The 56,043-nt window shown below is 60.7% G+C and carries 51 protein-coding genes, 5 pseudogenes and 1 riboswitch; of the genes and pseudogenes, 19 read left to right on the plus strand and 37 right to left on the minus strand.

Annotated features, from left to right (window positions below; genetic code table 11):
* Positions 1-445 precede the first annotated feature (445 nt).
* Genes JG743_RS30340 through JG743_RS30355 form a run of 4 tightly spaced genes read left to right on the plus strand, consistent with a single transcriptional unit; the run spans position 446 to position 3,388 of the window.
* Positions 446-730 carry a DUF2604 domain-containing protein gene (locus JG743_RS30340; protein WP_202296068.1) on the plus strand — a complete coding sequence of 95 codons (285 nt, stop codon included), beginning with the start codon at positions 446-448 and terminating at the stop codon, positions 728-730.
* Entirely contained in the window at positions 723-1,340 is a 618-nt protein-coding gene (locus JG743_RS30345) for a putative metal-binding protein (protein ID WP_010913845.1), read from the plus strand. The genes JG743_RS30340 and JG743_RS30345 overlap by 8 nt, the downstream gene beginning before the upstream one ends.
* A gap of 8 nt (positions 1,341-1,348) precedes the next feature.
* Complete coding sequence (locus JG743_RS30350; RefSeq protein WP_244420607.1) at positions 1,349-1,825, plus strand: Mov34/MPN/PAD-1 family protein; 477 nt, start codon at positions 1,349-1,351, stop codon at positions 1,823-1,825.
* Between the two features lie 3 nt (positions 1,826-1,828).
* On the plus strand, positions 1,829-3,388 hold the full coding sequence (locus JG743_RS30355; RefSeq protein WP_096453868.1) for an E2 ligase fold family C protein: 1,560 nt from the start codon (positions 1,829-1,831) through the stop codon (positions 3,386-3,388).
* Positions 3,389-3,437: 49 nt separating this feature from the next.
* Here the strand turns inward: JG743_RS30355 and rlxS are convergent, their stop codons facing one another.
* From rlxS to JG743_RS30380, 5 genes are all read right to left on the minus strand, one after another.
* Positions 3,438-5,408, minus strand: coding sequence for a relaxase/mobilization nuclease RlxS (gene rlxS, locus JG743_RS30360; protein WP_202296070.1), 1,971 nt, complete (start codon positions 5,406-5,408; stop codon positions 3,438-3,440).
* Between the two features lie 190 nt (positions 5,409-5,598).
* The gene (locus tag JG743_RS30365; protein ID WP_010913840.1) at positions 5,599-6,282 is read right to left on the minus strand and encodes a lytic transglycosylase domain-containing protein; all 684 of its coding nucleotides are present in this window, start codon (positions 6,280-6,282) and stop codon (positions 5,599-5,601) included.
* On the minus strand, positions 6,270-6,818 hold the full coding sequence (locus JG743_RS30370; protein WP_202296072.1) for a S26 family signal peptidase: 549 nt from the start codon (positions 6,816-6,818) through the stop codon (positions 6,270-6,272). The genes JG743_RS30365 and JG743_RS30370 overlap by 13 nt, the downstream gene beginning before the upstream one ends.
* The gene (locus JG743_RS30375; protein ID WP_006328932.1) at positions 6,815-7,084 is read right to left on the minus strand and encodes a helix-turn-helix transcriptional regulator; all 270 of its coding nucleotides are present in this window, start codon (positions 7,082-7,084) and stop codon (positions 6,815-6,817) included. The genes JG743_RS30370 and JG743_RS30375 overlap by 4 nt, the downstream gene beginning before the upstream one ends.
* 162 nt (positions 7,085-7,246) lie before the next feature.
* Positions 7,247-7,570, minus strand: coding sequence for a DUF736 domain-containing protein (locus tag JG743_RS30380; protein WP_202296074.1), 324 nt, complete (start codon positions 7,568-7,570; stop codon positions 7,247-7,249).
* Positions 7,571-9,252: 1,682 nt separating this feature from the next.
* On the opposite strand from JG743_RS30380, the pseudogene JG743_RS30385 reads away from it, so the two are divergent.
* Positions 9,253-9,643, plus strand: a pseudogene (locus JG743_RS30385) (RNA polymerase factor sigma-54); the annotation flags it as partial.
* Positions 9,644-9,699: 56 nt separating this feature from the next.
* Positions 9,700-10,926, plus strand: a complete 1,227-nt coding sequence (locus JG743_RS30390) for an MFS transporter (protein ID WP_044549158.1) — start codon at positions 9,700-9,702, stop codon at positions 10,924-10,926.
* Positions 10,927-11,447: 521 nt separating this feature from the next.
* Here the strand turns inward: JG743_RS30390 and JG743_RS30395 are convergent.
* Positions 11,448-11,563, minus strand: a pseudogene (locus tag JG743_RS30395) (nitrogen fixation protein NifQ); the annotation flags it as partial.
* 111 nt (positions 11,564-11,674) lie between these two features.
* Positions 11,675-12,580: a LysR family transcriptional regulator gene (locus JG743_RS30400; RefSeq protein WP_010913836.1), complete on the minus strand. Its 906-nt coding sequence runs from the start codon at positions 12,578-12,580 to the stop codon at positions 11,675-11,677.
* Between the two features lie 43 nt (positions 12,581-12,623).
* Here JG743_RS30400 and JG743_RS34375 point away from each other — a divergent pair, with 43 nt between their 5' ends.
* Entirely contained in the window at positions 12,624-12,779 is a 156-nt protein-coding gene (locus JG743_RS34375) for a hypothetical protein (RefSeq protein WP_274608551.1), read from the plus strand.
* Positions 12,780-12,814: 35 nt separating this feature from the next.
* On the opposite strand, the gene nolL is transcribed toward JG743_RS34375, so the two are convergent.
* Both nolL and JG743_RS30415 read right to left on the minus strand, forming a co-directional pair.
* Positions 12,815-13,936: a nodulation factor fucose acetyltransferase NolL gene (gene nolL / locus JG743_RS30410; RefSeq protein ID WP_202296078.1), complete on the minus strand. Its 1,122-nt coding sequence runs from the start codon at positions 13,934-13,936 to the stop codon at positions 12,815-12,817.
* Positions 13,929-14,444: pseudogene (locus JG743_RS30415) on the minus strand (hypothetical protein); the annotation flags it as partial. The pseudogene JG743_RS30415 and the gene nolL, both read right to left, overlap by 8 nt.
* Before the next feature lie 208 nt (positions 14,445-14,652).
* On the opposite strand from JG743_RS30415, the gene JG743_RS30420 reads away from it, so the two are divergent.
* The gene (locus JG743_RS30420) at positions 14,653-15,597 is read left to right on the plus strand and encodes a LysR family transcriptional regulator (protein WP_202296079.1); all 945 of its coding nucleotides are present in this window, start codon (positions 14,653-14,655) and stop codon (positions 15,595-15,597) included.
* A gap of 14 nt (positions 15,598-15,611) precedes the next feature.
* Here the strand turns inward: JG743_RS30420 and JG743_RS30425 are convergent, their stop codons facing one another.
* From JG743_RS30425 to nodB, 4 genes are all read right to left on the minus strand, one after another.
* A complete protein-coding gene (locus tag JG743_RS30425) occupies positions 15,612-16,424 on the minus strand; it encodes a TIM barrel protein (RefSeq protein ID WP_244672987.1) in 813 nt (270 codons plus the stop codon).
* Between the two features lie 263 nt (positions 16,425-16,687).
* Positions 16,688-17,338, minus strand: a complete 651-nt coding sequence (locus tag JG743_RS30430) for a LysE family translocator (protein WP_010913832.1) — start codon at positions 17,336-17,338, stop codon at positions 16,688-16,690.
* A gap of 27 nt (positions 17,339-17,365) precedes the next feature.
* Positions 17,366-17,989, minus strand: a complete 624-nt coding sequence (locus JG743_RS30435; protein ID WP_202296081.1) for an FMN-binding negative transcriptional regulator — start codon at positions 17,987-17,989, stop codon at positions 17,366-17,368.
* A gap of 489 nt (positions 17,990-18,478) precedes the next feature.
* A complete protein-coding gene (gene nodB / locus JG743_RS30440) occupies positions 18,479-19,138 on the minus strand; it encodes a chitooligosaccharide deacetylase NodB (RefSeq protein WP_010913829.1) in 660 nt (219 codons plus the stop codon).
* 329 nt (positions 19,139-19,467) lie between these two features.
* Here nodB and JG743_RS30445 point away from each other — a divergent pair.
* Positions 19,468-19,628, plus strand: a pseudogene (locus JG743_RS30445) (LysR family transcriptional regulator); the annotation flags it as partial.
* Positions 19,629-19,650: 22 nt separating this feature from the next.
* Here the strand turns inward: JG743_RS30445 and pdxR are convergent.
* Positions 19,651-21,120: a MocR-like pyridoxine biosynthesis transcription factor PdxR gene (gene pdxR, locus JG743_RS30450; protein ID WP_010913827.1), complete on the minus strand. Its 1,470-nt coding sequence runs from the start codon at positions 21,118-21,120 to the stop codon at positions 19,651-19,653.
* Between the two features lie 318 nt (positions 21,121-21,438).
* On the opposite strand from pdxR, the gene JG743_RS30455 reads away from it, so the two are divergent.
* Positions 21,439-21,591 carry a PLP-dependent transferase gene (locus JG743_RS30455; protein ID WP_244420605.1) on the plus strand — a complete coding sequence of 51 codons (153 nt, stop codon included), beginning with the start codon at positions 21,439-21,441 and terminating at the stop codon, positions 21,589-21,591.
* Complete coding sequence (locus JG743_RS34835) at positions 21,592-21,828, plus strand: DUF6398 domain-containing protein (protein ID WP_244748460.1); 237 nt, start codon at positions 21,592-21,594, stop codon at positions 21,826-21,828.
* Here the strand turns inward: JG743_RS34835 and JG743_RS30460 are convergent.
* From JG743_RS30460 to JG743_RS30540, 17 genes are all read right to left on the minus strand, one after another.
* Positions 21,819-21,962 (minus strand): nodulation protein NodZ, encoded by a 144-nt coding sequence (locus tag JG743_RS30460; RefSeq protein ID WP_446720385.1) that lies wholly within the window; start codon positions 21,960-21,962, stop codon positions 21,819-21,821. The genes JG743_RS34835 and JG743_RS30460 overlap by 10 nt on opposite strands.
* An 84-nt stretch (positions 21,963-22,046) precedes the next feature.
* The gene (locus JG743_RS30465) at positions 22,047-24,068 is read right to left on the minus strand and encodes a carbamoyltransferase family protein (RefSeq protein ID WP_202296083.1); all 2,022 of its coding nucleotides are present in this window, start codon (positions 24,066-24,068) and stop codon (positions 22,047-22,049) included.
* A gap of 303 nt (positions 24,069-24,371) precedes the next feature.
* A complete protein-coding gene (locus JG743_RS30470; protein WP_010913823.1) occupies positions 24,372-25,160 on the minus strand; it encodes an ABC transporter permease in 789 nt (262 codons plus the stop codon).
* Between the two features lie 3 nt (positions 25,161-25,163).
* Positions 25,164-26,186, minus strand: coding sequence for a nodulation factor ABC transporter ATP-binding protein NodI (gene nodI, locus JG743_RS30475; RefSeq protein ID WP_010913822.1), 1,023 nt, complete (start codon positions 26,184-26,186; stop codon positions 25,164-25,166).
* A 49-nt stretch (positions 26,187-26,235) separates the two neighbouring features.
* The gene (nodC, locus tag JG743_RS30480; protein WP_010913821.1) at positions 26,236-27,510 is read right to left on the minus strand and encodes a chitooligosaccharide synthase NodC; all 1,275 of its coding nucleotides are present in this window, start codon (positions 27,508-27,510) and stop codon (positions 26,236-26,238) included.
* A gap of 127 nt (positions 27,511-27,637) precedes the next feature.
* Complete coding sequence (locus JG743_RS30485; protein ID WP_044549143.1) at positions 27,638-28,231, minus strand: NodA family N-acyltransferase; 594 nt, start codon at positions 28,229-28,231, stop codon at positions 27,638-27,640.
* A 1,249-nt stretch (positions 28,232-29,480) separates the two neighbouring features.
* Positions 29,481-30,086, minus strand: coding sequence for a nodulation methyltransferase NodS (nodS, locus tag JG743_RS30490; RefSeq protein ID WP_010913819.1), 606 nt, complete (start codon positions 30,084-30,086; stop codon positions 29,481-29,483).
* Positions 30,087-30,131: 45 nt separating this feature from the next.
* Complete coding sequence (locus JG743_RS30495) at positions 30,132-30,359, minus strand: hypothetical protein (protein WP_202296085.1); 228 nt, start codon at positions 30,357-30,359, stop codon at positions 30,132-30,134.
* A 98-nt stretch (positions 30,360-30,457) separates the two neighbouring features.
* The gene (ubiM, locus tag JG743_RS30500) at positions 30,458-31,639 is read right to left on the minus strand and encodes a 5-demethoxyubiquinol-8 5-hydroxylase UbiM (protein WP_202296087.1); all 1,182 of its coding nucleotides are present in this window, start codon (positions 31,637-31,639) and stop codon (positions 30,458-30,460) included.
* 420 nt (positions 31,640-32,059) lie between these two features.
* Positions 32,060-33,034, minus strand: a complete 975-nt coding sequence (locus JG743_RS30505; protein ID WP_202296089.1) for a hypothetical protein — start codon at positions 33,032-33,034, stop codon at positions 32,060-32,062.
* A 244-nt stretch (positions 33,035-33,278) separates the two neighbouring features.
* Positions 33,279-35,009, minus strand: a complete 1,731-nt coding sequence (locus JG743_RS30510) for a ParB/RepB/Spo0J family partition protein (protein ID WP_202296091.1) — start codon at positions 35,007-35,009, stop codon at positions 33,279-33,281.
* Positions 35,010-35,088: 79 nt separating this feature from the next.
* Positions 35,089-35,508, minus strand: a complete 420-nt coding sequence (locus tag JG743_RS30515) for a DUF2958 domain-containing protein (protein WP_202296093.1) — start codon at positions 35,506-35,508, stop codon at positions 35,089-35,091.
* 206 nt (positions 35,509-35,714) lie between these two features.
* Positions 35,715-36,677, minus strand: coding sequence for an ArdC family protein (locus tag JG743_RS30520; protein ID WP_202296095.1), 963 nt, complete (start codon positions 36,675-36,677; stop codon positions 35,715-35,717).
* 425 nt (positions 36,678-37,102) lie between these two features.
* Positions 37,103-38,071 carry an omptin family outer membrane protease gene (locus tag JG743_RS30525; RefSeq protein WP_202296097.1) on the minus strand — a complete coding sequence of 323 codons (969 nt, stop codon included), beginning with the start codon at positions 38,069-38,071 and terminating at the stop codon, positions 37,103-37,105.
* 344 nt (positions 38,072-38,415) lie between these two features.
* On the minus strand, positions 38,416-38,871 hold the full coding sequence (locus JG743_RS30530; RefSeq protein ID WP_202296099.1) for a GNAT family N-acetyltransferase: 456 nt from the start codon (positions 38,869-38,871) through the stop codon (positions 38,416-38,418).
* A 382-nt stretch (positions 38,872-39,253) separates the two neighbouring features.
* Positions 39,254-40,342, minus strand: coding sequence for a threonine aldolase family protein (locus JG743_RS30535; protein ID WP_202296101.1), 1,089 nt, complete (start codon positions 40,340-40,342; stop codon positions 39,254-39,256).
* Positions 40,343-40,412: 70 nt separating this feature from the next.
* Positions 40,413-41,288, minus strand: coding sequence for an AraC family transcriptional regulator (locus JG743_RS30540; protein WP_202296103.1), 876 nt, complete (start codon positions 41,286-41,288; stop codon positions 40,413-40,415).
* A 231-nt stretch (positions 41,289-41,519) separates the two neighbouring features.
* Between JG743_RS30540 and JG743_RS30545 the strand changes: the two genes are divergently transcribed.
* The 5 genes and pseudogenes from JG743_RS30545 (at position 41,520) to metE (ending at position 47,263) form a co-directional block, all read left to right on the plus strand.
* Positions 41,520-41,837 (plus strand): transposase, encoded by a 318-nt coding sequence (locus JG743_RS30545; protein ID WP_069091149.1) that lies wholly within the window; start codon positions 41,520-41,522, stop codon positions 41,835-41,837.
* A gap of 263 nt (positions 41,838-42,100) precedes the next feature.
* Positions 42,101-42,760 (plus strand): OmpW/AlkL family protein, encoded by a 660-nt coding sequence (locus JG743_RS30550; RefSeq protein ID WP_446720472.1) that lies wholly within the window; start codon positions 42,101-42,103, stop codon positions 42,758-42,760.
* A 90-nt stretch (positions 42,761-42,850) separates the two neighbouring features.
* Positions 42,851-44,083 (plus strand): cytochrome P450 family protein, encoded by a 1,233-nt coding sequence (locus tag JG743_RS30555; protein WP_202296106.1) that lies wholly within the window; start codon positions 42,851-42,853, stop codon positions 44,081-44,083.
* Positions 44,084-44,090: 7 nt separating this feature from the next.
* A pseudogene (locus JG743_RS30560) lies at positions 44,091-44,344 on the plus strand (cytochrome P450); the annotation flags it as partial.
* A gap of 271 nt (positions 44,345-44,615) precedes the next feature.
* Positions 44,616-44,816, plus strand: a riboswitch (cobalamin riboswitch).
* Between the two features lie 116 nt (positions 44,817-44,932).
* Positions 44,933-47,263: a 5-methyltetrahydropteroyltriglutamate--homocysteine S-methyltransferase gene (gene metE / locus JG743_RS30565; protein WP_202296108.1), complete on the plus strand. Its 2,331-nt coding sequence runs from the start codon at positions 44,933-44,935 to the stop codon at positions 47,261-47,263.
* 724 nt (positions 47,264-47,987) lie between these two features.
* On the opposite strand, the gene JG743_RS30570 is transcribed toward metE, so the two are convergent.
* Together JG743_RS30570 and JG743_RS30575 are read right to left on the minus strand one after the other, a co-directional pair.
* On the minus strand, positions 47,988-48,236 hold the full coding sequence (locus JG743_RS30570; RefSeq protein WP_202296110.1) for a DUF982 domain-containing protein: 249 nt from the start codon (positions 48,234-48,236) through the stop codon (positions 47,988-47,990).
* 274 nt (positions 48,237-48,510) lie between these two features.
* Positions 48,511-48,813 (minus strand): DUF982 domain-containing protein, encoded by a 303-nt coding sequence (locus JG743_RS30575; protein WP_027033335.1) that lies wholly within the window; start codon positions 48,811-48,813, stop codon positions 48,511-48,513.
* 241 nt (positions 48,814-49,054) lie between these two features.
* On the opposite strand from JG743_RS30575, the gene JG743_RS30580 reads away from it, so the two are divergent.
* Complete coding sequence (locus JG743_RS30580; RefSeq protein WP_202296112.1) at positions 49,055-49,519, plus strand: MucR family transcriptional regulator; 465 nt, start codon at positions 49,055-49,057, stop codon at positions 49,517-49,519.
* 257 nt (positions 49,520-49,776) lie between these two features.
* On the opposite strand, the gene JG743_RS34640 is transcribed toward JG743_RS30580, so the two are convergent.
* The 4 genes from JG743_RS34640 to JG743_RS30600 form a co-directional block, all read right to left on the minus strand.
* Complete coding sequence (locus tag JG743_RS34640; protein ID WP_202296115.1) at positions 49,777-50,376, minus strand: cold-shock protein; 600 nt, start codon at positions 50,374-50,376, stop codon at positions 49,777-49,779.
* 371 nt (positions 50,377-50,747) lie between these two features.
* Positions 50,748-51,740 (minus strand): adenosine kinase, encoded by a 993-nt coding sequence (locus JG743_RS30590; RefSeq protein ID WP_202296117.1) that lies wholly within the window; start codon positions 51,738-51,740, stop codon positions 50,748-50,750.
* A 100-nt stretch (positions 51,741-51,840) separates the two neighbouring features.
* Positions 51,841-53,016 carry a methionine adenosyltransferase gene (metK, locus tag JG743_RS30595; RefSeq protein ID WP_202296119.1) on the minus strand — a complete coding sequence of 392 codons (1,176 nt, stop codon included), beginning with the start codon at positions 53,014-53,016 and terminating at the stop codon, positions 51,841-51,843.
* Between the two features lie 55 nt (positions 53,017-53,071).
* Entirely contained in the window at positions 53,072-54,409 is a 1,338-nt protein-coding gene (locus tag JG743_RS30600) for a serine hydroxymethyltransferase (RefSeq protein ID WP_202296121.1), read from the minus strand.
* Positions 54,410-54,606: 197 nt separating this feature from the next.
* Between JG743_RS30600 and JG743_RS30605 the strand changes: the two genes are divergently transcribed.
* Positions 54,607-54,771, plus strand: coding sequence for a hypothetical protein (locus tag JG743_RS30605; RefSeq protein ID WP_202296122.1), 165 nt, complete (start codon positions 54,607-54,609; stop codon positions 54,769-54,771).
* A gap of 951 nt (positions 54,772-55,722) precedes the next feature.
* Positions 55,723-56,043 carry a HesB/IscA family protein gene (locus tag JG743_RS30610; RefSeq protein ID WP_202296123.1) on the plus strand — a complete coding sequence of 107 codons (321 nt, stop codon included), beginning with the start codon at positions 55,723-55,725 and terminating at the stop codon, positions 56,041-56,043.

The raw sequence follows: 56,043 nt of genomic DNA on the forward strand, positions 1-56,043 counted from the left end.
TCGAATAGGCCGAGCTCGGATCACCAGCTCTAAAGCTCCACGTGATTGCCTATTCGATAAACCCTCCGTCAAGATTGCAGCGGCTAGAAGCCGCCGCAGCCAAACGGTCACAGCGCCCGCCCAATCGAACCTGAAATCATACCGGCAGGCGGACTTGCACGGGGGCTGTCAGTGGAGCAGGCGCGTGAAAGAGCACATGAAATAGGTGTATCGCCAATATTTTCGTATTGCTCTAATCGATTATAGTTGTGAAGCGCAATTTCAGCCCGTTTACTTGCCGCTCAAGTCACGCATAAAAGAAGGTAGCACCGATTCGGTAGCTTATCCCCTGTCTTTTGCGTACTCGCGGCCCGTGGCGCCGAGTGGACGATTGAAGATCGCCGGTCTCACTAGCAGGTGGGCACAAGCGCCTGGGGCCGGTTGGCAAGCCACAGGAGTAGGACAAATGTCGAAGGATTCGGGTAAGGGCGATCACGGCGGCAAGATCGAGATCACGGTGGTGGTGAACGGCCAGCCCACGCAGGTCGAAGCCAATAACAACCAGCCGCTTCACGTCGTTCGTGCCAAAGCCCTTGAGAACACGCAGAACGTCGCCCAGCCGGCCGAGAATTGGGAATTCAAGGATGAGGCCGGCAACCTGCTCGACGTTGACAAAAAAGTTGGCGATTTCGGTTTCGCGAACATTGTGACCCTGTTCCTCAGCCTGAAGGCGGGTGTAGCAGGTGCCTGAAATCCAGACTGTGGACCCTGCGGTCTCGCGAGCGAAATTCGATCGGCAGATCGGCTGGTTCCAAACACAAGCGGGCGCTTACCGGGCTCAGGGTTGTTTCCTGATCGAGGCGAGATTCCCTACTGCCTTCTTCATCTTCGCACCGCCCAAGATAAGGCCACAGATAATCGGTGCAGCTGTCGAGATCGACTTCTCCAATTACGACCTCCGACCTCCGTCGGTAGTCTTCGTCGACCCCTTTACCCGCCGGCCGGTTGCCCGCAAGGATTTACTGCTAAGTATGCTCAGACGACCGCATCTACCCGGAACCCCACCGGATATGATTTCGGTCCTCATGCAGCAGAAAGCTCTGTCGCTAGCGGACTTCCTCCAGGCCAACAGTGCGGAACATACGCCATTCCTGTGCATGGCAGGCGTCCGGGAATACCACGACAATCCAGCCCATTCAGGTGACTCATGGCTTCTCCACCGGGGTTCTGGCGAAGGCTGTTTGGCCTTTATCCTGGACAAGATCATCAAGTACGGGACCGGCCCCGTGGAGCAGATACAGTATCAGTTCCAAATCTCAGTGGGAGCGATGGTAGTACCCCCATCCGCCATCCCAGAATGAGCGTTTTGATGGATGTAACGACCGTGACGCTCCCGCGCCACTGCATCTCGACTGTGCATGCGCATCTGCGCTCGGTTGGTCGCGAAGGCAATGAGGGGATGGCGCTCTGGGTCGGCGTTCAGCAAGACCAGCATTTTGCCGTAACAGAGACCGTGCTCCCGGCGCAGCGTCACATTCGGACGGGCGATGGTGTTTGCGTGATGGTTCCGGCCGAGGAACTGCACCGGCTTAATGTCTGGCTCTACAATAGCGGCCTGAAACTCTTGGCCCAGATCCATAGCCATCCGGGCCGAGCCTACCATTCGACGACCGACGATGCTTATGCGGTTGCTACCACGGTTGGGTGTCTGTCGCTGGTAGTGCCGAATTTCGCCCGCGAGCCTTTCGATTTTGCTCGAGTCGCCGCCTATCGGCTCGACGGAAAAGCCAACTGGAATGCGCTCCCTTCCGCGGCACTGTCGCGAATGATCACAATAACGAGTTGAACAATGGCACTCGCTAACTTCATCGACCGCGCCGCCACGGCGGCATCTCAGGTCCTAGCCGATTTTCATCTGGAGGACTTTAAAGCAGCTCTTGAAAAGCAGGTCGTGGCCGTCGCCTTTGACGATCAAGCCGCATCCTGCGCCGAAGGCCAGGCGACACTAGATCTTGCGGTGAGGTTGCTCGCCAGGCTCTATCCAGTTCTGGCGATACTCCCGCTGGGCAGCGCGGCAAGCTTTCAAGCCCAAGCGCTGGAGCGCTTGGCAAAGTCGATAAATCCAAAAGTTGGCATCCGGCGTTCCGGCAAGTCTGCCACCATCTGCGTAGTTGCAGGGGTGACGCGCCCACCACTCCGGTGCCCGACCTTTTTCATGGGATCGGACGGTTGGGCGGCAAAGCTGTCGCGTACGGACCCGGTGGGCTCCGGCTCGAGTTTGCTGCCCTATGGAGCTGGCGCCGCCAGTTGCTTCGGCGCCGCCAACGTCTTTCGAACCATCTTCGCCGCCCAGCTGACCGGCGCCGAGTTAGACGAAACCATCGACCTCTCGTTATACAGCTACGACAAGACCAAAGCCGGCGAGGCAGGCCCGATCGACATACCTGTCGACCTTGGCGAAACGCACCTCGTTGGGCTCGGTGCGATAGGCCATGGCTCGCTTTGGGCGCTAGCGAGACAACCCGGTCTCACGGGTCGTCTGCATGTAATCGATCACGAAGCAATCGAACTCTCAAACCTGCAGCGCTACGTATTGGCCGGCCAGGCGGAGATTGGCATGTCCAAGGCGGTTCTTGCAGCCACCGCCCTTAGATCGACGGCCATTGGGGTCGAGGCGCACCCGCTGACGTGGGCAGAATATGTTGCGCGCCACGGCGACTGGGTCTTCGACCGAGTGGGTGTGGCGCTTGACACCGCCGCCGACCGTCTGGCGGTCCAAGGTGCTCTGCCCCGATGGATCGCGAATGCCTGGACGCAGGAGCACGACCTCGGCATCTCGCGGCACGGGTTCGATGACGGCCAAGCTTGCCTTTGTTGCATGTACCTGCCGTCCGGGAAATCCAAGGACGAGCACCAGCTGATTGCCGAGGAACTCGGAATACCGGAAGCACACGAGCAGGTGAAAACGCTCCTGCAGACCAATGCCGGAGTTCCCAACGACTTTGTAGTTCGGGTGGCTACAGCGATGGCTGTGCCGTTTGAACCGCTAGCCCCGTTTGTTGGCCAGCCCCTGCGTTCCTTTTATCAGCAGGCTATCTGCGGCGGTCTGGTGTTCCAGCTCAGTGATGGAAGTCGCCGCGTTCGAACCGTGGTTCCGATGGCCTTCCAGTCAGCGCTTGCCGGGATTATGCTTGCCGCCGAGCTCGTCAAACACAGCGCGGGTTTTCCCGTGGGCCCGACGACGAGCACTCGGGTGAATCTTCTGCGCCCACTTGGCTCCCGCTTGCACGATCCGAAGGCCAAGGATTCCAGCGGCCGCTGCATCTGTAGCGATGACGATTTCATTGCCGCTTACAGGCGCAAATACGGCAAGAGCATCGTACAGCTAAGCGATGTCTCCGCCGCCTAAGCAGACGCGCGAATGTCTCCGTTGCCGCCGGGCGGCGATGTGCGCGCCACTACGAAACCCCATGTCCGCTCCTCTGCCGTCCGAGGGTCCATGAGATAGCCTCCCCACGCGCCACACCGGAAACCTCCTTTCCGATGTACCGATCAAGCACCGGCCTCCATGGCACGAGCGTGAACTCGCGCGACTTCTCGATCACGGCATATTTGCCGCTGGCAAGCTCGACCGATCGGCGCAGCGTGCCTTCTATTCGTTCTCCAGGCTGCGCTTCGGCATACGAGAGACCGAGCTGATCCGACAGCTGGCCGGCGACACGGTTCAGCTCGCGCTGGCGCAGGATCGAAATCATGTTGGCACGATAGACGACCCGGTCCTGTTCTTCGTGCGCGAGGCCTTGCGCGATCAGCCACTGCCGCCGACGGGCATGCGCCTCCCGCACCTCATGCCCGAAGCCTGAGTTGCGCAACGGCTCCGGTCTCTCGGCAACCAGGTTCCGGTCGAGCCAGGTGGCGCCTTCGAAGCTGACTTGGCGTTCCAGCGGCATTGATGAGAGCTTCTCGACTATCACAGGCTCGACCCTGGCCCGCAGGCGCTCGTATTCCGCGACACGATCGAGATGATCCGGCGCGATGATCCAGGTGCCATTCGGCTCTCGCTCCACGCCGCCGGTGGAGCGCCGGATCGCCTCCAGCCGGCGGATATGCGTCTCGGCAAAGCTTTCGGTGGCGAACGCATCATGCTTGAGGTGCATATCGACGCTGTAACGGCCGCCGTGTGCGGTAGCGATGTCGGCGATTGTACGGTCGACTTGCCTGGGCTTGGTATCCCTAGACGTAACACGCACGATGCAGCCGTCGGGCGTCGGTTCTGTCAACTCGCCTTTGCCGATGTCTATCCAATGGCTTTTGCCGTCAACGCCGTCGACGATGAGGTAATGCCGATCGTTGATTTCGTCGGCGAGCCCGCGCGCGACGAGGCGGCCGACGACCGGTGTGGAGGGCTCTTCACGTCGATCGTGGACAAGGTAACCGGCGGCACTGCGAGCGAGCCCCTTGCCAGTCAGCTCGCGGTGCATGGTCTTGATGATGTCGCCGCGTTCGCCGGTGCGGCGCAGCGTGGCTTCCAGCTCATCATCCAGGCGCCAGCGGACCGGGTCGACCTCCTCGGCTAAGCCCATCCGCTCGAGCTTGCGCAGACGGCCTTGATGCAGCGCCTGGCGAAAGGCGTCGCGGCCGTCCGTAGAAACAAGTCGGTCCTCATCGCGCATGCGCAGCAGCTGCCGGTCGATGCTGGTGAAGCGTTCCTGCTCCATTTCCTGGCGCAAGCGCTGTTCAATCTCGCGGTCGGTACGGGGACCGAGGTCGAGGCTCACCACTTCGGCCGCCCGCTCGCGGATGCCGCTCGAAATATACTCCCGCGCGATGACGAGGTTTTCGCCGCGATCATCCTTGCCGCGGACAATGATATGGGTGTGCGGATGGCCGGTGTTGAAATGGTCGACGGCAACCCAGTCGAGCCTGGTGCCGAGATCCTCCTCCATCTGCGCCATGAGCCGCCGCGTCAGCGGCTTGAGGTCGTCATACTCAATGCTGTCTTCCGGTGCGACGATAAAGCGGAATTGATGCCGGTCGCTATCCGCGCGATCGACGAAGGCCTTACTGTCGATGCGATCCCTGCCGGGGCCATAGAGTTTGCCGGGTTCGCCTTCCCTGGTGACGCCATCGCGCTGGATGTAGCGCAGATGCGCACGCGCTCCGTCCGCACCCTTGCCGGCCAGCTTCACTATCCGCGCCTTGACCATCACCCGCCGCTGCCGGAAGGCGGCATACCGGTCGCGTGACTTGAGCAGCGCGGCCGCCGCCCCGCCGCGGCCTGTCCGGCTCCCCGTGAAGCGACCGCCGCGCTGGAGGCGGCCGCCGGCTCGGTTGATCGCTGCCTTGACCTGGCCGGCATAGCGCTTGCCTGCTTTCGAGCCGCGCGAGCCGATCTTGCCGAGCTTCGGCCTGAACTCATCGTCCTGCATACCAGCCTCCGGGCAAATTCAAGCGAAACCTGGGTCTCGCTGGCCCACCCTCCTGGCGCCGCCGGCAGCCTCCGGCAAAAAGGATGTGCAGACAAAGGCTTCGCCGCCTCATGGAGGCGGTGCCTTTATCTTGCCTTACGCGCCCCTCGCCTTAAGCGTCCCTGGCCCCTCCCGGATGCCCTCAACATCGCTAGCCATTGTGCTTCTTTTTCCGCGCGCGATCCCTGCCGAGCGGCACGAAAAGGCCGCCATTCGTTTCACCGGCGCGAACACCGTCGCGAAGGAAGAACAAAGAGCGTCCGGAGGGAGCGTTCCGCCCCTTTGAAGTTGTGGATTGGCCTTTGAATTCGTTCATGTCGGCCGCCGAAATCCCCGTCGCCTCAAGCTGTTTCAGATAGGCAACGGTCTCTTTCGGCAGCGGCCTTCGAAGCTTCAAATGGCCTTCATAGCGCTCGGGTCCAGCGTTGTAGGCGGCAAACAGGCCGGGGAATCCGAAACGCTTATACATGGCGCTGAGATAGGCGGTTCCGGCCAAGATGTTGTCGCGCGGATCGTGCGGGTCGGCTCCCAGACCGTGCTCGACGCGCATCTCCTGATAGGTGCCGGGCATCACCTGCATAAGACCCATGGCGCCGGCGCGGGAGGTGATGGGACGGCCATCGAGGACGGTCTTGCCGCGGCTTTCGGCATCGATGACGGCGCAAATCCAGGCCTGGGGAATGTGGAAGCGTGCGCTTGCTTCCGATACGAAGTGCTGCCATCGTTGCAGCTGCGGACTTTGGGAGATGACGGCTGGCTCAGCGCCGGTCGAGGCGGAACAGGCGCATGGCGCGACGGCGATCATGCCGAGCATCAGGAGGGTCACTCGGTCCATAGCGGCACCAGCCTCCCGATGATGTTTTTGGCCGGCACCGGCCCGAAATAGCGACTGTCGAAGGAGTGATTTTTTTCGTTGCCGAGCAGGAAAACCTCGTCATGGGCGAGCGCTCGGCAGCCGTTCCACCAGGGCAGCGGACGGCCTTGCGTGTCGATTTTGAGCCGACGGGCGACGATCTCGCCGCCTATGATGATGGCATTACTAAAGGCGCAGACATGCTCGTCCGGCAGCGCGGCGAGACGCTTCACCAGCGGTATATTGCGAGGCAGATAGCCGCGTTGGTCGGCGAGATAGGCAACGAAGCCAGGCGGGCGGGCGAGCACAAGATCGCCGCGCGCAGGCGTGCCAGACCCAACGCGATAGAGACCGACCGGCGCGCTAGCCGAGGCGTTCCAGACCAGCAAGGGAGACGGCTTTGGGAGCGCCGTGAAGCCTGTCAGGCTCAGGCCAATCGCGGCGATGGCGATTGCGTTGCGCGCCCGAACGCGCCGCAAACGGCTGCCGATCAGATGGATGGAAGGCCGCTGGCTCATGAGCGGGCTCCCTCGTCGGCTGAGCCGGACCCGCCCTTGTCATCGTCGGAGCCGGGTTCTGGCGGGCGGCCTTTCGACCAGTCGTCGAGTTCGTCGATGTGGTAGCGGACATAGCGGCCGTGCTTGCGGTATTTCGGGCCGCCGCCGGTCAGCCGCATCTTTTCCAGGGTGCGCTGGGACAGGCCGATATAGAAGGCAGCCTGCGCGGTGTTCAGAAACGGACTGCCCTTCTTGGCGCGGGCCGCGCGGTCGTTTTCGTCGTCCATGATGGTCCTCGTTTCGCTTCGGACAAGCGACCGCGAGGATCGGCGAGCGAGGTCGTCCTGGGGACGGGCGAAGAGTCGGGTGGGAGTTTTTGCCGCCCCTTCGGGCGAGCGTCGGCGGGAACCCCCGCGCCGAGTTGCGGCGCGAGGGCTTGAGCCGGCCGGTCAGTCGGCCGGGTTCCAGATGAGGGCGTAGGTGTCTTGATCGTCTTGGCCGGCGGCGCGGCCGAGATTGGCGTAGAGCTTGCGGGGACCGAACTCCGGTGCGGCGATGGACAAGCTCACATAGTCGTTGCCGGAAGTCTCCCCGGTTCGGATCCAGCCGGCGCCGACCTCCACGCCCTGCGTCAGCACCCGGAAGTCGGGATGGTTGTCGGCGGACTTGCTTCGATTGGGCACGATGTCGATGTCGGCGCGGACGCTGAGCGTCCTGAGCTGGCCTTTGTAGCTGCCGTTTTCCTGCTTGTTGACGTAACCGATCGCGGTCATTTTCCTGTCTCCTTCTGCTGTCGCCGGGGACCATTCCCCTGCGATGGCGGACCGTGATGGGCGCGTCCGGACCGCCCGAACCCGGCAGGGCCGCAGCGGCAGCGAAGGACCCGAGCGGGCAGCTTTTTTGAAGCGAAGCGGCGCGAGGAAGCCGCGTCATGCGGCGGGGAAAAAAGCTGGTGGCGAGGGTTTCGGGCGGGCTGGAACCGCCCATAGGTCAATGAGCCAGCCGCAGGGGAATGTCCTCAAGACGTGTGGGGACAGGTCGCGTGATCGGGTGAGCACAACAAGCGATCGGAACGCGTGCGGCGGGTTCCGCACGCTCAACACCGTGCCGGATCGATAAATGTGCCCGTGCACCGGGAGCCCCAGCAGGCATCTCGGCGTGGTAATCGAGCACTGACAAGGGCGAGCTTTGGCGGCCGGATGTTGTTGCCGGAAGCGGGGTCCAAGGGGCGGAACGTGCAGCCAACGCGCCCCGGAGAGGCGCCAACCCGCGGCTATCGACGAGCCGCCTCGGCATGGCGGACTCATTCGAGGGTAACAGCGACCGGGCCTCGGCCCATTGATCGGCGGTCGGAAGCCGCCGCGTTTCGTGTGTTTTCGGTTGGGAACTTGGTCGAATCCGCGCCAGCTGGTTCCATTGGAGCGAAACCGATCGTCTCGGCGTGATCGAGGAATTCGACCAAATTGATACCGATGGCCTTCGCGAGGTCCGCCTGGCTGAGACCAGACGCTTTTCTTTTATCGACGCGGACATACCCGGGTGATCGGCCAGCCGCCATCCGCCAAGGTTAGGTCGTTCCTAGCGGCGCGGCGGGCACGGCTGAGCCCGCGTCCGAAGTCGACGAGGAAAGGGTATTGCTCCCCCGATTTCCGAAGAAGGCCACTGGTCGCAATTGCCCCTGTGGGCCGTGGCGATCTTTTGGTCGCGCTTGCGACATTCTTGTCAGCCTTCGGGACACAACAATGTTTTCGGATAGGCGCGCACGAGGGAGCAAATCAAGGAATCTCAATCTCGCAAACGCCGTGACGCCCAGCCGGACTCGATCCTCAGGGCGTGGAGACCGGCGCGCCGTGCTGAAGAGCTCGGAGGTGTCAAAGACCTTCCTCGACAGGGGGAGCAGCAACAGCGCGATCGTCGGCGCGACGGCCGCGTCTTCGCAGATCGCAGCCTGCGCACACAATTACACGCCAGAGACAAAGCCTTACGCGGTCGATGCCGGCGTGCGGCAATGCATCGGCTCGGCCCGTCCGGAACGGCTTTCGCCTTCCCTTGCCGGCGCGGAAGTTCTGACTACTCCGACAGTACAGCACCTTTGCTCGGTCCGGGTGACCAAGCGATTGTGCGGCGCGCTCGGTCTCGGTCAATGCACGGCGCCCCTGCTCAAGCCGACAGGGCTTCGGCAAAAGATAGTCCGATTCGGTGCCCCCAAGTGAAATGGCATAGCGCTTGCTGTTATCCGTTAGAGCCCACCAAAGCACGTAGAAAGCTATGAACAGAACCATGGCAAAAACGCGAAGTTCCATACAAGCGCCCAAGGAGACCGTGCACGTTTGCGCCGAACGTCCCCTCCAGACGTCCCTCCTCCGGTATCTGATTTGCTATGGCTGGTTCGAGACTGACGGAGCCGTGGCGCTCGCCCAATTGTCGCTTACCCGCCTCCGCCAGGAGGATGCCTTTTTTGGAACACGGCATCGACCAAGTGCGGCCGCTCGGGCCCAGGACTGTCGCCGACGCGATCAAAGTGCATCAGGCGACGGTAAGCCGGGTGACGTCGAACACATACATGCAGACCCCGCGCGAAGTGTTCGAACTGAAGTATTTTTTCACCGTCGCGAGCGCGTCCTCCCAAGGTGGCGACGCGCGGTCCCCCCCGAAGCTGTCCGCCATCGGATCAAGGCGACAATCGCCGACGAATCGCAAGATGACGCGCTTTCCGACGACGACATCGTCGTCCGGCCCAAGGAAAGGGCCATCGATTTGCGCGCCGCACCGTCACAAAATATCGCGAAGCGATGAACATCCCCTCGTCCGTGCAATGCCGCAGGGAATGGCGCTTCTGGCGTTAATCCGGGTCAACGCAGCAACCCGAGTTTGCAGCACATCCAAACTGGAGACCCTGTTGATGACCGAATCCGCTACGGGCTTCATGGACGGAGTTCTGCATGACCCAAAACAGCCAGATCAACGGTCTGGTCCCGCATGGGGTGCAGTCATTTCGCTTGCCTTAGGCACCTTTGGGCTTGTGACGGCAGAGTTTCTGCCTGCCAGCGTGCTGACGCCGCTCGCGCATGATCTCTCTATCACCGAGGGTGCAGTCGGACAGGCGCTGACAACGACCGCCATCGTGGGGGCGATCTCGGCGCCGACGATGGCCGTCATCACAAGGCCCCTGGACCGCAGGATCGTCATATGGGCGATGACGCTGCTGCTGATCCTGTCGAACGTTCTATCGGCCGTCGCGGGGTCGCTGCCGGTTCTCCTGGCCGCCCGCGTCGTGCTCGGCATAGCACTCGGAGGGTTCTGGTCGATTTCGGCAGCGCTGGCGATGCGGCTCGTTCCAAGTCACCTCCTGCGGCGCGCCATGTCGATCATCCTCACCGGCGTTACCTGCGCTACCGTTTGCGCGGCTCCAATCGGCGCCTATGTCGGCGATATCTGGGGATGGCGAACCGCCTTCATGATCGCTGCGGTCGTCGGCGCCGTTACGCTGGTAGTGCAACTCATAACCATTCCGAGGCTGCCTCCGATTGGAGTGGCCAGCTTCCGCAGTCTGCTGGATGTGGCCAAGAATCCGATGATCAAAGTCGCGATGTTGGTCGTCCTGCTGGTCGCTTCCGGGCACTTCGCCGGCTTCACCTATATCCGCGCCTTCCTTGAGAAGTTTCCCGCGCTTGATATCGAGACGATCTCGCTGGTGTTGCTCGTCTTTGGCATCGGCGGCTTCTTCGGCAATTTGGCCGGCGGATTCCTGGCCGAGCACAGCCTCAAGGCAGCCGCGGCCCTGCCTCCCCTGTTCATAGCGATGGCCACTGTCTCGCTGCTGACGCTGGGAGCATCGGCTTGGGCCACGGCGATTGCGGTTACAGTATGGGGCTTTGCCTTCGGCGCGGTGCCGGTGGGACTGCAGACATGGATGGTGCTGCACGCCGCTCCCGAGCAGGCCGAAAGCGCCGGTGGGCTGATGGCCGCAACGTTCCAGGTAGCCATCGCAGCGGGCGCGATTTTCGGCGGACTACTGATGGACAATGCCGGCGTCGCCAGTTCCCTTGCCTACAGCGCCGTTGCCTCGTTCCTCGGCGCCCTGACAGTGTTCTTGCTCGGCCCGAAGCGCGAACCTCAGACCACCTGACAGAGAGGCCATCAGTGCAGCGCGGGAAAGATGCAATCATCAGCCGCGCGGTGCGATCCTACGCACGATTTTTGGCGGTTGCAGGCCTCGTCTCCGGGTGATCGGACGCTGTTGTCCGGTCGATTTCGACCGGCGGGGGCGTTTCGAATGATGGTGCCGACGAGAGAACCTAAGAGTGCGGGACCGAACCGGACCGCCTCGTCCGTCGACCGCTCTGGCATGGCGACGCGGTCTATGCGGCTCTGTCTTGCGGCGAGCATCGGGCGGATCGCGCGCCTGATCTCTTACATGAAGCTCGGGGCCGAACATGCCCCGCAGCTTCTGATTCGGCCCGAAATAGAGGATCGTTCGGCGATATCGTAGTTGTATTCACCAACTGTGATCCAGCCGCGATTGAACGTCGACAGCCCCGCGCGACGGATTTCCAGCGGCGGAATCTCAAGCGCCGCCTGCCCTTGGTAAGGCGGCTTACCGGAATTCGGCAGGAGGACGAGACGAGTTATCTCACGCTCAGTATCCCCGCAATTCGGTGCGGCGCATGGCGAAAACCTTCAGCCTCGCATAGCTTGCGGTAAAAGTACTTCTTCCACTTCATGTTTTTGGTGTTGCCGGCTGCCAGCGTGGGGAAACACGTGGCACGCCGTCATGCAAAATCATCGAATGTGCGTCAGACCCAATTTTGCACGCCGGTTCGCACCCGTATGAGGCGCTGAGTAAATCTAGACTGAGACCAGGAGTGCCCGCGACTTCACATGCGGGATGCCTCCTGCAACATTATCTGCCGCATCCAGATGCTTGCCGGATCACTGTTGTGGAGGGTGGGCCATTGGACGGCCTCGGTGAACGTGGGTAGTGGCCGCGGAAGTTCGATGATCCGCAAGGGGAAGGTTTTTTTGAAATGCTGAACCAGCCGGAAGGGCATGGTCGCTATCCGAGCTGTGCCTGAGACCATCGGCGGGATCATGCTAAAGGCCTGTACGACGATCTCAACACGTCTCTTGAGACCATGCTCAAGCAAAAACTGTTCCTCGATGGATGGCATCTGGGCACCGCCGACCCTGAACGCAATGTGTTTCATCGACACGTATCTCTCGAATGTAAGCTGACGTGGCAACTGCTTGTTCGTGGGGCAGCCCACGCACACGAATGTCTCGTCGAACAGCGCCGCTCTTGGATGGGCGCTCGACATGAAAAATTCCGGAAGAATCACAAAATCGACGTCACCGCGCCGGAGAAGCTCATCGGGGTCGTTGTCGAGCGGCCGCAATTCGAAGCTGACGGCGGGTGCTTCGCGTGCAACCCGCTCCACGACCTTTTCAAAAAACACGAGTGTGGCGAAATCGGAAAGAATGATCCTGAAGCGGCGATCGGATTGAGCCGGATTAAACGGATCCCAAGAAATAATCGAGCATTGGATGTGCAAGAGTGCGCCACGAACAGCGGGGGCGAGTGTTTCCGCACGCGGGGTTAGAACGCGTTCGCGGCCGCTCATCGTAAACAGTTCATCGTTGAAATAGTTGCGCAGCCGGGCGACGGCCGCGCTCATGGCCGGCTGACTAAGGTTGATGCTGCTTGCCGCGGCCGTGAGGTTGCGCGCGGTCAGCAGTGCGTCGAGCACGACGAGAAGGTTCAGATCAAGGCCTTTGAAACGCATGCCTCATCTGTCCGTAACGTGGTTGTTTGTCATCGTGACCATTATGGGCGCTCGTTTACGGTCCCACTCAGAGGTGTTGTGTCCCGACCTGCCGCGCGCGCGCGTGGAGGACGTGCTCGTCGTAGTTATGGGGATAGCGCGGCCGACGAGCGAATGGCCGACCGGTACAACAGTCGATCGGATAGGTCCGGAGCTATGAAACATGTCGATTACAGATGCGAATTTTTCACGTGGCTAATTGATTACAGATTGAGATTTGAGCAGACTTGGGCGTGGCGGCGCTCCGACAACGATCCGCGACACATATCCGAGGTTGCGCGCAATACTGCGAATTGCCATCGCTATGACGACAATCGCCACTCCAAGCACAGTTGCGAAGGTGATTCTGGTCGTGAGATTCCAGACTTCTCCAAACTGTATCAAATCCATGAGGCGAAACACGGCACCCTGGACCAGGTAAAGCAGCAGCGTGCTCTGACCAAGCTGCACCGCGACAAAGCGAGCTACTCTAGTCGAATAGACAAGTCTCCAGCATTGGAACATAGACTGCATTGCTACCGCAGAAGCCGCCAAAGAGCCAGCGAACATAAGAAAAACTTGTTTAGCTGACTGTTCATCATGAATTAAAACGAGATTGTTGTAGGCATAAGTCTCCTTGCCCCACCCGAGGAAGCATATGAAAGCCGCTATCGAAAATAAGACAACAAAAATGGATTTGTGACGCCAGATGACGCCATTCTGCCATCCGATCGGCTGGGCAAACAGGAACCCTAAACAATAAAATGGGTAAGTGTACTTTAACAACGGGGTTATTGATAACGTGATGGGTGCGAATGCGACCGCAATTGCAGATGCGCTTATGATCCATATCGATAGACGGTTGAAAGTTGTAAGAACTCTAATCAGAATGAACGAAATAAATGCCGCCCATATGAACCAATAGGTTCCAATAACTTCCGTCGACAAATCCAACAATGTATCAGTTAAACTCTTCATGGGAAAAATAACTGCGGACTTTAACGTCCAGATCAACGTACACCAAAAAAGCATTGGCAGTAGTAGCTGCATTGCCCGCTCACCGACACCTTGGGTGAACGATTTTCGCAAAATTGCCCCAGAAGAAAGATATCCGCTTATCGCCATAAAGAGAGGCATATGAAACATGTAGATCGACTTGAAATACGGCGACAGCCAGAAAGCGTCGGTGCCCTGGTAGATTAAATATTGTAACAAGTGCCCAATTATCACCAAAGTAATGAGTATGCCTTTGGCGAAATCGAAGCTTAGGTCTCGGTTGTTTGTCCCTGCTGGGCACGAGCCGCGTCCCTTCGCTCCGGCTCTTATGTTATCAAGCATCAGACTCCAGCCTATCTGTTGCAGTTGCTACTTGCCGTTTCTGGGCACGGCGAGCGGGGTGCAAAGGATCGAAAATCACGCCGATCGCGGCGTGGTATGGAGGGCCGATTGGCTGCAACCGAGCGGACAACATCCCAGTGCCTGATCGCAAACCTCGAGCGCATTGGCGGTCGCGATCATGTGTGGCGATGCGAACGCCCGGCACTATGGTCGTCTGGCCGTCTCTGCAAAACCTCTCAAGATGGTTTCGCAGCCGGTGCCGAACCATGCCAAAAGCGAATGGAATGCCACGCTGCTGCAGCACCGGACGCATGACGCGGATAGAACGACTCATTCCGAGTCTCTCAAGATCCGGATGCATCCTGTACGATCCGAGTTCGCCTACCAAGCAATCAACCTCGCCAACCGTGAAGAAATGGCGCAGCAGGTCCTAGTGAGCTGCTACGCCGTGCACATCAGAGCCGATTGCGCGAACCCTCGGCCCTGCACCGGCCCAGCTACAACCGCCTGAAAGCCCCTGTCGCCCATAGGCCTTTTGGAAGAAGGCGGAGAGTTCGACATGATCGGCTACTTACAAGTCATTTCCCAGCACACGCTGCAGAAGCAGTGGCGTGATCGGGCGCATGTCAAGTGCGGTCATCTATGCAGCGCCCTGGAAGTTTGGTAAAATCGATTGTTTAGATCGCGAGCATCCACGCTATGGATAAGTGAAAGCCATGCGCTTCAAGGGCCTTGATCTGAACCTTCTCGTCGTGCTCGACGCACTGCTGACCGAGCGGACCCTCACGGCGGCGGCAAGCAGCATCAACCTTAGTCAGCCGGCCATGAGCGCGGCCGTCGCCCGGCTGCGCGACTATTTCAACGATGAACTGTTTACGACGAGCGGCCGCGAACGTGTTCTAACCCCGCGTGCGGAAACACTCGCCCCCGCAGTTCGCAGCGCACTCTTGCAAATCCAGTGCTCGATTATCTCTTGGGATCCGTTTAATCCGGCTCAATCCGATCGCCGTTTCAGGATCATTCTTTCCGATTTCGCCACACTCGTGTTTTTTGAAAAGGTCGTGGAGCGGGTTGCACGCGAAGCACCCGCCGTCAGCTTCGAATTGTTGCCTATCGACGACGACCCCGATGAGCTTCTCCGGCGCGGTGACGTCGATTTTCTGATTTTTCCAGAATTGTTCATGTCAAGTGCCCATCCAAGAGCGGCGCTGTTCGACGAGACGCTCGTGTGCGTGGGCTGCTCCACGAACAAGCAGCTGCCACGGCAGCTTACATTCGAGAGATACATGTCGATGAGGCACGTTGCGGTCAAGTTCGGGCGGACGCTGAAGCCCTCCATCGAGGAACAGTTTTTTCTTGAGCATGGTCTCAAGAGACGTGTCGAGATCGTTGTGCAGGCCTTTAGCATGATCCCGCCGATGGTCTCAGGCACAGCTCGTATAGCGACCATGCCCTTCCGGCTGGTTCAGCATTTCAAAAAAACCTTCCCCCTGCGGATCATCGAACTTCCGCTGCCACTACCCACGTTCACCGAGGCCGTTCAATGGCCCGCCCTTCACAACAGTGATCCGGCAAGCATCTGGCTGCGAGAGATATTGCTACAGGAGGCGTCTCGAATGACTTCTCCGGAGGACGCCAAAAGGCGCCCCAGGCAGCCCTAATTTACTCCCGCGTCTCACGCCGGCACTCGCGTCAATAGCCCGTGTCGGAAGAGAGCGACGCTCGCGGCAAGTGCGCCTGCGAGGTCGTCCAGCGGGTGGGCTGCATCGACAAACGGTGCGAATGAGAAGGGCCCCCCATAGCCGCCATCAAGCAGCGCCCGGATCTGGCTGCCATTGTCGGAACCGACCAGGACGCGATCCGGGTAAATCCAGTGGATCGGATCGTTCACGCTTGAAATGTGGACGAGACCGGTCAGCTCGGAGGAGAAGAACGTCTCCCCGGCAAGCGTGTGGTGGAACGTGTCGTGCACGAGGCGGAAGACGGATTGGCCATCAATGGCGGCAATGGCCTTAGCCGCTTCGTTCTTCGATCGAAGCGAGCAGGTCCGGAAGCCCAGCGGCTCGATGAGACCGATCAGACCGCGCGACTGGAGGATCGGCTTGAGCGCCTTCAAGGCGACGCGGAGATCGCCCCGGCGCTCGACATTGGCGGGCCAGGAGCCATCGTTGACCGGCACCAGCATGAGCGTCTTGGCTCCGCAGGCCGTTGCATAATCGGCGAGCTTGCTCGCCTCGGCCCTGCGGGCGGGGGTCCACTCATTGAAGCGCTGGAGGGCATTGACGGAAATAATCCCAACGCCTGTGTCGGCGGCCGCAGACCGGACGTCCGCCGCCGGCATGCCGCGTGCAATAGCATTGCTGCCCGGTTGGCTGCGGATCTGGACATCGGTTAGGCCCTGGTCGCGGGCAAAAGCGAAAAGTGCCCTGACGTCAAGTCCGGGCGTCGCCAAATAATCGAGTGCAAAGCGGGGCGATGCTTCGCGCATGGCTTGGCTTTCCTTCCATGAAACGGGCGTCATTCTCGGCTGACTGGCTTCTACCGTGCGTTGATTCGCGAGGTCCGAAATGATGGGCATGAGCGAGGCGAGGCAGTCGTACTCACGTTTCTCTCACGCTATGTTTTTCTCTCATTTATGAGCCGACGTTCACCCAAACGGCGGTGCCGCGCCTCCTGAGACATGGTTAAATAGGTGCAATGACCGAACTCGCTCGCAGCCATCCAACTGCTTCCGCAAGGTACCCGCCAAAGTCAGGCAGCAGGGTGTTTCGCCAGAGCGAGGCCGACGCCCAGCGCGATCATCGCGCCACCTGACGCCTCCCTCAGGCGGCGGATCAACCCGGGACGCGCTGCCGCGCCGTCTTGAATGCCGCTGGCCACGACGGCAACCACGATGTCGGCGAGCGTGTTGAGCGCAATGGACACGGAGCCAAGCACCACGAATTGCAGAGCTACGAGCCCTGCGCTCGGATTCACGAACTGCGGAATGAAGGCGAGGAAAAAGACTGCCGTCTTCGGGTTGAGCGCCTCGACCAGTACCCCTTCACGAAACGCCCGCCGGGGTCCGACTGGACCCACTGCGGCGCCGTCATCGCCGCCAGTCGCTCCCTTGAGGCGGGCGGCTTGAAAGGTGCGAAAGCCGAGCCAGACGAGGTAGACCGCGCCGAACAGCTTTAATGCGGAAAACAGTTCCGAGCTCTCGAGCACGATCGCGGAAACACCTAAGCTTGCGGCGAGGACGTGGATCATGCCCCCCAACCCCGTGCCGAAGCTGGAAGCGATACCTTCCCGACGACCACCGGCGAGCGTGCGCGCGGCAACGTAGAAGATGCCCGGACCGGGGGTGATGGCGAGCACGGAGGCCGCGGCGAGGTACAGGGCGAGTGGGGTCAGTTCTGGCATGATGGTCGATTCCGACGAAGTTCATGATTATTTTGGGATGAGAGCGGCGACGTCGCGGTCAGATGCCCGCTCGCTCACCGCAAGGCCCGCCGCCACGCCAGCGCGGTCGGCCGCGTTCCGGTTCTGGCTCATTTTGCGCTTGCCCTCCAGCCTCGTGATTGGCATGCGCAGGCCGACGATTCCGCGGAGTTGCGCCTGTATAAAATCCGGCGGCGCGTCCGACACCGCCCAAGGCGAGGCGCGCTCGCCCTCGTGGTGGTCGGTCAGCCGATTCACGACGTCCAGCAATCTTCCCGCATCCTCGAAGAACTCGACCGGGCCATAGGCGTGGACGGCGACGTAATTCCAGGTCGGGACGACCTTCCCGGTTTCCCGCTTGGTCGCATACCATGCCGGCGTCACGTAAGCGTCCGGCCCCATGAAGATGGCTAAGCCGTCGCCCAGCGGCGGAACACGGCACTGGGGATTGGCCTTCGCCAGGTGCCCGTAGATCACGCCGTGCTCGCCCTCGCTCTCGTCAAGGAAGAGGGGCAGTGGCGTTGCGAGCGGCCCTTCCGCCGTGACGGTAACGAAGTTCGCCAGCAGCGCCGCGCGAATGGTCGCGCGCAGGCATTCCTTGTCGTCGTCGCGGAAAGCGGGAGGGATGTACATCGCGAAACTCCTTGCGTTACCAAGTCAGGTATCGGCAAGCTGGCCTATTGGAAACAGCCAGTCAGAAGCTATTGAGGTAGTCCAGTTGGTGAAAGATGGCATCGCGCGCCGGATCAGGGCACCGGAATCCCCGGTGCCGGTCACGGTATGCGAATTGCTTGCCAAACCTTTTGGACGCAGCCAGCGATCCCGCTTGGTCGCTATGTGAGCCTGCGGCAAGCCCAATGAAATTGATCCAACGCAAAGTGAACCATACATGCAAACAATCGTCGAAAAGTGAACCTACCGGCGATGCTAGGCATGCCGAGAGCCTGCGCGGGTTTTCACTGTAGCAGGTGACAACACTACCCTTAGCCAACCGGTCGGAGCCGACCAGTTTGTCCGATGTCGACGAAGTGCTTGTTCGCAGGGCGCAAACGGCCTGTAAGCCTTCATAAGCGAGACCACACAGGTACTGGCTGGGAAAGCAGGCCCGTGGGATCTCGCATTTCAGTGATGTTCTGGAAGCGAGCGAATTTCATATCCGCAGGCATCTAATGCAGGAATCAGATTGGACAGCGCCATAACGGTCTGGTTGCGCAGACTGGCTTGAGTGCTCCGTGTCGACTCGTCGGGAGGGCATCCGTCGTGCAAGAGCACGATTGCGCCGGGGCGTACCGAGGCGAGCACTGCATCGACGATCGCGTCGGTGCCGGGGCGCGACCAGTCTCTTGGGTCGATCGACCAATGAAGGGCCGCCAGCCCCGCGATCTCTGAGGCAGTGAACACTTCTTCGCTCCAGGCGCCGTATGGCGCGCGAATGTAGCGGATCGAGGCCTGCGGGCATGCCAGCATGATGGCCTGGTTCGCCTCAAATACTTCACGTTGCACTTCGCCCAAACCGCATTTGGACAGGTCCGGATGAGACATCGTGTGGTTGCCTACCTCATGCCCTTCTGCGATCATTCGCTGGATGAGTTCCGGATGCTCTGCGGCGTAAGCACCAATGACGAAGAATGTCGCTGGCACCCGATTTTGCGCCAGCACATCGAGTATCTGTGGTGTGAAACATGGATTGGGACCGTCGTCAAACGTCAGATAAACGCTTCGACGCCCGGTGCCGTCAGCGCATTCACTCTGCACCTTCCATCTGTCATCGAGACGTCTCATAGCTGCGAACCCTTGCGGTCAATTGTTGTACCGGTCGGCCATTCGCAATCGGCATAACCCCGATCCTTGAGGTAGGGGCCTACGCTATCGGGGGGAGCTTGTCGCGAAGAGCCGACGCGATGCAGCTTGCGCCGATCACCGATGTACCTGGTCGAAAAGGGGCTCGGCTCGCTTGATGTTCGGCGCAGACCAGGAGGGACACACCAGAAAATGCTCCTCGGAGCCAACGCATGCATCGACAATCTCCTTAGGGCTGCATCCTTGAATTCTTCCTATGGGACGTTCTGTACAATCGGCAAAATCGATTGTTTCGATGACAAGCATCCACGTTGCGGATAGATGAGACAAAGGCTTGGATCGCGTGCAACCTCACGGCGGCGGCAGCAGCATCAACCTTAGTCAGCCGGCCATGAGCGCGGCCGTCGCCCGGCCGCGCGACTATTTCAACGATGAACTGTTTACGATGAGCGGCCGCGAATGCGTTCTAACCCGCGTGCGGAACCGTCAGCGTCTCAGAGTCGAGCGACGACGTCGCGCAGCATCTCGACGCCTTTTTCGATCTGCCGGATGCTCAGGGCGGAATAGCCCATGACAAGCCCGACGCGGTCGGCTTCGCCTGCTCCCGACTGCCGATGATAAAGCGGCGAAATCGGGTGCAGACCCAGACCCGCGTATTGGGCAGCTTCGACCAACGCCGTTTCACGCGATCGCGGCAGGTCGTTGAACCATATGACGACGTGCAGTCCAGCCTCTGCCCCCTGGACGGCGATCCGACCTTGAAAACTCCGCTTCAGGGCGGTCAGCAATGCCTCCCGGCGCTCGCCGTTGATGCGGCGCACGCGGCGCACATGGCTTTCATAGCCACCGCTCTCGATCAGAGAGGCCAATGACTCCTGCCCCGCCATCGGAGAATGCCGGTCGGCAAGCTGCTTGGCGGTTTCGAAAACCTGCAGGAATTCCGCCGGGACGACGAGATAACCGATCCGCAGCATCGGCGAGAGCGTCTTGGAGATGGTGCCGAGGTAGATGACGGCCCCATGATCCTCGAGGCTATGCAGCGGGGGAACGGGGCTGATATCGTAGCGATATTCGCTGTCGTAGTCGTCCTCGATGACATAGGCGCCCTGCTCCCGCGCCCATTCCAGAAGCTGATGCCGCCGCGGGATCGGCATGACGCCGCCGAGCGGAAACTGATGCGAGGGCGTCACATAGGCCAGCCGGGCCGCGACCCCCGCCAGTTGCTCCGTTTGCATGCCGTGATCGTCAACCTCGACGGGAACGGGCGTGGCACCTGTACTGGCAAAGACCTGGCGCGCCATCCTGTAGCAGGGGTCCTCGATGACGAAGCTGTCCCCGGGGTCGAGCAGCAGGCGCGCGCAGAGATCGAGGCCCTGCTGCGAACCATTGACGATGACGATCTGCTCGGGGTCGCAGCGCACAGTACGGGCGCGCCAGAGATAGCCCTGAAGCGCTTGGCGGAGCCGGCTCGAACCGCACGGATCGTCATAGGCGAGCCGTGCCGGCCGCTGCGCCATCGCCGCGTTCATCGCGCGCTTCCAAACCGATGCGGGGAAATCTGAGGGCGCCAGGACGCCATATCGGAAATCAACCTTCAGCGTGTTCGGCAGGTAATCCGGCCAGCGCGGAGTACCACGCAGCCGTTCGCCATAGCTTGACAAGTGAACCGGGCCGAACCGTTTTGGGGGATTGGCGGTCAGCTCATGTCCCAGCAGTGAGGATGCGACACGAGGGCGCGCGCCTTGACGGATGTCGATGAAACCTTCCGCGGCCAGCTGCTCGTAGGCGACGGTGACGGTCGTTCGCGAGACGCCAAGTTCCTCGGCGAGACCACGGGAGGACGGCAGCTGGCTTCCGGTGCCGTAAACGCCTCTGAGGATCTGCTCGCGAAGCGCTTCGTAGATCTGGCGCGCGCCCATGCCATGCGAGCGGGTTGAAGCACCGGGACCTGGAGACTGGACCATTTCTTTTCCTGCCAACTGGACATTCCATATCAACCAGTTTGCAGCCACTCCTTCCGAAAGCCAAGGCACGTCTGAAGCCGATGCCCGAGACCGCAATCCAAGACCGGAAAGTGGCACATCTGCGAACGATGCCAAATTCGGCTTCGCTACCCTCGCGATCCATCACGGCTACGATCCGGCTGGTTTTCCCAATGCCGGTCAACCACGCGTCTTCCTGAGCTCGACCTACGATCGAAAGTGTTGCGGCGAATGAGGCCGCCGCCTTGGCGGCGCAATCCTCGGCGACGCGGAAGCCTCCACACGCTGTACGAAACGGGCTTGCGCTACATCACCGGCGCGGCGCTCTCGACCATGTCCTCCTTCCTGGTTCTGCGCGGGCTGAAAAGGACTCTCGCGCTTCGCATGGAATGGCACAGCACCACGGCGCTTGCGATCGCGCAGGTGCGCGACGGGCATTCGGCCGTGGGTTAGGTGAGCTCCCCTTCCTCGACTCGCATCCCGATCAGGCGATTGCCCGAAAGGAGATGTCGGGCATCGCCAACGAGGGGGCCGAAGGGTCAAGGCGCGCTAAGACATGATCGTCGCCTCACCAACGCATTTTGCCAAAAGCATCTCAACGACGAATATGCCGGCTTGGCGCGCCGTAGGGCCGCCGCCTTATCCCGCGAGCGGCGCAGCCCGCTCGCACGTCCCGTCCGCTATGCGTAACACCAGGCTGATGCCGAAGACCATAGGCAGTCACCGAACCGGGTCCGCCGTCGAGAAACGACGAATTGGTGCTGTCTTGAGCCACCGGCAAGCAAATCCATTACTGATCCTCGACTGCCATAGGCGTTATGCATGCTCGCAGCCTGGGCACAGTCATATGAAGATGCTTGGACAGAACGGTGTTTCGGCAACTGTTATCTGTCGTCCAGCTTTTGGCATCAGTTTTGATGGACGCGAGCAGCTTGCGAGGGACGCATCCGAACGCGGCGCTGCTCCCACAACCGTCGCAGTTCTCCTGTGAGAGCCTCGCGCTGGGCCTGATCCAGCGTAATTGTATCGAGGAGATCCGCGAGCACGGCTTCGCCCTCGATTCGCGTCAGCAGATCGAACAATTCAGGTGAAATACGCACACCGTCACGGCTGGAGTGATTCGTTCGGATTTCGCAGACGGTCTCCTGGCGATCCAGCGCCGTGTGAGCGCGGACCTTATACAGGGATACATAAGGCGGCAATGAAACCGCGAGCGCAGTCCAATCCTCCAGCGTTGCGGCCCGTTTTTTGACGAGGAACGGCCCGACCACAAGTCCATCCAACTCTGTCGTCAGGAACGTGGCAATCGAGTCTGCAACTGAATCCACGATCGGCTCGGCATTGTTGTTAAAGGACGTGTTGAGCAGAATTGGGATGCCAGTGCGCTGCTTGAAGGCATTGATGACGTCCCAGTAGGCCGGACTGGCCTTGCGCGATACTGTTTGCAGCCGAGCCGTACCGTCGACGTGCGTGATGGCGCCGAGCAAACCACGCTTGGAGTCGCGCACACGAACCACGAAATTCATGAAGGGAAATTCGCACGCACTGCCTGGGAGGTCGAAAAATTCGCGCGCATCCTCCTCCAGCACTGATGGGGCGAACGGGCGATACCCTTCCCGCTTCTTGACCATGGCGTTGATCCGGTCCTTGTTTGTGGCGGGCCTGGGGTCGGCAAGAATGCTGCGATTTCCGAGCGCGCGCGGCCCGAACTCCGAACGACCTTGCACCCAGCCGATCACGGCGCCACCGGCCATCCACTCGGCTGCCCTATCCGCCACCTCCTCAGTGCGTTCAAACTCCAGGTGCCCCGCCCATGCCTTTAGTTCCTCTTCCACAGCATGATCGCTCGCGAGATCCGGCCCCCAATAAACCTCCTGCAATCGCGCACGCGGCGCGGGGCGGCCCAACTCACCAGACACGATTAATGCAGCGCCCAATGCGCAGCCAGCGTCATGCGACGCGGGCTGCACGAAGATGTCTTCGAAAAGGCCTGAATAGAGCAGCTTGCCGTTCATGGAGCAATTGTGCGCAACGCCACCGGCCAGGCACAGCCGCGTCATCCCCGTGGCCTCACGATGATGCCGAAGAATGTGAAACACGATGCGTTCGAGTGCTTCCTGTAGCGACGCACTCACATCTTTGTGCTGCTGAGTGAATGGCATTCCCTTTTGCCGGACCTGAATGGTGCGAAGCAAAGTCGGACCGATGCGGTCCAGGTGGACGCGATACTCGCCGTTTGCAGACAGTTCATAGAACTGCTCGAAAAGCTCGCGATAGGGAACGGGATCGCCGTAGGGGGCAAGCCCCATTACCTTATATTCATCGAACAAGCCGTAGCCGAGATACCGGATCACCTCGAGATAAAATAGCCCAAGGGAATTGTTCTCTGGGAAAGTCGCGAGTTGCGAAATTTCAGCACCAGATCCTACCGCCACAAGACCCGACTGGAAATCACCAGAGCCATCAATCGCGAAAATCAGACTTTGCTCGAAGCCCGACATTGCAAAAGCACTCACGGCGTGCGCCTGATGATGACTTACGAATGAGATACGCGAAGGGTCGAGCTCGCTACCGAACTCCTGCGCCAACAGCTGCTGCACCAAAAATTTGGCATCCAACGGAATGGAGGCGTCGGGCTCGGAAGCAAGCATGTTTTCGAGCATGGCGTTGCAATAGGCTTCGGTAGCGTAGTACGCCACATGATCGATTTCGCTGAGCTGAACCCCAGCGGCTGAAAGGCAGTATTGAACCGAACTGATTGGGAGCTTGTTGGAGTGTTTGATCCGATTGAGGCGCTCCTCTTCTACGGCCGCGATGACCTGTCCGTCTCGGACGAGCACCGCAGCGCCATCGTGCATGAATGTATTCGCAATCTGGAATCGGTTTTCATAGACTTTGTCTAATCCGCCGCTCAATCCTAGACACAGCATCTCGCTCTCCGTTTATCGTACAGGAAGACTGAATTGGCCTGTCTCAAGGCCGTTTGATCAAAAACACAGGCTGCGTTGTCGTTCGCCGCCGCGAACGCCAGTCAGACATCACCAACCTCAAAGAAATTCTCTTACGCCTGGATCAACATGAGATCCTGTGATCGAGGTCCCGGGCGTTCCATAACGTTGAGAGATTGAGTGGATGCCACGAAGACCCTGGGTTGGATGCCGATTTGCATTGGCGATGTCGTTTTTATTTGCAGCACGAAGTCCGTAGCGCATTGTTTATCTCACTCTCTTTCGTCAGCGCATTAGTCGGCGGCGCAACAGCGCCATCGAGAGGAAGAATGGCAACAGCGCGTACAGGCCGAGCACACCGACGTGCAGGGCGATGCCGCTGATCGGGCGATCAAGCATAACCGGACGAATGAGGTCGATCGCATGTGACAGCGGCATGCATCGCGCTATCTGCTGAAAGGCGCCAGGCAGCTGGTTCAATGGGAAAACGGCGCCCGACAGGAACAGCATAGGTGTGAGGACAAGCGTCTGGTAAAACACGAAGTAATCGTAGCTGGGCGAAAGTGCGGTGACGATCATCGCGAGGCTCGCAAATACGCACCCTGTCAGAGCAATGATTGGCAGCGCATAGAGGACGGACGGCCAGGCGGCATAGCCCAAGGTTGCGGTGACGATGGTAATAGCCGTACCGGCCATGAAGGCCTTGGTGGCTGCCCACGCCAGTTCACCCAGAACGATGTCGCCGAGGGTAACGTGCGTATACAGCATGGCTTCCCATGTGCGTTGAGAATGCATGCGAGCGAAAGCCGCGTACAATGTTTCCAGGGTAGAGGCGGTCATCGCACTTACCGCGACCATGCCGGCCGCCAAAAAGGCGATATACGACGCACCGTCGACGCGGCCGACCATTATGCCGAGGCCGGTGCCTAGGCCGAAAAGGTAGATCATAGGATCGGCGAGGTTACCGAGAAGCGACACGAGTGCGACTTTCTTCCATGCCAGATAGTTGCGTCGCCATACCGCAACCCAGTTCCACGCATTGGCCGGCAGCGCCGCCGCAAAACCTTCAATCATCGCTCACTCCTCCATCTCGCGCCCGGTCAGCCGCAAGAAAACATCCTCGAGATTGGCTGGACGCAGAAGAAGACGCAGACCTGCTCGCCCCTGCAGTTGCGTGCGCACCTGGTCAGGGTCTGGCGCATAGCAATAAAGGGTTTCGCCGCTGACCTCGATGCGCTGGGAATGTGGCTTGACCAGCGAAAGCAACTCGTGCGGATCGCCGCCATAAATCTCCATGACCTGGCATCCGATATGCTCGTCGATCAGCGCCTGCGGGCCGCCTTCGGCGATGTTGCGGCCCTTTTCGAGCACGCACAGCCGATCGCATAATCGCTCAGCCTCTTCCATGAAATGCGTCGTCAGGATAATCGTCTTGCCGCGTGCCAACAGGGCGCGCAGCCGCTCCCAGATCAGGTGGCGCGCGTGCGGATCGAGGCCGGTGGTCGGCTCGTCCATCACAATGAGCTGGGGGTCGTTGATCAACGCCCGCGCCATTGTCAGGCATCGCTTCATGCCGCCGGACAGTTCCGAGACGCGCGCATCCGCCTTGCGCTCGAGGCGAGCGAACTCGAGAAGCGACGGGATGACCGCTTCGCTCTGACGTGTGCTCATGCCGAAGTAGCGTCCGAACACCAGCAGGTTCTCGCGTACGGTGAATTCCTGGTCAAGATTGTCGAATTGCGGGACCACGCCAATGCCCCTGCGTGCCAGCCGAGCGCGCGCCGGCACCGGGACGCCAAGCACCGTGATCGTGCCCGCGTCAGGGCATGTCATGCCGAGGAGCATACGCGCAATCGTGCTTTTGCCCGCCCCGTTTGGTCCGAGGAGGCCGAAACACTCTCCCGACGCAACGGAGAACGACAGTTCGTCGACAACGATCTTGTTCCCATACGACTTGGTTACGCCGGCAAAATCGACTGCCACGGTTGACGCAGAGTCAGGCACGGAGCTTTTCGCGCTTGTTTGCCCGTGAGACTCCCGTTCGATCGCAGGAGTCTCGAGCCGCCGCAAATCCTCTGGGCCCAACTTACGCTTCAACACTTGATGTTTCTGGTCCTGGCTCAAAACTCTTCTACCTGCGATCAAGTAACTATTGCTGTTCGCTGTAAGCGGCGTCAGATCCCACCAGGTTTGGCTTTGGAAGGGCGTCGCCGGTGTCTTGCACATTGGCCGCAGAGCTTCGCGACAACCAATCGCTGTTGCTTAATGTACACAGCGCGTATGCTTTCAAGGGGAGCAAGAGAAAGATGTTGATGAGTGTGTGGAGCGAGAACCCGAGAAATCGAAGTTGGCGCGCACGAAACGCTGCCACGCTGCAGCGAACTATAGTCATGGCTGCAATCATCAGGCATGCCGTCCAAGGCACAGTACCTGTCGTTACGAATTGCGCGAGCCCCGCCAGAATCGACAAAGAGAGCAATAATGGGCCAATATTCTGGCCAATCACGTCCAATGTGAGATAAATATTAAGGCCGCGCAGCAGTTGGAACGCCAGCAACGTGTCACGGAAAGTGCTCCGGGCCCAGCGAAGCTGTTGGCGCAGATAGGGACCCATGCTGTTGGGAACGACTGTTGCCGCGACGGCCTCCGGGACATACTCTGTTCGAAAGCCTGCTTTCAGCATCAGGATCGTAAGGTGGCGGTCCTCGCCGAAGTCGCTCGGCTTCCCTCGAAAGCGCTGCGTCTCGTACTGATCCAGCAGCGAAACAAGCGCGGATCGCCGGTACATGGCACACGGACCGCAGCAACACATGACGGCACCGAACCGAGCCTGCGCTGCCCGCTCTTCGTTACAGGCGAGCCAGTATTCCATGTCGATCAACCGCGTCAGCCAAGTTTCACTGCGATTGCTAGCCGCCAACTGGCCCATGGCGGCGCCGACCGCTTGATCTTGCATCTTTAGCGCAAGCCTGGTGATGACGTCCGGGGCGAGTATCGTGTCCGAATCTACATTCAGCACCAAATCTCCGCACGAGCGGCGAATGGCGGCAATCTGCGCCTTGCGCTTTCCGACATTCTTTGGGAGCGCAACGAAGTTGAACCTCGGGTCGCCCGCGTATTCCTCGTGTACACCCACGAGGGCATCGCGGTTTGCAGAACCGTCATCAACAACATAGACCTGCAGTTTGCCGGCGTAGTCCTGACTTGCAATGGAAGCCAGGCAGTCCGAGAGGGTGCGAGGCGCCTCGTTGTAGCACGGGATAATGACATCGACGCTCGGCCAAGGCTCACCGCTGGGCGGGTCGCCCGAGGTCGGCGGTACGTTTGTAGGCAGGGTATAAAAGACCTGCGCGGTTTTATAGACGGTCGACAGCAGCGCGTAAGAGCAGATGGCAACAGTACTGGCTGAGGCAAATAGGTTCATGAGATGTCAGATTTTTCAGTGAATTTGAGGGAAGCGGGCGGATAGTAAAACCGCGGCCAATGCTGGAATCAGCTCGATCAACGCCATGGGGGCGGGTCGCGCTGACTGACGTCGTAGCGGGTGTCCTTCATAGCTCTGGACCGTTCCGATCGATCAAAGTGCCGGCCGGCCACTCGCTCATTGAGCGTCCAATTGGGAGCACCAGGACGAGTACGTTGTCGTCGACTCGCGTGGGAGGCAGATCGAGGTACACGTCCGGGTGGGTTGAACGCACGCGAACGCCCGACAAAATGTTCGCCAAGCCTTTGCGGCAGAACCTCGAAACATGGTTCCGGAGCGCGGGCCGCACCGAGCCGAACGCGAATGGAACGCCAAGCTGCTGCAGCACTGGATACATCACGCTGATCGAATGGGCGATTCCTAGCCCCTCAAGATCCGGACGCACCCCGTATAGACCGAGTTCAGCGACAAGCAGATCATCGTCGCCAACTTTGATGTATCGGCGCAGCAGGCCCAAGTGAGCCGCTACCCCGTGCACATCACGGCCGATTACGCGGAGCTCCGGCCTTGCACCGGCCCAACTTCGACCGCCTGCGAATTGCTTCCCATTAAAGGCTCCGGTCGGCTCATAGGTCTTCCGGAAGAACTCAGAGAGTTCGAGGTGATCGGGAAGCTGCAACTCATTTTCCCAGCATAACCTCCACTGCACGTCAGGGCGCATGCGAAGACTTCCTCTTTTTCGGGTTCTTTTGTGCACCTCACGCGGTAGAGCAATGGCGGTGCATGTCATGGGTCTATGAACGGCCCTCCCGGATTGGTAAAATTGATTGTTTAGATCGCGAGCATCCACGCTATGGATGTTAAAACCATGCCTTTCAAAGCCTGATCTGAACCTTCTGGTCGTGCTCGATTGGCCCGATAAGCGGCGGCACCGATGGCAGCTGTCGGTGACACAACCTGATTCAAGAGCGGCCGCCAGCGCGTGGCTGCGCCCGTGCCGAAGCAGCGATCAAGTGGAGGACGGCCCGACTGTTAGGCGTCAGCAAACGCGGCGACCGTTGGCGCACGCGATGATGCATGGCGATCGCGCAGCTCTGGATCGCCGGCGGCAAACAGGTTCCGCGAAGCTCTATCGCGCTCGCCAACAGGAATCGTCTGGTCAATGCTTTCGAGTGTTGCCGGTCAACCGGACTGTCGGTGAAAGCACCTGGAGAGCGGGAAGGAGGGCGCGCCCGGATGGCGCTACTTCGAACGAATTGTTTGAGGTTTTGGCCGACTGGAACACACAGCTTGAGCACCTGAGGCCTGAAGTGCGCGAAGGAGCTGGCCCCTAAGTCTTCATTCCGTGCGAGGGATCAAAAATCGCCGCACACAGAAAGGCAGCCTAAGGAGCGTCAGCACTTGCGCCGGCCGAAGGGCCGGGACGCGGGACTGACTGCAACGACGAGATCGGTTAAAAGGGCAGCCGTAGGAGTGTCAGCATAGCGCCGCATAAGGCGGGACACGGGACCGACGGCCCCCGACGAGGAGTGCCGCTTTCCCGGCTAGGGATCGTCACCTACCTGGGCCGAAACACCTTTGAGGTTCGGTGGCGGCAGCCGTAGAGCCCGTCCCGCATAGGGAGCCATGCAAAATAAGGACTTCGCTTCATGTGGGCATCTATGGGTCATTTATTGGGTAAAGCCGTTACGCAAAATGGCAGAGGTGGGGAACGGTCACCCCGCCGCTTCCGAACCTGATGTCTGGACCGGAAAGGCTTCGGCCGACGTCTGGGGCCGTTGAGGTGGAGGCGGGCGAAAACCCCTCGAGGCTCGCGGCGCTGAACATCGAGCCGCATGAAGAAGCCGGATGTAGTCAGCGGTTGTTACCATCAACCGGATCCAGCTACTTGTTGCATCGGGCGCTCTTATACGTCCGCATATTGGGTCAGCTTGACACCGCAGAAGCGCACAGTGTCTCCCAGTGTTTTATCAGGCAGCGGAAATCGGCTTTCGGAAGAGAGCCAGCAGGCAGTCTTCATTGATCGACGCGCCCCGGCACTCGATGCACTCGATCTCGGTCAACGATTCGTTCAGCATGGCGATGGTGGTCTCTGCACCAGCAGCGTGCCCCCAGCGTTGGCAATTGGCGTCACGTGCCGACCCGAAAACCAGCTGCCCGCCTGGCGCAAGCAGACCTACCAGGTTGCGGACTGCCGCGCGGATCTGAACGAGGTCTCCGACGTAGTAAAGAACCTCCGCAACGACGATCAGGTCGAACAGCTCATCACTCGAAAACTGTTGAACATCGGAAATTATCCAGCTGATGTGCGGCGTCTCCTTCATGCGTAAACGTGCTCGGGTAATCGCTGGCTCCACGACATCGATCACAGTGAGCCGCTGGCAAATGGGGGCTAGCCGCTCCGTAAAAGCGCCGGCAGCGCACCCGACTTCGAGCGCATTCGCGACTCGACCTTGCGCAAGTGACAACCGGAGAATTTGGGTGTGGCGCTCCCGCTCGAACGGGTTGCCATCGAGCCGCCATGGATCGTCTGCGGCCATTTCTCGATTCAGCAGTTCATGATCGATTTGGGTCAAATTCGCACCTAGCTAAGGCAGCAATCACCGGCGCTGCAAATGCCGTCAGATGTCGGTAGGGTCGGGACCGTACTGCGGGCCGAGGCAGTTGATTTCGGTCACGCTCCTAATTGGGTCAGCAGGATTGGCAAAATTGATTGTTTGGATGACAACCATCCACGCAGTGAACACATTGAAGGCGGAATTGGGCGTGGATTCGCACACACACAGCGATTGACACGTTGACGATCCGCGATGGAAGAGGCTCGCGGCATTCAGCAGCCCCGTCTTCATCAAGCTGATCCCGCGCAGCCGCGACCGCTCCCATCGAACCACACGCGCCCGCCTGCTACGACGCCGCACGCTGATGCTGACACTATGGTGACTGGGGTTTACCGCCTCAGCATGGCCGCAATGCCATGACGGACAAAGGGAAGATGTTGGCCGAGGCGCAGCCCCACATGCCTTGCAAGCCGTGCCGCCGGATGCTCGCTTGAGTAGAGTCCGACGAGGATATTCGTAGCATGGTAGAGCGGCGCCGCCGACAGGCGCAGTCGGCTTTCATATCTGTGGAGCATGTCGGGGTCGGCAATGTCGCGACGGTCGCGCCATGCGGTCTCTATACCCCGGGCGAGCTGCTTCTGGCCGCCAAGGCCGATGTTGAAGCCATGCGCGGTCACCGGGTGCATGCCGATGGCAGCGTCGCCGATCAATGCGAAGCTCGGCGCCCGGAACCTGTGCGCCCAGGTCGTGGCCAACGGATAGATATAGCGTTGGCTTGCCAGGCTCATGTTGCCGAGGCGCCCTCGACAGCGCTTTGTCAACTCCCTCAGGAACAACTCGTCGTCGAGGGCAAGCAGTCCGTCGGCCTCGTTTGAGGGCAAAGTCAAAAGCAGCGACGACACGCCTGGCGCGAGGGGCAACATCGCCACCGTCTGATGGTGATCGAACCATTCGATCGCGATCTGGTGGTGGGGGCGCTCGTGCCTCACCCGGCAAATCAGCATCGAGTTGCCAAGCCGATTGATATCGGCGCCAATGCCGAGCAGATTGCGGGTGGCGGAAAAACGCGAATCGGCTGCAACGAGAAGGCGAGCGCTCAGCTGCCTGCCATTGGAGAGCGTTATCACTGCTCCTTGACGGCTGTTTGTTGCACGCACGACCGAGTGGCCGCACAGCAGCCGGGCATGGCCCCGCAAGCGGATGATCTTGAACAGGGCATCGCGGATCTGGCAATTCGGGACCAGAACGCCCAGTGGTTCCGCGGATCCGGCGGGGGCATCGAAACACAACGCAAACGGGCTCGATCCGTTGAGGACGCGTGCGCCTTGAAGCGGTGACTTGTCCGAAGCGGAGATAACATCCCAGGCGCCGAGCTCGCGAAGGATTCCAATCGAGGCGTGGGTGAGCGCGATCTCGCGACCGTCGAAAGCCGGACTTGCCAGTCTTTCCAGGGACTGCCCTTCGACAACCGCCAGTTTGAGCTGGCTATGGGCAAGCGATGCGGCGAAGGAAAGTCCGACCGGCCCGGCGCCCACGACAATAATGTCGAAGCTGTCGTCACAGCCGGCCATCAGCGTGCCGCCAGCGCGTTGGTTCTCTTCGTGAGATGTTGGGGGAGTCGAGCCGCAGGTCGTGCATCGATTGCGCTGTGATCTATTGCCCGCATCGCCTCAAGCGCGGTTCTCACGTCGGTTCCTGGCTGGTGAAGCGTCATTTGCCTGCTGTATGATCTGGATTGTCAAGATGATGGGAGCGACGACCAGGCTGTCGGTCAGCCCATGCGTTTTCCCGTGAAGGACTGGGCGATCAAACCACGCCGACAAGGGCGTGGCCTTGATCTGGGTCAGTCGAGGCCCAACCGGCGTCAGATGACATCGATCCAATCCAGTCATGTGCCAGCTGATCCCATGACGACGCCATGGCACCAGCCAGCCCAAGGGAGAACCAGGCGTCTGATCTGGGGAAGGCTGTTTTAAGGACTTTTTGCGAGATCAGCGAATAACCGGCTCGCCATGGAAGCGCCGGCGCGAGGGCGGCGAGACGCCGAAGCCGACTTCCATCATCAGCCGTGGCGTGCGCGAAGGCACGGTGCCCATATGGAAGCCGAACGGATCCTCGACGAAACCGAGACCGGCTTCGCCGGTCAGCGTGACGGGACTGTCATCGCCATAGACCTTGAGAACCTCCTGCGCCGGATGGCCGACAAGCAGCGTGAGCTGATGCTTGATGGCGCGGCGGTTATGACTGCCACGGACATAAACATGCGGGCCGGTGCCCTCGTCGACCGGCGTCAGATAGAAGAAGAATTTCAGCATCCGCCAGTCATCGAGGTCGAAATGATACTTGCCGAGCGAGGCACGGTTCTTGTCGGCGTCGGAAGCCTCGCTGGTCGGGAAGCTCCACCACACGCGTGTGGTGATCAATTTCGCCTGAGCGCCCAGATAATGCGCGGCGATGTCGAGCAGCAGCGGGTCGTTCTGGATGGCGACCGCTGCCTTGCAGTCGAGGATGTGTTCGAAAAAGTGTCCGCTGAGCAGCGAGCGGCCGAAACGCTTCTCGGCCTCGGCATGGTCCTCAGCCATGAATTCGAGACGGCGATCGAAATTGCCGAAACAAGGCGTGTAGCGGGCGAAGGCGGCGATCTCCTCATGGATGGAAGTCGGCAGGACGAGCCCGCAAAACAGCCCGTCCGACCGCAGCGCCTCGACAATTTCCTGGCGATCGACGCCGGCAAACATCGTGTCGTGGGCTTTTTGCGACACGCGAACCGGCTTTGCCCCACGCCAGTGCATCCGGCGCGCCGGCATGGTGCGGGCGAGCACGAACATCGGCAGCCATGCCGGGTTCTCGCGAATGTCCGACAGATAGGTCGGAATGCGCACGGCGATGCGGCGCAGCACGCCGCCGTTTCGCGCGATGGCCTCGAGACTGGCGGCGCCGGATTTGTCAGGGCTCGAAAGGGTCATGAAGGGTCCTCAGCTATGAATGCAATATGATATCGACGAAGCATCGGTTCTCACTGCCTCGCCGCTGGTCCAAGCCCGATTCCCGCAACGGAAGGACGTGTAGCCGCGCGTCGGTTTTTGTGCAACGCACAATAGCGTTGCGCGTGGCACATGCTGTTCGGATCGCCGTGCGCATCAGCCAATATTCCAGCGGCAGGCAAACGGGGCGGCGGCACTTGAAAAGAGCCGCCGCCCGGCTTGGCACCTATTGGCGGACGAACAGCGGCTGCACGCTCGCCCATTGATCGGCGGTGCGGAAGCCGCCGCGTTTCGTGTAGCTTTCGACCGGGAATTTCATCCAGTTGGGCAGCCAGTTGTCGATCTTCTCGCGGCCGTTCTCGCCCGACAGGCAATCGCGGATGATCTTCTTTTGCGTCTTGACCTTCTCGGCGACATTGCCGTCGGCGACAGGCTTGCCGGCGAGGTCGGCCAGCATCGCATTGGCGATCTCCCTGTCGCGCAGCAGGTCGAAGAAGGCGTCGTCCGCTTGCCACCACGCGCCCATGTCGATGCCCAGATGGTTGCCGAGCGCCTCGACGACGGCGCTGCCGGCTTCGAGCGTCTCGGCCATGACAAGGCCGAGAACGCGCATGACGTCGTCGTCGCAAAGTGCCAGCAAACGGGCAAAGACTGCGGCAAGCGCAAAGGCGTCGCCATTGCCGCCGGCTATCGCACCCTCCTCGTCGGCCTGCCCAAGCAGCGCCAGCACCGCGCGCCGTTTTTCGGCGAATGCGGCTTCGGCCCTGGACGCAGCAATGCTTGCCGCCACCGCTTCATTGGCGGTGCGCTGCGGCTCGCGGCGAACCTGCCACAGGCCCGAGCCTGCGATGGCATGCGCCACCATCAGGCGCAGCGCGACACAAGGATGGTCGAGCATGGCGGTACGCACGGCACCGTGGCGGTGCAGATCGACATAGTTCTGCATCGGCCCGGTGAGTTCCGGTCGCGACGGCTTGGCGGGGGTTTCTTCGGGCGCGCCGCCCTCGCCTTGCGCGCGGGCGCGGCGGGCTTCCTTGCGCGACAGCCAGCCCTCGTGGCATTCGACCGCGCCGCGATGCGAGACCGATATGAAGACCTTGCCGCCCTTCTTCCTCGGCGTCTTTTCATGGTCCCATGACTGGAAATGCTGTCCCGGTTCCAGCACGGCGACCTCGGGCCAGCCGGCTTCCAGATAGGCATCGCGTTTGGCGGCAATCGCCTCGTTCTGCTTTTGCCAGAACAGGTCGGCATCGGCGAAATAGCTGTCCTCGCCGAACAGGTCGCAGACGATCAGGCCCGGATAGTCCTCGATGGCAAACAGCGCCACCTTGGTAGAAATCGACTGGCCGCCGAACAGCCATTGTTTCAATTGGTGGCCGCGCGGAGCGTATTGCTCGGGGTCGGCATAAAGCGCCAGCCAATCCTTCTGCTGCGCCTTGGAGGCCATGGTCAGATGGCGCGCCGTCTCGGCGTCGATGTCGGCGCGCCGATAGGCCTCGCGGATCTTGGGCAGAAGATCGCCGAGCGCCAGAATGCGTTTGACCAGAAGCTCGGTGACGCCGAAGGTTGCGGCGATATCTGGAATGGTGCGGCCTTCCCTCATCAGCCGCGAAAACGTCTCCCACTGCGACACCTCGTCGGGATCGAGCCGGGCGAAGTTTTCGATCAGCGAGGCCTCGAGCGCGTCGGCGTCGTCGCCGTCTTCCATGATGGCGCAGGGCAAGGCATTGCCCTGGCCGCGCTCGTCGGCGAGCGATTTGGCGGCGAAATAGCGGCGCCGGCCGGCGACGATCTCGAAGCTTTCCGGTGTGCCGTTGGGCCGCACCAAAAGCGGCACCAGGACGCCGCGCGCGCGAACCGACGGCAGGATGTCCGACACGTCGGGCGCGCGTTTGGAATGGCGCATGTTGAGCGCGGAAATGTTGAGCTTATCAAGCGGAATGTGGGCAAGTTGCATGGTTTGTCTCCTTCGTTGCGGGGTGGGATTGCCCCGCCGCAGAGGCTGCAAGCCGGCGCGGCGGGACGGTTTTCGCGCCCTAGCGGCGCGTCTGTTCCGCCGTGTCGGGCGGAAGCTTGGAATCGGCGTTGCCAAGGGCTTCTGCCGCCTGTCGCAGCAGCCGGTCGGCTTCGGTGATGTGGCCGGCGCTGTACGCTGCCTGGGCGTAGACGGAGAGCGGAAAGCGCGCCTTGAATCCAAGGTCGCGCTCGATGCCGAGGCCAAGCCGCCCCTTGACGCTTGCAAGCTCGGCAAGACTGACGCTGCCGAGTTCGGGGAAGCCGAAGCCGAGGTCGCAAAGGCCGAAAAGGGTGTCGCCGTCGGCGTCGAGTTCGGTGAGAAGCCAGGTCGCTGGGCCGGTAGGATCGAACAGTTTGACCACCGGGACATGGTCGGTTTCGGTGTCGGTTGCGCCATTGGCGAGCAGCAGGGCGCAAAGCTCGTCGGTGATCAGGATCATGGGAAAACTCCTCTCAAAACAGGGCGCGTTGATTTCTGGCGTCATCGAACAGCCCGATATCGAGCGGCTTTTACGCCGCGCGTGGGCGCATCGGCGCGTCGGCCAAAAGGGCGAGGCGGTCGCGCGTGGTGGCTGGACACCGGGAATGAGCGTCTGCTCGCCTTGCGGCGTTGGCTCGGTCCGCAGGGTGTGGCGATCGCGCGCGCTCATGCCGCGATCTCGTCTTGTTGCGCGCCTTCGGCCTCGGCGTTGAAGCCCAGAAGAAAATCGGCGGCCTTGGAGGCAAGGCTGGCGGCGCGGAAGATGGCGCGATTGTCCTCGCGCAGCACCTTCAGCCATGTGCCGATGTAGTCGGCATGGCGCACGGTCGGCTCGATGCCGAGGGTCGAGCAGACAAAGGCAGCAGTGATTTCGGCAACCAGTTCCTCGCGCGCATAGGTCTTGGAACCGAAGGCGCCGGAGAGGTCGCGCGCCAGCCGTGCCGGGTGGCCGGTCCAGTGGCCAAGTTCGTGGAAGCAGGTGCGGTAATAGTCGATCTGCTGAAAGAATGCCGGCTGCGGCGGCACCTGAATGGAGTCACTGCCCGGCATGTAGAAAGCGCGATCGCCGCCGATGCGGAAATCCGCGCCGCTTGCTCGAATAAGTGCCTCGGCCTGCGGGACGATCTCGCGTTCGGGCAGCGGTTCGGCGTTGCCATAAAGGTGCTCGGGCAGGCCGTCGCACTGCGCGACGTTGAAGACGGTGAAGCGCTTCAAGTACGGCACCGCCTGCGGCTCGCCGCCGTCCGTCCTGGCGCGCTCCTGCTCGCCCTTTGGGACAAAGCGGTCGGCATGCACGATTGTTGTGCCGCGCTCGCCCTTCCTGACATTGCCGCCAAGGGCAAGCGCCTGCCGGAAGGTCAGCCAGTTCTGGCCGGGATAGCTGCGCTCGATGACGGCGCCCCACAGGATGAGGATGTTGATGCCGGAATAGCGGCGCCCGGTGACCGCGTTGCTGGGCAGGCCGAGGTCGGCCTTTGCGCTGCCCCATGGCTTGACCCATGGCACGGTGCCGCGCTCCAGTTCGGCAATGATGCGGTCCGTGATCTCCTGATAAAGGCTGGCGCCCGAGCGCCCGCCCCTGCCCGCGCCAGCCTCTCGGCTGCCGGAACGCTGGTGTTTTGCACGCATCGTCTGGTCCTCCGCTCTTCAATCCCGCGCCTTTCCCCGCAAGTGGGGTGGGCGGCGAGACGCGACCGGAAAGGCCCGCCGTCGGAGGCGGACCGCATCCGAAGGACCGGAACGAAGAGGAGGACCCGAAGCGCAAGCGAAGGGTTGCGGGACGCCGCGGCGGGCCTAGAAGGGAGTGCCGCCCACCCCGCGCCGCCGGGAAAGGCCAACAGACAAACCGCGCCGGCCGGCAGGGCGGCGACCGTCAGCAGCCGACAGGCTGCCCGCGCCAGGGGGCGAAGCCGGATGGCCGAGACCGCCTGAGCCTGGCGAAGAAAAAGCGGGCTCGGTTCACGAGCACCCGGCACGCGCCGTCAGGCGCGCGGGCGCATCAGATTTCTGCGCCGTGCGGACATCTGTTTGGCGTTCCGGTCGCACTCGTTCAATCAGAACGAGGTCTTGATGCCGACCATCACTGTCGCCGCGGCAAAATCGCCGCCGATCCAGTCGTCTTCGCCGCCAGTCTCTGCGCCGGTCGCAATGTCATAGGTGTTGTAGTCGCCGCGAGCGGTGAACACCTTTTCGTAGGAACCGGAGACGAAGAAGCTGGTCCGCTCGTTGTACTGGTAGCCGACGCTGCCGCCGACCATCAGAACCGGCGCCGATTCGAAATCATCCTCGAAGCGCAGGTCACGCATCCAGTGATGATCGGTAGCGCCGGCCGAGAAGGTCGTGCCGCCCTTCAGCGCAAAGCCGAAGTTCCAGCGATCCTGGACATAGGTCGCATCGATGCCGGCGAAGGCGACCGGCAATTTCTGCTGGTAGCTGATGGCCTTTGCGTCTCCTGGGAAGTCGCCAACCGAATCCCGGAAGTCGGCAACGCTGTAGACATAGGAGCCGCCATAGGCAGTCCACTTGACCGAGGTGTACTTGAAACCACCGTTGACGTTGATCAGCAGCTGGTCGCTGAACTGGAAATCGTGGCCGAGCGCGACGGTTGCCGAATAGAAGTAATCAAGATCGGTGTCGGAATGGCGCGAACGGTTGCTCCAGTCGTTCCAGCCATCATTGGTCAAGAATGACGGGTTCCAGTCATAGTCTTCCATGTAGCTGTCGCCGCTGAAGGCGATCTGGCCGGAAAGATTGGCGGTCCAGCCGGCCTCGCTGCGCGCCGTCATCTCGGCTGAGATGACCGCAGAGGTGCTTTCCCAGATAAGGTGGCTCAGCTTCGAGCCGCTGCCGGGAGCCTGATAGACCAGCTCGTTGGCCTGGATGTCGATGACGCCGACGCCGCCAACGAAAGAGAAATTGGGATTGCAGGGCGCCGGTTCGCTCGCCACCGCGTCGCTGGCCATCGCCGGCCAGGCAGCGAGCAACGCTGCCGCTCCACCAAAGACTTTCGCGTACAACTTCATAGGACTACCCTCATGGGAATCATCCGCCATTCGGCTATACGCAGCGTGCCGGGTGCACGTCACGTGCGGTCGTCTATGCAGCGCCCCTGTAGGTTGGCAAAATTGCCGCCCTCGGCTCTGTTCCTCAACACTCAAGGAAACGCCGTTAGCGTGACCCGATTAACGGCGGTTTTTGCCGATGCGTTCCGGGCGGCCGGCGTGACGGGAACCCCTGCATTATCCGAGGCACACATTTACGATGACGATGCTGGTTCGATTGCAGCGGCAGGCAGCGACCACGCCGGACCTCAATTCGCTGAGATCGTGCAGGTTGCTTTGAGCCAGCCCATAGCAAACTCTCTAGTCTAGATAATCCGAAAGAGCCGAGGGCCGAGTTCCTCGAACCCGTTGCGCAGGTAGAAATCGAGCGTGCGCTTCCATTTTGGTTGCCTGGGCGCTGCAAGCTCAAGTCGCTTCCAACCACGCGCATGGCCTTCCCGCGAGGCGACCTCAAGCAGTTGAGGGGCAATCCCTTTGGAGCGCTTTTCGGGTCGAACATACAGCTCCGAAATATAGCCGAACTTACCTCCTGCATAGATCGCCGTGCATTCATTCAGCACCATGATGCCGACCGGCTCGTCATCTGCACTTGCGATCACTGCGACCACGCCAGCGTCGGCAAGCATTATCTGCGCGCTTTGTCTCACGTCGTCGGGCGCGGGCGCTTTCCCGCCAGTGAGTTCATCGAGTAGCGCGTGAATAAAACGGACGACCGTCCCTGCGTCCGTTGCGTTGGCGCGGCGCGTAGATATGAAAGGCATATTTTCTCCTGCTAGTGGTCAAAATCCCGATTCATGCTGCCATCCGCGCAGATCCGACTCACTCTTTTAGGTAACTCTGACCAATGGACAGCATTTTTCATCAAAAATATGATAAAATAATGCGAAATATATATTACAGGCATGCAGTGTTCCGGATGACTTTATCTCAATTGCGCAGATAGAGGAGCTTCTTACAGAAAATCAACCGGTCACATCACAACTGCACGGTGAAGCCCCTTGCCGAGGTAAGATGAATTTGCAGGTCTGAGCCTGGACAAACGATACAGCCTGAGACGCCCGTGCGGCCAGTACGCTAGGACAATGCAGTCGAGCAAAGAGGACATCCGTGACGGGCGGCGAGAGCGCTCGACGGTCGCCACACTCATTCGGCGCCAGCCGGAACAGCCGAGCCGACCGGTGCGCAGAGGCTGGTCGCCGCGCCGATCAAGTCGGACACGTCAGCCCCGGTCGTCGCGAAAGAGGTGACGAACCTCACGATCCCGGTCTGCCAGCGATCATGGTAGAAGCGGAATCCCATGTCGAGCAGCCCCCGGATCAGGGACATGGGAAGTCTGCAGAACAGTATATTGGCCTCGGGACGCTGCTGGATTTTCACGCCTGGCACCAGGGCCAACCCCTGCGCGAGCGCCGATGCCATCGCATTGGCATGGGTCGCGTTGCGAAGCCAGACACCGTCCCTCAGATAGCCGTCCATTTGCGCCGCCATGAAGCGCATCTTGGAACTCAACTGGCCGGCACGCTTGCGGCGAAAGGCTATCGTGCTCGCGAGATCTCCGCGGAACGAGACGACTGCATCGACCCCAAACGTTCCATTCTTGGTGGCGCCAAATGACACAAGGTCGACGCCGGCCTTCCACGTCATCTCGGCTGGCGAGCAGCGCAGAGTGACGAGGGCGTTGGCGAAGCGAGCACCGTCCATGTGGAACGCCAGGTTCGCTGATCGGCAGATATGTCCGATCGCCTTGATCTCGTCGAGCGCGTAGACCGATCCCATCTCGGTCGCCTGCGTGATGCTGACGCTGGAGGGCTGGACCGAGTGGATATCGCCCACCATGCGCGTTGCATTGGCCGCCAAGGCGTCGATGTCGATTTTGCCAGCCTCGCCTGGAAGCTGCACCAACTTCGCACCGGCGGTGTAGAACTCCGGCGCGCCGCACTCGTCCCGGTTGATGTGTGCGTCGGCGTGCGAGAGGATGCTGCCCCATGGCGGCGTAATCGCCGCGAGCGCCAGCGCGTTTGCCGCCGACCCCGTCGAAACGAGGAACACGTCGACCGCATGCTCGAACACCTCGGCGAGCTGGCGCTCGACGGTATGCGTCAGCTCATCGTTGCCGTAGGGAAGCGCCTGACCCGACGCGCACGCGGTGATGGCTGCGATCACCTCGGGGGAGACGCCGGCGATGTTGTCGCTGGTGAAGTCGCGGGGGCGGGTCTGCTTGCTTTCGTTCATGGTCTGACGCTCGTTTCATCCATTGAGCGTCCAAGCTAGACGGTTCGCCGCGCGCTTTATTGAACGATATTCAAACCGAGAGGTAACGCGCCGGCGTCACCCCCAGCACCGCCTTGAAGTGCCGGGTCAGGTGGCTCTGGTCCGCGAACCCTACCGCGACGGCGACCTCGGCGACCTGCTGACCTCGCCTCAGCAGCCGTCGCGCCTCGTCGATGCGGACCTGGATCAGGTAGCGGGTGGGGGGCAACCCGAAATGCGCCTTGAAGCCATCGATCAGCGTCGCCTTGGAGCATCCGGCGAGGGCGGCCAGGGCGGCGAGCTGCAGGACTTCGTCAAAGTGGGCATGGATGAAGTCACGCACGTCGCGGAACCTCGGTGGCACGAATTTTGGCCCAGCAACGCGCGATCCGCCGGCCTGTGCGAAGACGTGGGGCAGGAAACGGATCAAATACTCCTCGATCTCCAGTGCCGAGCTATGCCCATGTTCAAGCAGGCGCCAAAACGCGCTGAGGCCGTGTGCAACTGGGGCATTCTCCTGGAACGGGCTTTTGAAGTCGATCGTTCCGGGTTCGTTTTGGCCGCTGTCCTCAAGGACTTGCCGGATAAGGCCTTCGGGCATGTAGAAGATTTTCTGGCTCCAGCCAAGATCGTCACCAGCACCCCCGAAATGCGGTTCGCCGGGCGCGAAGGTCGCGACCGTGCCGCTACCGGCGTGCCAAACCTCACCTCGGCACCAGACATCATGGATGCCTCGCTCGATCAGCCCGATCAGATACTCGTTGTGGATATGCTTGGAGAAATCCTGCCGGTGATAATCCGCCGCCAGGTAATCGAGCCCGCCAAGGACATCGGAGTGCTTCATCACCGCACGATTGCGCGGCGGTCGGCCCGGAGGTTCAGAACGGCCGCGCGCCTTTTCGTCGCATTCTACGGCGGTATCGGCCACTTGATGATCAATCCAGGTCGGTCGTCACAACGATATCGTGCACACGTCGCGAATTTCAAACCGAAGCAGGATTAATTGCCGCCCGAAGAGGGGCCTGCTGCAGGGCGGGCAGCGGATTGGCGGGATTAATCGTGTTTCAAGCTTGGGATGTGGACCCGAGCGACGCGTGGCCGTGTGGCCGATATCAAGAAGAAGACCAAGCGCTATCCCCTCCGATCTGACGCATGAGGAATGGTCGCGGATAAACCGTTCCTGCCGGGCGCGGCCAAGACCGGGCGGCGCGTGGTGACGGACCTGCGCGAGGTCTTGAACGCGATCCGCTACATGGCCCGATCAGATGGCGGCTGGCGCATGCTGCCAAAGGATTTCCCGCCCATATCGGTCGCGGTCGAGACGCCTTACGGACATGCCCACGAACTGCGCCAACTGGCTGGAACGTTCCCCGGCCTGACGGCGAAGCAGCAGGCGCCGATCAAAGCGCTGAACGCAGAATACGCCAAAACTCGAAGCCGAGTACGAGCATGCCAACGAACTGCCGGCCGATGTTGACGAACGGCTACCAGGGGCGGCTACGGCTGCACTCATTGTCGGATCTTCGACGAAGTCGGACATGAGACACAGCGCTATCGGAGTGACCGCATTGTTCTGCAACGATTTTCTCATTTGGCACGACACATGCGGGGGCTATCCCGCATGAGCGCTCCGTCAATCTCGATTGATGCGAGCAGGATTCAATCAAGGCGCAGTGCGTCGCTTCTGAAGATCAAGGAGAGAAAAGTATGGCGAGAGCGCGAATTGGCGTGGCGCGGGCAATGACAGCGGCTGTCGTCCTCATCGTTGCGGGACAGGCCGGCGCGGCAGATGTTCATCAAGCCGCGAGCGTCCCGCAGGCAGAAGCCTGCGTCGCGGAAGCGCCAAGCCCCTGGCAGATCCGTCTGCGTGCGTTGGGGGTGATCACCGAGGATTCGGGCTATGTCAATGCGGTGCCCGGCTCCGGTCTTTCATATTCGGACACCGTGACGCCGGAACTCGATATCTCATATTTCTTCACGGACAACATCGCCGCCGAACTCATACTCGGCACCACCTATGCCAACATCGATGGCCAAGGTGCGATCGGCGGGCTGGGCGAGGTCGGCAAGGTTTGGCTGCTGCCGCCCACGCTCACATTGCAGTATCATTTTACCGATTTCGGCGCCTTCGAGCCCTATGTCGGCGCCGGCGTGAACTATACGATCTTCTATCATCAGCAAGTCGGCAGCGCCGATGATCTCAAGGTCAAGAACACATTCGGCGCCGCGCTGCAGGTTGGATTCGACTACATGGTAGATCAGCACTGGGGCGTCAATTTCGACGTGAAGAAGCTTTTCCTTGAGCCCGACTTCGACGTCACTGTCGCCGGCACCAAGCTCACGGGCAAGGCCAAGCTCGATCCCTGGGTGATAGGCGCAGGTCTCACCTACCGCTTCTGAGGACGAAGCACGGGGCACTTTTCGAAGTCCGCGCGCGGATCTTCCGTGCCGAGAAGTGGACCCGCGATGGTTCTTAAAGGAGTTGTTGGCATGCGCGTAGAAAACGATCATTGCGACGTGATCGGTGTGCCGGCCGCTCCCACGCAACTTGATCGTCTTTCTTCTGCGATTCTGCGGCAGGGGGGGATGGCGCGAGTGTCGCTGCCAGGCGATGTGGTGACCTGGGCGGCAGCCCGTCACCAGACGCTCAGGCAGATGCTTTCCGACCAGCGTTTCAACAAGGACTGGCGACAGTGGCGGGCGCTGCAGGACGGCGAGATTCCCGAGGATCATCCGCTGATCGGGATATGCAAAGTGGACAACATGACCACGGCGCACGGCGCCGATCACCGGCGCTTGCGCGGCCTGCTGTCCAGCAGCTTCGCGCCCAGTCGTATCGCCTTGCTGGCGCCACGGGTCGAACAATGCGTCGATCGACTCCTGGCCGAGATGGCGCAGCGCGGCGGCAGTGCCGATCTGGTGAGCGAGTTCGCCGCTCCGCTGCCCACCAACGTGATCGCCGAACTGTTCGGTTTGCCGGACGAACAGCGCGAAGAGATCGTCGCGCTCACCTACAGCCTGGCCAACACCTCCGCCACAGCCGAAGAGGTGCGACAGACGCGGCAGCGCATCCCGGAGTTCTTCCGTCGCCTGATCGCGCTCAAGCGGGGCCAGCTCGGCGATGATCTGGCTTCGGCCCTGATCGTCGCGCGTGACAATGGCGAGCTCGTTTCCGACACCGAGCTCATCGACATGCTGTTCATGGTGCTCTCTGCGGGCTTCGTGACCACCGCCGGCGTCATCGGAAATGGCGTGCTGGCATTTCTGACGCATCCGCAGCAACTGCACCTGGTGCGCAGCGGCCAAGTTCCGTGGTCACAGGCGATCGAGGAGATCCTGCGCTGGGGCAGCTCAGCGGCCAATCTGCCGTTCCGCTATGCCACCCAGGACGTGGAGATCGACGGATGCATGGTCCGCCGCGGCGATGCCGTCCTGATGGCGTTCCATGCGGCGAACCGGGACGAAAAGGCCTTCGGTCCCGGCGCCGACAGGTTCGATGTCACCCGGCGGCACAACCCACACCTGTCATTCGGCGAGGGGCCGCATTCCTGCCTGGGCGCTGCGCTGGCGCGCCTGGAATTGCGCTGCGCCTTCCCCGCGCTGTTCGGGCGACTGGAGGATCTGGCACTGACCATCGCCGCGGAGGACGTCATCTATATGCCGTCTTACGTCATTCGCTGCCCACAGCGCCTGCCGGTCAGCTTCCGCCCTTCCGTCACTTAGAGAGAGTGCGGCATTCACCCCGGATTCGGTGATTCTCGGTTCGCCGGGGTGGCTGGTCTCGCAACGAGGGGGCGAGCATGACCGGTTACGCACGATCGTAGCGCAGCCTTCAGCAATCGCAGGGTGAAGCTGCTCGCGCAGCAGGTGGAGGCGATCGCCGCGCAGTTGTTCGAGACGCTGGAGGCCCAGCCCCAGCCCGCCGACCTGAGGCGCCACCTCTCCTTTCCGCTACCGGACGTGGTCATCAGCGCGCTGATGGGCGAATGCGCAAGCACGCTGAGCGAAGCCGAGCGGGGAACAACTACCGGGATTCCCGGCGGACCGTGAAGACCTGGCCCGACTTTACGCCCTTGAGCCCGGCGACCTCGATCTGATGGCGTCGCCGATGGGGACAAGAACCTCGCCGAGCCTACACTGATGAGAGGCCGCATCGTATGCGGCTTTGGGCGAAAGAGACCGGTCAGCACAAGGGCATATTCGCATCATCACATAAACATCTCGTTATATGTATTGACAAGGAGCGAAGCGGCTGTGATTGTGCGCATGTCGTGGTTCTCCGCGCGGCACTGCCGTAAGCGGAGCTAAGAGGGAAGCCGGTGGGATGCCGGCGCTGCCCCCGCAACTGTTAGCGGCGAGCCAAGCCCATTGGTGTCACTGAGGCGAACGGCCTCGGGAAGACGGGCAGAGGCTTTGACCCGCGAGCCAGGAGACCTGCCACGACGAACAACGTCCACGGGCGGGGTGTCTCGGAGGTCGCGGTAGCCCGGCTTCGTGCCGCCTGCTCGCGCGTTCCTTGTCCCCACGCCCCAACCATCGGGGTATGGCATGACTGTCTCTCAACAAATTCCTGTGGCAACGCTCGGCGTGCCGCGTATCGGTCGACGGCGGGAACTGAAATTCGCGCTTGAAAGCTACTGGTCCGGAAAATCTCCCGCTGCCGACCTGCTCGCGACGGCGAAGGCGCTACGCGCCGCCAGCTGGAGGGAGCAGCACGATCACGGCGTGTCGAAAATCCCGTCCAACGATTTCTCGCTTTATGACCATGTGCTCGACACCGTCATCATGGTCGGCGCCGTGCCGGCACGATACGTCTGGACTGACGGCGAGGTCCCACTCGATACCTATTTCGCCATGGCGCGCGGCGACCAAGGTCAGGCCGCTGATTGTGGACATGCCGGTGACGAGCATGCGGCCAACGGGCATGGCCTTGCCGCGATGGAAATGACCAAATGGTTCGACACCAACTATCACTACATTGTGCCGGAACTTACGGACGATCAGAGCTTTGCCCTCTCGTCGGCGAAACCGGTCGATCATTTCCTCGAGGCCAAGGCGCTCGGCATCCACACGCGCCCGGTCCTGCTTGGACCGGTTAGCTTTCTCAAGTTGGCGAAGTCACCTGAGGAAGGTTTCAACCCTATCGCGCTCCTGCCACGGCTGCTGCCCGTCTACGAGGAGCTTCTGCGGAGGCTGAAGCTCGCGGGAGCCGATTGGGTGCAGATCGATGAGCCGGCGCTCGTGCTCGATCTGGTCCCCAACGAACGGGATGCGCTCCAATTCGCCTACTGCCGGCTGTCGAAAGCAGCACCCGAGTTGAAGATCATGGTTGCTACCTATTTCGGATCGCTGGGAGACAATCTCGAGACCGCAATTTCTCTGCCCGTGGCGGGACTGCACGTCGATCTCGTGCGCGCTCCAGAGCAGTTGGACACCGTCGGCCGGCTCGCGCGGAAGGAACTTGTGCTCTCGCTCGGGCTGATCGACGGCCGCAACGTTTGGCGCGCGAACCTGCCTGCCATGCTTGACCGCATCAAACCGATCGTCGCCGGTTGGCCGCTGGACCGCGTGGAGATCGCCCCGTCCTGCTCGATGCTGCATGTGCCGATCGACCTGGACATAGAGACGGCACTCGATGCGGATGTGAAATCGTGGCTCGCCTTCGCGGCGCAAAAAACCGACGAGCTGGTCGTGCTCGCCCGTGCCCTGGCTGAAGGCCGGGACGCGGTCGCCGCCGAACTAGAGGCGTCGGCTGAGGCTGCCGCCGCTCGCGCGACATCCGCTAAGGTGCATGATCCGCTCGTCGAAGGTCGGGTCGCCAGCATCAAGGTCGCCATGACGCGCCGGAAGAGCGCATTCGACGTGCGCTCCAAGCTTCAGGGCGACACGTTTGGCTTGCCATCCTTCCCCACCACGACGATCGGCTCCTTCCCGCAAACAGCCGAGGTTCGCAAGGCGCGGGCAGCCCATGCCAAGGGCGAGCTGAGTTACGTCGACTATGAGGCCTTCCTGAAAAAAGAGATAGAAGCCGCCGTTCGCTGGCAAGAAGAGATCGGACTCGACGTGCTGGTCCACGGCGAATTCGAGCGCAACGATATGGTGCAGTATTTCGCTGAGCAGCTCCGCGGCTTTGCCTTCACGCAGCATGGGTGGGTGCAGAGCTATGGCTCGCGCTTTGTGCGACCCCCGATCATCATTGGCGATGTGTCGCGACAAAATCCGATGACACTACACTGGTGGCGATACGCCCAGTCGCTGACGCCAAAGCCGGTGAAGGGCATGCTTACCGGCCCGGTGACGATCCTCAACTGGTCCTTCGTCCGAGACGACCTTCCGCGCTCAGCCGTCTGCCGCCAAGTCGCGCTCGCCATTCGCGATGAAGTGAGCGACCTCGAAAAGGCCGGCGCCAGGATGATCCAGATCGACGAAGCCGCACTGCGCGAGGGCTTGCCGCTGCGCGAGGCCGAGTGGCAGGCCTATCTCGACTGGGCCGTCGAATGCTTCCGGCTGGCTTCAACGGCCGTCGGCGATGCGACCCAGATCCACACCCATATGTGCTACTCCGAGTTCGGCGATATCGTGGACGCGATTGCCGCAATGGATGCCGATGTGATCTCCATTGAAACCTCGCGCTCGCAGATGGAACTGCTCGATACGCTGCGAACCTTCAAGTATCCGAACGAGATCGGTCCTGGCGTCTATGACATTCACTCGCCGAGGGTCCCGGAAGTGGGCGAGATTTCCAACCTCATCATGCTTGCGCGCGAGCGATTGTCGGATGGCCAACTGTGGGTGAATCCCGACTGCGGTCTCAAAACGCGCAGGTGGGAGGAGGTCCGCCCTGCCCTGGTGAATATGGTGGCTGCAGCACGCGCAATTCGGGAAAAAGCGCAGACGGCGTAGGGCTCGGTGACACTCGCCGGCGGTGAGCGGCAACGCCACACACCGGGCAATCTTGGGGTGAGTCCATCCGGCGCACCCAAGGCAATCGAGCTGCCCGTGACGAAAGCGCCTCGGCAACCTTGGCCTGGCCGAGGCCCTTGTCATGGCGCGTCGAAGTCAGCTGTTCCAGAGGCCGCCGTTGGCTGGCGATCGAAGGAGGCTTGGGCCCCAAATGAGCCGGCCAGAAACGAGACGGCTCACCGCCAGCCAGTTTCGGATTATTCCGTATTGGGATCATCCAGTGTCACTATCGTCTCCCCGACCTTGGTCGCCGAACCCCCCGGTCCCGACCATCGGGAGAAGCATCAGCGATCACGCGGCGCCGGTCCGCGGAGCGTGTTGCGGGAGATCGGATGCAGGGCCAAGCTGGGGCAAGGTTCATACGGTACTTCCGGAGACTGTTGAAGCGGCATCGACGCTCCGCCATCTGCACCGGGCCAATTCCCGCTCGATGGCTCTGTCTGCCTCTGGCTTCAATCACGATCACCGCGACGGCGAAGCCGAGCGGCCGCAGCTGGCAGGCGGACCCCTTGTGTTTTGATGGTCAAGATCCGGCGCCGGACCAGGAAAGCCGTCGCGGAAATTGCGGGGTTAGCTTGCTCCTGGCCGATGCCGGCAGGGGTGTTCGGACCGCGCTCAATAGCGATGTGCAGACGGCCGAAATTCACGAGCGGCGTCCCAGATCTCAATCACTGCGCAGAATGCGTGCTTCGAGTGCGGCTGCGACGAAAGCTCGTCGAGCGGCTGGGGGATGGGTCTTACCGCGTAACACCTGCAGACAGGCGTCCATCGCTATTCTGCGTTTATCGGTCTCATGATGCAGATCCCGCAGCAAGATAGCGGCCGCGTCGTTGACGTCGAACACGATACGCTCCGAGCTGCGGCGGCTAAGCTGAACAACGACTTGCCTCTCAAATCTGATCAAGCCGGTCATCTCTCCCCTCCTCCACAGCCACTACGCGGCAAACAGCCCGAGTCGCATTTCTTTACTCAGCCGAACGCGACCGCTGCATCTAGGCTGCCGAATCTGGCCACTGACGACCAAGCGATCGCCATGAGGCGCGTCCGGCCATGGTCAGCTTGCGTGCGATCTGCGGTTGTGCAGTCGATGGTGAGGAACTGCTTCTCATTCGCGTGGTCTAGCTGTGAAACCTGGACATAGTGCACTGTTTGACGCGCCTCGCCAGTCTCAAACACGTCGTCGATGTCTACACCTGCACTTTTCCACTGCCCGATCTGCAGGCGGCGATCCACTGCATCGCGGAGGTTGCATCTTCCAATATGGCGACCCGCTTCGCAAAGCCGAAAAAGGCATTGCGCGCCGTGCTTACCGGCTTGCGCCCATCGTATGCATCGTAGCATGCCCTCAGGGCGGCTTCGTGGATCAGGTCTCTGCGGTCTTCCGGCCATTCATTGAGAAAATCGATTGCATCCGCAAGGCCGGCAATCTCTTGGATGATGTGCGTTGCGCGCTTCACGAAAAGCGGGCTGCTGAAAGCCTCAGCGTTCATTGGTTTCTCCCAACTTTCTAAATAGCCAATTTGCGGTGAAGAGGCGCCGCATCGACACGGCGACCCTGACACAATGTGTTGTCAGGGCGATGACGGTTCAAGAGGAAGATCCGCGCCTGCGGCCGGGTGTGTATCGATCCGCCACATCCTGCAATGGCTTTGGTTGCCATCAAACGCCGTCGTCACTATTAAGCTACGAAGTGATTCTCACCGCCTAGTCTAAGCCCGCAGGAGCGTTTTTATGACCGAAGAAACCGAGAGCAAAGCTGACAGCCTCATCGAACTCACCGCCCATGTCGTCTCAGCCTATGTTTCGAACAATCCGGTTCCCGTCGGTGAACTGCCTGGGCTTATCGGCCAGATCCATATCGCATTGAAAGCCACTGCTGGTGGTGCCGCACCAGAAAAGTCGGAAGCTCTCAAGCCTGCCGTACCGATCAGAAAATCGGTTACACCCGATTATATTGTCAGCCTTGAGGACGGTAAGAAGTTCAAGTCGCTCAAGCGTCACCTGGCTACCCACTATGGCCTTACGCCCGACGAATATCGCGCAAAATGGGAGCTGCCGGCGGACTATCCCATGGTGGCGCCGAACTACGCTGCGGCGCGCTCGGCATTGGCCAAGACCATGGGTCTGGGCCGCAAGCCGAAGGAACCGGGAGCGCCGGCACCTGCCAAGCGTGCCCGCAAGAAAGCCGCAGCCTGACCGCAATTTTTCAGGATCGACGAAGCAGGCCCGGCATGATTTCGCACTCGCGAGATAAAATTTGTGCGTTGCAATATCCGTGGCGATCGGTATGATCATGTTGTCGGCCATCTACTCCTCCCAGATGTGGTGCCGACGCTGAATGGGGCGCACCTCCTCCCGCGTCTCATTCTAAATCGAGCCCGCTGCCACCTCCTCCCGGTAGCGGGCTTTTTCTTTGTCTGAGGCGCGATTTCGGTAGGGCCGACGCATTGGCTCTAAGCGAGGCGAATGCTCCGAACTTCCAGGCCTTTCTTGCCCTGCCCGCATTGGACAAACACCTTCTGACCCTCCATCAGCATGCTCAGTCCTGAGCGGGTCAGCGCGGTGGCATGAACGAAGATGTCCTTCTCACCGTTTTCAGGAGCAATGAAGCCGAAGCCCTTTTGGGGATTGTACCACTTGACCGTGCCCTCGCTCTCCACCTGGGCACTCGTCCCGGCGGTGGACTCTCCAGTGCGACGCGTATGTAGCTGAGTTCTCGCGGTCTGATCGCTGACCTCCAGCACTTGCGCGACCTGATGACCTCTTGGACTTTCTTCCGTTGTGACCTTCAGACGCGTTCCCTCGGAAACACCGCGGCTCCCAGCCGCCTCCAGCACCCGGATGTGCAGATAGGCCTCGATGCCCTCCTGCAATTTGACAAAGCCAAAACCCTTGCTGGTGTTGAACCACACCACTTCGGCGTCGACAGGATCCGCGGTTACAGTGGACGAACGCTGAAAGTAGCCTGGCTCGGAAGGCCGTTCGGAAAAAGAAACCGCGTCATTGTCATGACGATGCCGGCGTGGCTCACGATGGTCTTTGTATTTGCCCATGATCGTCCGACTGGCTGAACAACGCACTGCGCTCCTGGCAGGATAATCTCAATCGGCGATGCGTTGATGTCAATTCACCAGTTGGCCGCTTCACCCGCTCGATCGCATCACGATCCGGGCCGACCTATACCACACGAGGTCGACGATAGCGGGTGAGCAATGTGCAACAGGTCGAGCTTCTGATCCGAACGCTTCCCTATCGCACGGCATAAGGTTCGCACTGGAGGGCGAGACCGCCATCAACTGTTTCGTTCGTGACATGCCGCAGGCTGCCGTCTCACGCGAATGCGCATCCACATTTTCGATTTACGCGCACTTTCCCCGCACAGCCTGCAGGAGGGAGACGGGCAGCTTGTCGTTGAGTCGCCTGGCTAAAGCAACCCCGCCTGCTTAGCCTCGCGGCGCAAATTCTGCCGTGGCCTCGGACCGATCTGCTGGATCACCAATCCGGCCGCCAGGGAGCCAAGGTCGCCGCAGGTCTTGAGGTCGCGGCCTTGTGTATAACCATGCAGGAACCCGGCGGCATAGAGGTCGCCGGCGCCCGTCGTGTCGACCAGTTCCTTGATGGCGGTCGCCTGGATGACCACGGTCTCGTCGCCGCGCACGATCACCGAGCCTTCTTCCGAGCGGGTGACGGCGGCAATCTTGCAGTCCTTGCGGATGGCGGCCAGCGCCTCTTCGAAAGAGGCGGTCTGGTAGAGCGATTTGATCTCGTGACTGTTGGCAAAGACGATGTCGACGGTGCCGGAGCGCATCAGGTCGAGGAACTCGTCGCGGTAGCGGTCGACGCAGAACGAATCCGACAGCGTCATCGACACTTCGCGGCCCGCCGCATGCGCGAGTTTCGCCGTCTGCCGGATCGCCTCCTTGGCGCGCGGCGGGTCCCACAGATAACCCTCGAAATAGGTGACCGCCGCACCCGAAGCCTTGTCGGCCTCGACATCCTCCGGTCCGAGCTCGACGCAGGCGCCGAGATAGGTGTTCATCGAGCGTTCGCCATCGGGGGTGACGAAGATCATCGAGCGTGCCGTCGGCGGCTCACCCTGAAGCGGCGTGGTGTCGAAGGCGACGCCCTGTGCGCGGATGTCGTGCGTGTAGATTTCGCCCAGCCCATCGTTGGAGACCTTGCCGAAGAAGGCGGCGCGGCCGCCGAAGGAGGCAACACCGGCCGCCGTGTTGCCGGCGCTGCCGCCGGAGGCTTCGATCGCCGGACCCATGCGGCTGTAGAGCAATTCGGCGCGGTGGGTGTCGATGAGGTTCATCGCGCCCTTGATGATGCCGTTGGTCTCGAGGAATTCCTCGTCGCATTGGGCGATGATGTCGACAATGGCATTGCCGATGCAAAGCACGTCATAATCCGGCATCAATGTCTCCGCCAACTACCCACCGGCTTTCTGCTATGCCGGCCAGGCGCGGGTCTAGCGAGTTGAAATGGGTTGCCGCATGCGGTTGATCCAGCGGCCCTCACGCAGCTGCCGGTCCTGCTTCACGCAGCAAGTCGTCGGCTCTGTCCGTCTTCTCCCAGGTGAACTCAGGCTCTTCACGGCCGAAGTGTCCGTATGTCGCGGTCTTGCGGTATATCGGGCGCAAGAGATCAAGCATCTTGATGATGCCTTTCGGTCGGAGATCGAAAAGCTCAAGAACAAGGCACTCGATCCTTTTTTCCTCGATCCTTGCGGTTCCGAAGGTGTTGACCATCACAGAAACCGGACTGGCCACGCCGATCGCGTAGGCAAGCTGAACCTCGCAGACCTCCGCAAGTCCGCTGGCAACGATATTCTTCGCGACATACCGGGCGGCATAGGCGGCCGAGCGGTCAACCTTGGATGGGTCCTTGCCCGAAAAGGCGCCGCCGCCGTGACGCCCCGTTCCACCGTAAGAATCGACGATGATCTTGCGTCCAGTGAGGCCGCAGTCGCCGGCAGGCCCACCGACCACGAACCGCCCTGTTGGGTTGACCAGAAATCTGATCTCCGAAGTATCCAGATGGGTTGGCAGGACCGGTTTTATGATCTCCTCAATGACGCCTTCGCGGACTGTATCTTGGGAGACCGCCTCGTCATGCTGCGTTGACAGGACTATAGTGTTCAGCGCCACCGGGCGGAGACCCTCGTAGCGTACGGACACTTGAGATTTCACGTCCGGACGCAGCCAGCCAAGCTGTCCCGTTTTCCGGACCTCTGCCTGTCTTTTCGTCAAGTGGTGAGCGAGTTGGATCGGCAAGGGCATCAATGTATCCGTCTCGTTGCATGCGAATCCAAACATGAGGCCCTGATCCCCCGCCCCCTGCTCGAGATCCTGCCCTCGTCCTTCATCAACGCCCTGGCTTATGTCGGGCGACTGCTCGGAGAGAGCCAGAACGACGGCGCACCGTCGACCATCAAAGCCGATGGCATCGTCGTCGTACCCAATATCGAGGATCGTATCGCGGGCAACTTGGCTGTAATCGATCTCTGCGTGGCTGGTGATCTCGCCAGCCAGAACGACCATCCCAGACTTCACCAACGCTTCACAGGCGACGCGCGCCTTCGGGTCGGTGCGGAGGATGGCATCGAGGATGGCATCGGAGATGTTGTCTGCCATCTTATCGGGGTGTCCCGCGCCGACGGATTCGGAAGAGAACACGAACTGCCTGGTCATGAAATCCCTCGCTTCAAGTGTTGGAGTTAGATGGGAGTTTCTGGATTAGGGTGGCTTACGGGTCGGTGATGCCGGGGACGTCGAACGCAGTGCAGAAGTCGGCGACGTCTCTTCGTACGCTCGCATGAACTTCCTGGTCGTCGGGCTGGCGGCAGACCGAGTCAATGAAAGCGGCGATCTGCACCATTTCCGCCTCACGCATGCCCATGGACGTCACTGCCGGCGACCCCAAGCGGATTCCGCTTGTGACCGTCGGGTCGCGCGGGTCGCCCGGCACCATATTAAAGTTCGTAATGATGCCTGCCCTTGCCAGGCGCTCGGCATAGGCTTTGCCTGATAGCGGCCGGTCCCGAAGATCAAGGATCAGCATGTGATTGTCAGTCCCGCCGGTGACCAGATAATAACCACGACCCAGAAGCGCCTCGGCCAGCGCCTTGGCATTCTTGACGATCTGGTGACCGTAGGTGCGGAAAGAGGGGGTCGCGGCTTCCTGCAAAGCAACAGCGAGCGCGGCGATGGTATTCATGTGCGGCCCACCTTGCAGTTGAGGAAACACCGCGCGATCAATCCGTTTGGCGAGATTGTGTTTGCTCGTGGAATGATAGAGCGCCTGATAACGATCTTCATTCTTCGACAAAATAAAGCCTCCACGGGGGCCGCGGATCGACTTGTGAGATGTGCTGGTGACGACGTCGCAATGAACCACGGGATTCGGATGCGCTCCAGCGACAATCAGGCCGCTGATGTGGGCGATGTCGGCCACGAGATAAGAGTTCGCCTCCAGAGCGATTTCTGCCATTGCCGCGTAGTCAAAGACACGCGGATAGGCAGTTCCGCCGACCCAAATCAGTTTCGGCCGTTCCCGCCTGGCGGTCTCGCGCAAGCGGTCATAGTCAATTTGCTGCGTCTTTTCGTGCAGCCCATAGGGGACGCGTTGATAGTCTGTGCCGGAAAAGTTGACGGACCAACCATGAGTCAGATGGCCGCCTTCAGGTAAAGGCAAGCCCATGACTTTGTCACGGGGGCTCAAAAGCGCGCGATAAACTGCCTGGTTGGCTGGTGAGCCCGAATAAGGCTGGACGTTGGCGTGCTCACTGCCAAACAGCGCTTTCAGGCGCTCGATCGCGAGGGTCTCAAGCTCATCGACGATCTCGTTTCCCGCGTAGTAGCGCGCACCCGGGTAGCCCTCGGCATACTTGTTCGCGAAGATAGAGCCGGTCGCTTCCAGTACGGCTGAGGAGGCAAAGTTCTCAGATGCGATAAGTTTGAGCATCGTCCGCTCTTGCCGCCTCTGTCGTAGAAGCAGTTCGTGAACGCGGCAATCGACGTGGACCAAGGAAGACCATCCAGATGTGCCGGGCTCTGCGATGGCTAGGTCAGCGGAGTTCTTCATGGTAGTTTCGCGCTCCGCCTTAGGCAGATCTTTTCACGACAAGCAGCAGTCCCCTTCGACCACGCGTCTTGTACCGCCTCGAGCCGCTCCAGGTCCCGCTTATGACACCCATCGTCGTGGGGCAGGAGATCGACTAAGAATTGAACCAACCCTCCGTCCTTGCCCCCTGCATTAAGATGATATGAGGACAAAGGACGTTGTCCGTTGCCGCAAAGAAAGTCGGCTCTGGCGAGCATCCGGACGTGTCGCGCAACACGCTCCCGACGAAGATCGAGAATCTCCGCCAGTTCGCGGACAGTCAGGTCGGCATGCGCGCAAAGGCCCAGGATCCGAAGGCGATCAAGGTGTGCTGCTGTCATTAGGCGATCGACAAGTATCATCATTGGTCAGCACGACGCCAAATAGAAGAACCGAACCCTCGACCTGATGGCTTTGTCATTTCGCGCTCTTCGCAATTGCTGTTCGGCGGCGGAACATAAAACGACACCAGACTTTGCCGCCGCTGAACTCGAAACTTGTGGTGAGCCTACCATTGACAGCGATTTGCGGTCGCAAAGATTCCATGAATTTCTTTGAAGGCTCTGTTGCGAGGCCTAAACAAGAACGCAACGAGATTGGCGAGGTGCTGGTAAGACGGCGGGCTGGCGAACGGCTTGGCCAAGAGAGAGGCGACCGGCCACCTTTTTCCCAGGCGACAGTGCTAACCTGCTGGTGCACCTGATCCGCCATTTACTTGATTTCGTGCCACGGAAGGACCGCAAAGCCGTCGTGGCGACGCTCAGCGCCAACGAGCTTGCGAAACAGGAGCCCCACCGCGTCAGATCGAGCGACGCTGTTCCCTAGGCGGCGCGTTTGGCCAACCCCTGGCTTCGCGGCGTCTACAATCCCTCAGTCGGCCCTCCCGAGGTTCAGGCCCTGGGCCGAGCACGCGAGCGGTGTTCGGCACCCACGAGCCGACGCAGAATCGACGGCGCCCTCGAGGAAGCGCGATCGATGCGGCTATCGACCACCCGGTGTTCGCCACCGCACTGCGTGGTCACGATGGCGCGGCTTTTGGAGCGCAGCACGACCATGAGTTCCCACCCTTACACTGGTCAACATTCATGTGATCGAAAACGCTGGCTCAGGCGACGCCACTGGCGATGTGTCCGATGCCGCTTTTTGTACGCAAGGTTCACTCTGTCCGACATCCGACAATTGTTGGATGTGAGACAGGGCTCCAAATCCGCTAACCAGTGGCTTTATTGAATTTTCCTCTCTGGCACCTTCTGTGCAGAGTGGCTTGCGAACGCATTAGCAAAAAAAATAGTCCCATGATCACACTCACTGAAAACGCCGTCGTCGCCGTCAAGGCTGCGCTTTCCCGCGCCAACGAGCCGGCGGAAGGCTTTCGTATCATGGTCGAGGTGGGCGGCTGCGCCGGCGTCAAATACCTGATGGGTCTGGAAAGCGTCTCGCGCGAGGGGGATGCCATCATGGAGACGGACGGGTTCAAGGTGTTCGTCGACGCAAACTCCCAGCCCCATCTCGCCGGCACGACCGTTGACTTCGTCACGGGCCTGGCGTCCTCGGGCTTTGTCTTCGACAATCCCAATGCGCGGGACAAATGCGCCTGCGGCAAGTCCTTCGGCTAG

It is taken from the genome of Mesorhizobium sp. 131-2-1, from assembly GCF_016756535.1.
Classification (GTDB): domain Bacteria; phylum Pseudomonadota; class Alphaproteobacteria; order Rhizobiales; family Rhizobiaceae; genus Mesorhizobium.

What these genes read in the sequence shown, in the direction of transcription:
- JG743_RS30340 (WP_202296068.1), top strand. Translation starts at nt 446, where the DNA reads ATGTCGAAGGATTCGGGTAAGGGCGATCACGGCGGCAAGATCGAGATC.
- JG743_RS30350 (WP_244420607.1), top strand. Translation starts at nt 1,349, where the DNA reads ATGGATGTAACGACCGTGACGCTCCCGCGCCACTGCATCTCGACTGTG.
- JG743_RS30355 (WP_096453868.1), top strand. Translation starts at nt 1,829, where the DNA reads ATGGCACTCGCTAACTTCATCGACCGCGCCGCCACGGCGGCATCTCAG.
- rlxS (WP_202296070.1), bottom strand. Translation starts at nt 5,408, where the DNA reads ATGCAGGACGATGAGTTCAGGCCGAAGCTCGGCAAGATCGGCTCGCGC.
- JG743_RS30365 (WP_010913840.1), bottom strand. Translation starts at nt 6,282, where the DNA reads ATGGACCGAGTGACCCTCCTGATGCTCGGCATGATCGCCGTCGCGCCA.
- JG743_RS30370 (WP_202296072.1), bottom strand. Translation starts at nt 6,818, where the DNA reads ATGAGCCAGCGGCCTTCCATCCATCTGATCGGCAGCCGTTTGCGGCGC.
- JG743_RS30375 (WP_006328932.1), bottom strand. Translation starts at nt 7,084, where the DNA reads ATGGACGACGAAAACGACCGCGCGGCCCGCGCCAAGAAGGGCAGTCCG.
- JG743_RS30380 (WP_202296074.1), bottom strand. Translation starts at nt 7,570, where the DNA reads ATGACCGCGATCGGTTACGTCAACAAGCAGGAAAACGGCAGCTACAAA.
- JG743_RS30390 (WP_044549158.1), top strand. Translation starts at nt 9,700, where the DNA reads ATGACCGAATCCGCTACGGGCTTCATGGACGGAGTTCTGCATGACCCA.
- JG743_RS30400 (WP_010913836.1), bottom strand. Translation starts at nt 12,580, where the DNA reads ATGCGTTTCAAAGGCCTTGATCTGAACCTTCTCGTCGTGCTCGACGCA.
- JG743_RS34375 (WP_274608551.1), top strand. Translation starts at nt 12,624, where the DNA reads ATGGGCGCTCGTTTACGGTCCCACTCAGAGGTGTTGTGTCCCGACCTG.
- nolL (WP_202296078.1), bottom strand. Translation starts at nt 13,936, where the DNA reads ATGCTTGATAACATAAGAGCCGGAGCGAAGGGACGCGGCTCGTGCCCA.
- JG743_RS30420 (WP_202296079.1), top strand. Translation starts at nt 14,653, where the DNA reads ATGCGCTTCAAGGGCCTTGATCTGAACCTTCTCGTCGTGCTCGACGCA.
- JG743_RS30425 (WP_244672987.1), bottom strand. Translation starts at nt 16,424, where the DNA reads ATGCGCGAAGCATCGCCCCGCTTTGCACTCGATTATTTGGCGACGCCC.
- JG743_RS30430 (WP_010913832.1), bottom strand. Translation starts at nt 17,338, where the DNA reads ATGCCAGAACTGACCCCACTCGCCCTGTACCTCGCCGCGGCCTCCGTG.
- JG743_RS30435 (WP_202296081.1), bottom strand. Translation starts at nt 17,989, where the DNA reads ATGTACATCCCTCCCGCTTTCCGCGACGACGACAAGGAATGCCTGCGC.
- nodB (WP_010913829.1), bottom strand. Translation starts at nt 19,138, where the DNA reads ATGAGACGTCTCGATGACAGATGGAAGGTGCAGAGTGAATGCGCTGAC.
- pdxR (WP_010913827.1), bottom strand. Translation starts at nt 21,120, where the DNA reads ATGGTCCAGTCTCCAGGTCCCGGTGCTTCAACCCGCTCGCATGGCATG.
- JG743_RS30460 (WP_446720385.1), bottom strand. Translation starts at nt 21,962, where the DNA reads ATGCATAACGCCTATGGCAGTCGAGGATCAGTAATGGATTTGCTTGCC.
- JG743_RS30465 (WP_202296083.1), bottom strand. Translation starts at nt 24,068, where the DNA reads ATGCTGTGTCTAGGATTGAGCGGCGGATTAGACAAAGTCTATGAAAAC.
- JG743_RS30470 (WP_010913823.1), bottom strand. Translation starts at nt 25,160, where the DNA reads ATGATTGAAGGTTTTGCGGCGGCGCTGCCGGCCAATGCGTGGAACTGG.
- nodC (WP_010913821.1), bottom strand. Translation starts at nt 27,510, where the DNA reads ATGAACCTATTTGCCTCAGCCAGTACTGTTGCCATCTGCTCTTACGCG.
- JG743_RS30485 (WP_044549143.1), bottom strand. Translation starts at nt 28,231, where the DNA reads ATGCGCCCTGACGTGCAGTGGAGGTTATGCTGGGAAAATGAGTTGCAG.
- JG743_RS30495 (WP_202296085.1), bottom strand. Translation starts at nt 30,359, where the DNA reads ATGAAGACGGGGCTGCTGAATGCCGCGAGCCTCTTCCATCGCGGATCG.
- ubiM (WP_202296087.1), bottom strand. Translation starts at nt 31,639, where the DNA reads ATGGCCGGCTGTGACGACAGCTTCGACATTATTGTCGTGGGCGCCGGG.
- JG743_RS30505 (WP_202296089.1), bottom strand. Translation starts at nt 33,034, where the DNA reads ATGACCCTTTCGAGCCCTGACAAATCCGGCGCCGCCAGTCTCGAGGCC.
- JG743_RS30510 (WP_202296091.1), bottom strand. Translation starts at nt 35,009, where the DNA reads ATGCAACTTGCCCACATTCCGCTTGATAAGCTCAACATTTCCGCGCTC.
- JG743_RS30515 (WP_202296093.1), bottom strand. Translation starts at nt 35,508, where the DNA reads ATGATCCTGATCACCGACGAGCTTTGCGCCCTGCTGCTCGCCAATGGC.
- JG743_RS30520 (WP_202296095.1), bottom strand. Translation starts at nt 36,677, where the DNA reads ATGCGTGCAAAACACCAGCGTTCCGGCAGCCGAGAGGCTGGCGCGGGC.
- JG743_RS30525 (WP_202296097.1), bottom strand. Translation starts at nt 38,071, where the DNA reads ATGAAGTTGTACGCGAAAGTCTTTGGTGGAGCGGCAGCGTTGCTCGCT.
- JG743_RS30530 (WP_202296099.1), bottom strand. Translation starts at nt 38,871, where the DNA reads ATGCCTTTCATATCTACGCGCCGCGCCAACGCAACGGACGCAGGGACG.
- JG743_RS30535 (WP_202296101.1), bottom strand. Translation starts at nt 40,342, where the DNA reads ATGAACGAAAGCAAGCAGACCCGCCCCCGCGACTTCACCAGCGACAAC.
- JG743_RS30545 (WP_069091149.1), top strand. Translation starts at nt 41,520, where the DNA reads ATGGTCGCGGATAAACCGTTCCTGCCGGGCGCGGCCAAGACCGGGCGG.
- JG743_RS30550 (WP_446720472.1), top strand. Translation starts at nt 42,101, where the DNA reads ATGACAGCGGCTGTCGTCCTCATCGTTGCGGGACAGGCCGGCGCGGCA.
- JG743_RS30555 (WP_202296106.1), top strand. Translation starts at nt 42,851, where the DNA reads ATGCGCGTAGAAAACGATCATTGCGACGTGATCGGTGTGCCGGCCGCT.
- JG743_RS30570 (WP_202296110.1), bottom strand. Translation starts at nt 48,236, where the DNA reads ATGACCGGCTTGATCAGATTTGAGAGGCAAGTCGTTGTTCAGCTTAGC.
- JG743_RS30575 (WP_027033335.1), bottom strand. Translation starts at nt 48,813, where the DNA reads ATGAACGCTGAGGCTTTCAGCAGCCCGCTTTTCGTGAAGCGCGCAACG.
- JG743_RS30580 (WP_202296112.1), top strand. Translation starts at nt 49,055, where the DNA reads ATGACCGAAGAAACCGAGAGCAAAGCTGACAGCCTCATCGAACTCACC.
- JG743_RS34640 (WP_202296115.1), bottom strand. Translation starts at nt 50,376, where the DNA reads ATGGGCAAATACAAAGACCATCGTGAGCCACGCCGGCATCGTCATGAC.
- JG743_RS30590 (WP_202296117.1), bottom strand. Translation starts at nt 51,740, where the DNA reads ATGCCGGATTATGACGTGCTTTGCATCGGCAATGCCATTGTCGACATC.
- metK (WP_202296119.1), bottom strand. Translation starts at nt 53,016, where the DNA reads ATGACCAGGCAGTTCGTGTTCTCTTCCGAATCCGTCGGCGCGGGACAC.
- JG743_RS30600 (WP_202296121.1), bottom strand. Translation starts at nt 54,409, where the DNA reads ATGAAGAACTCCGCTGACCTAGCCATCGCAGAGCCCGGCACATCTGGA.
- JG743_RS30610 (WP_202296123.1), top strand. Translation starts at nt 55,723, where the DNA reads ATGATCACACTCACTGAAAACGCCGTCGTCGCCGTCAAGGCTGCGCTT.